The 57,282-nt window shown below is 59.6% G+C and carries 51 protein-coding genes and 1 pseudogene (2 of these 52 running past the window's edge); 24 read left to right on the top strand and 28 right to left on the bottom strand.

Features of this window, described 5'->3' with window-relative positions; genetic code table 11:
- The 4 genes in view from OC605_RS10225 to OC605_RS10210 are tightly spaced (at most 44 nt apart) and all read left to right on the top strand, a layout consistent with a single transcriptional unit that may run on beyond the window.
- A protein-coding gene (locus OC605_RS10225) for a hypothetical protein (protein ID WP_262136857.1) crosses the window boundary here: on the top strand, position 1 shows a 1-nt sliver of it. It extends 1,220 nt beyond the left edge of the window; just 1 of its 1,221 coding nucleotides falls inside the window; its start codon lies off the left edge, out of view; its stop codon straddles the left edge of the window (only 1 of its three bases is visible, at position 1).
- A gap of 44 nt (positions 2-45) precedes the next feature.
- Positions 46-789, top strand: a complete 744-nt coding sequence (locus OC605_RS10220; protein WP_186569483.1) for a molecular chaperone — start codon at positions 46-48, stop codon at positions 787-789.
- A gap of 33 nt (positions 790-822) precedes the next feature.
- Positions 823-1,326 (top strand): CS1 type fimbrial major subunit, encoded by a 504-nt coding sequence (locus OC605_RS10215; protein ID WP_186569482.1) that lies wholly within the window; start codon positions 823-825, stop codon positions 1,324-1,326.
- A 5-nt stretch (positions 1,327-1,331) separates the two neighbouring features.
- Positions 1,332-2,579 (top strand): hypothetical protein, encoded by a 1,248-nt coding sequence (locus tag OC605_RS10210; protein WP_316044651.1) that lies wholly within the window; start codon positions 1,332-1,334, stop codon positions 2,577-2,579.
- A 54-nt stretch (positions 2,580-2,633) separates the two neighbouring features.
- Here the strand turns inward: OC605_RS10210 and OC605_RS10205 are convergent, their stop codons facing one another.
- The 3 genes from OC605_RS10205 to OC605_RS10195 form a co-directional block, all read right to left on the bottom strand.
- A complete protein-coding gene (locus OC605_RS10205; RefSeq protein WP_262136856.1) occupies positions 2,634-7,706 on the bottom strand; it encodes a dermonecrotic toxin domain-containing protein in 5,073 nt (1,690 codons plus the stop codon).
- 196 nt (positions 7,707-7,902) lie between these two features.
- A complete protein-coding gene (locus OC605_RS10200; RefSeq protein WP_262136854.1) occupies positions 7,903-11,040 on the bottom strand; it encodes a biosynthetic peptidoglycan transglycosylase in 3,138 nt (1,045 codons plus the stop codon).
- Between the two features lie 2,143 nt (positions 11,041-13,183).
- The gene (locus OC605_RS10195; RefSeq protein WP_262136852.1) at positions 13,184-13,642 is read right to left on the bottom strand and encodes an REP-associated tyrosine transposase; all 459 of its coding nucleotides are present in this window, start codon (positions 13,640-13,642) and stop codon (positions 13,184-13,186) included.
- Between the two features lie 471 nt (positions 13,643-14,113).
- On the opposite strand from OC605_RS10195, the gene OC605_RS10190 reads away from it, so the two are divergent.
- Positions 14,114-15,535: an amino acid permease gene (locus tag OC605_RS10190; protein WP_024014178.1), complete on the top strand. Its 1,422-nt coding sequence runs from the start codon at positions 14,114-14,116 to the stop codon at positions 15,533-15,535.
- A 77-nt stretch (positions 15,536-15,612) separates the two neighbouring features.
- On the opposite strand, the gene OC605_RS10185 is transcribed toward OC605_RS10190, so the two are convergent.
- On the bottom strand, positions 15,613-17,232 hold the full coding sequence (locus tag OC605_RS10185) for an FMN-binding glutamate synthase family protein (RefSeq protein WP_123443749.1): 1,620 nt from the start codon (positions 17,230-17,232) through the stop codon (positions 15,613-15,615).
- 97 nt (positions 17,233-17,329) lie between these two features.
- Complete coding sequence (locus tag OC605_RS10180; protein ID WP_186569775.1) at positions 17,330-18,130, bottom strand: helix-turn-helix transcriptional regulator; 801 nt, start codon at positions 18,128-18,130, stop codon at positions 17,330-17,332.
- Between the two features lie 124 nt (positions 18,131-18,254).
- Here OC605_RS10180 and OC605_RS10175 point away from each other — a divergent pair, with 124 nt between their 5' ends.
- The 5 genes from OC605_RS10175 to OC605_RS10155 all read left to right on the top strand — a co-directional run bounded on the left by OC605_RS10175 (position 18,255) and on the right by OC605_RS10155 (position 22,224).
- Positions 18,255-19,070: a carbon-nitrogen hydrolase family protein gene (locus tag OC605_RS10175; protein ID WP_262136849.1), complete on the top strand. Its 816-nt coding sequence runs from the start codon at positions 18,255-18,257 to the stop codon at positions 19,068-19,070.
- 188 nt (positions 19,071-19,258) lie between these two features.
- A complete protein-coding gene (locus tag OC605_RS10170) occupies positions 19,259-20,584 on the top strand; it encodes an APC family permease (RefSeq protein WP_262136848.1) in 1,326 nt (441 codons plus the stop codon).
- Positions 20,585-20,652: 68 nt separating this feature from the next.
- Positions 20,653-21,063, top strand: a complete 411-nt coding sequence (locus OC605_RS10165) for an NUDIX hydrolase (RefSeq protein WP_262136846.1) — start codon at positions 20,653-20,655, stop codon at positions 21,061-21,063.
- A 23-nt stretch (positions 21,064-21,086) separates the two neighbouring features.
- A complete protein-coding gene (locus tag OC605_RS10160) occupies positions 21,087-21,725 on the top strand; it encodes a LysE family translocator (protein WP_262136845.1) in 639 nt (212 codons plus the stop codon).
- 1 nt (position 21,726) lies between these two features.
- Entirely contained in the window at positions 21,727-22,224 is a 498-nt protein-coding gene (locus OC605_RS10155; protein ID WP_262136843.1) for a GNAT family N-acetyltransferase, read from the top strand.
- 130 nt (positions 22,225-22,354) lie between these two features.
- Here OC605_RS10155 and metR read toward each other — a convergent pair whose 3' ends face one another.
- Positions 22,355-23,272, bottom strand: coding sequence for a transcriptional regulator MetR (metR, locus tag OC605_RS10145; RefSeq protein WP_016773382.1), 918 nt, complete (start codon positions 23,270-23,272; stop codon positions 22,355-22,357).
- Between the two features lie 215 nt (positions 23,273-23,487).
- Here metR and OC605_RS10140 point away from each other — a divergent pair, with 215 nt between their 5' ends.
- From OC605_RS10140 to OC605_RS10130, 3 genes are all read left to right on the top strand, one after another.
- The gene (locus OC605_RS10140) at positions 23,488-24,522 is read left to right on the top strand and encodes an alpha/beta fold hydrolase (RefSeq protein WP_262136840.1); all 1,035 of its coding nucleotides are present in this window, start codon (positions 23,488-23,490) and stop codon (positions 24,520-24,522) included.
- 105 nt (positions 24,523-24,627) lie between these two features.
- Complete coding sequence (locus tag OC605_RS10135) at positions 24,628-25,323, top strand: hypothetical protein (RefSeq protein WP_024014168.1); 696 nt, start codon at positions 24,628-24,630, stop codon at positions 25,321-25,323.
- Positions 25,320-26,228, top strand: a complete 909-nt coding sequence (locus tag OC605_RS10130) for a hypothetical protein (protein WP_262136839.1) — start codon at positions 25,320-25,322, stop codon at positions 26,226-26,228. Before OC605_RS10135 ends, OC605_RS10130 begins: the two co-directional genes overlap by 4 nt.
- A gap of 18 nt (positions 26,229-26,246) precedes the next feature.
- On the opposite strand, the gene OC605_RS10125 is transcribed toward OC605_RS10130, so the two are convergent.
- From OC605_RS10125 to OC605_RS10075, 11 genes are all read right to left on the bottom strand, one after another.
- The gene (locus tag OC605_RS10125; RefSeq protein WP_217865374.1) at positions 26,247-26,576 is read right to left on the bottom strand and encodes a GlpM family protein; all 330 of its coding nucleotides are present in this window, start codon (positions 26,574-26,576) and stop codon (positions 26,247-26,249) included.
- Positions 26,577-26,584: 8 nt separating this feature from the next.
- Positions 26,585-27,910, bottom strand: a complete 1,326-nt coding sequence (locus OC605_RS10120) for a sigma-54-dependent transcriptional regulator (RefSeq protein WP_024014166.1) — start codon at positions 27,908-27,910, stop codon at positions 26,585-26,587.
- Positions 27,907-29,808, bottom strand: coding sequence for an ATP-binding protein (locus OC605_RS10115; protein WP_056790048.1), 1,902 nt, complete (start codon positions 29,806-29,808; stop codon positions 27,907-27,909). The genes OC605_RS10120 and OC605_RS10115 overlap by 4 nt, the downstream gene beginning before the upstream one ends.
- A 228-nt stretch (positions 29,809-30,036) precedes the next feature.
- Complete coding sequence (locus OC605_RS10110) at positions 30,037-30,771, bottom strand: amino acid ABC transporter ATP-binding protein (protein WP_016773390.1); 735 nt, start codon at positions 30,769-30,771, stop codon at positions 30,037-30,039.
- Positions 30,768-31,439 carry an amino acid ABC transporter permease gene (locus OC605_RS10105; RefSeq protein ID WP_016773391.1) on the bottom strand — a complete coding sequence of 224 codons (672 nt, stop codon included), beginning with the start codon at positions 31,437-31,439 and terminating at the stop codon, positions 30,768-30,770. Before OC605_RS10105 ends, OC605_RS10110 begins: the two co-directional genes overlap by 4 nt.
- The gene (locus tag OC605_RS10100) at positions 31,439-32,185 is read right to left on the bottom strand and encodes an amino acid ABC transporter permease (RefSeq protein ID WP_016773392.1); all 747 of its coding nucleotides are present in this window, start codon (positions 32,183-32,185) and stop codon (positions 31,439-31,441) included. The genes OC605_RS10105 and OC605_RS10100 overlap by 1 nt, the downstream gene beginning before the upstream one ends.
- A gap of 200 nt (positions 32,186-32,385) precedes the next feature.
- A complete protein-coding gene (locus OC605_RS10095; protein ID WP_090285892.1) occupies positions 32,386-33,300 on the bottom strand; it encodes a glutamate/aspartate ABC transporter substrate-binding protein in 915 nt (304 codons plus the stop codon).
- A 357-nt stretch (positions 33,301-33,657) separates the two neighbouring features.
- On the bottom strand, positions 33,658-35,193 hold the full coding sequence (glpD, locus tag OC605_RS10090) for a glycerol-3-phosphate dehydrogenase (RefSeq protein WP_186569766.1): 1,536 nt from the start codon (positions 35,191-35,193) through the stop codon (positions 33,658-33,660).
- A 298-nt stretch (positions 35,194-35,491) separates the two neighbouring features.
- Positions 35,492-36,247 carry a DeoR/GlpR family transcriptional regulator gene (locus OC605_RS10085; protein WP_007953179.1) on the bottom strand — a complete coding sequence of 252 codons (756 nt, stop codon included), beginning with the start codon at positions 36,245-36,247 and terminating at the stop codon, positions 35,492-35,494.
- Positions 36,248-36,342: 95 nt separating this feature from the next.
- The gene (gene glpK / locus OC605_RS10080) at positions 36,343-37,845 is read right to left on the bottom strand and encodes a glycerol kinase GlpK (RefSeq protein ID WP_262136835.1); all 1,503 of its coding nucleotides are present in this window, start codon (positions 37,843-37,845) and stop codon (positions 36,343-36,345) included.
- A 77-nt stretch (positions 37,846-37,922) separates the two neighbouring features.
- Entirely contained in the window at positions 37,923-38,774 is an 852-nt protein-coding gene (locus OC605_RS10075; protein WP_016773396.1) for an MIP/aquaporin family protein, read from the bottom strand.
- Positions 38,775-39,125: 351 nt separating this feature from the next.
- Here OC605_RS10075 and ybaK point away from each other — a divergent pair, with 351 nt between their 5' ends.
- Positions 39,126-39,596 (top strand): Cys-tRNA(Pro) deacylase, encoded by a 471-nt coding sequence (ybaK, locus tag OC605_RS10070; protein WP_016773397.1) that lies wholly within the window; start codon positions 39,126-39,128, stop codon positions 39,594-39,596.
- A 99-nt stretch (positions 39,597-39,695) separates the two neighbouring features.
- Entirely contained in the window at positions 39,696-40,478 is a 783-nt protein-coding gene (locus tag OC605_RS10065) for a PhzF family phenazine biosynthesis protein (protein ID WP_130888398.1), read from the top strand.
- 120 nt (positions 40,479-40,598) lie between these two features.
- Here OC605_RS10065 and OC605_RS10055 read toward each other — a convergent pair whose 3' ends face one another.
- A complete protein-coding gene (locus tag OC605_RS10055) occupies positions 40,599-41,708 on the bottom strand; it encodes an ABC transporter ATP-binding protein (RefSeq protein ID WP_110603265.1) in 1,110 nt (369 codons plus the stop codon).
- The gene (argF, locus tag OC605_RS10050) at positions 41,705-42,625 is read right to left on the bottom strand and encodes an ornithine carbamoyltransferase (RefSeq protein WP_262136831.1); all 921 of its coding nucleotides are present in this window, start codon (positions 42,623-42,625) and stop codon (positions 41,705-41,707) included. The genes OC605_RS10055 and argF overlap by 4 nt, the downstream gene beginning before the upstream one ends.
- Positions 42,626-43,029: 404 nt before the next feature.
- On the opposite strand from argF, the gene OC605_RS10045 reads away from it, so the two are divergent.
- The 3 genes from OC605_RS10045 (at position 43,030) to grxD (ending at position 46,000) form a co-directional block, all read left to right on the top strand.
- On the top strand, positions 43,030-43,320 hold the full coding sequence (locus tag OC605_RS10045; RefSeq protein WP_016773401.1) for a hypothetical protein: 291 nt from the start codon (positions 43,030-43,032) through the stop codon (positions 43,318-43,320).
- 135 nt (positions 43,321-43,455) lie between these two features.
- Positions 43,456-45,561: a molybdopterin oxidoreductase family protein gene (locus OC605_RS10040; protein WP_262136829.1), complete on the top strand. Its 2,106-nt coding sequence runs from the start codon at positions 43,456-43,458 to the stop codon at positions 45,559-45,561.
- 97 nt (positions 45,562-45,658) lie between these two features.
- Positions 45,659-46,000: a Grx4 family monothiol glutaredoxin gene (gene grxD, locus OC605_RS10035; RefSeq protein ID WP_016773402.1), complete on the top strand. Its 342-nt coding sequence runs from the start codon at positions 45,659-45,661 to the stop codon at positions 45,998-46,000.
- Between the two features lie 201 nt (positions 46,001-46,201).
- On the opposite strand, the gene bfr is transcribed toward grxD, so the two are convergent.
- A complete protein-coding gene (gene bfr, locus OC605_RS10030) occupies positions 46,202-46,675 on the bottom strand; it encodes a bacterioferritin (RefSeq protein ID WP_016773403.1) in 474 nt (157 codons plus the stop codon).
- A 200-nt stretch (positions 46,676-46,875) separates the two neighbouring features.
- A complete protein-coding gene (locus tag OC605_RS10025) occupies positions 46,876-47,094 on the bottom strand; it encodes a bacterioferritin-associated ferredoxin (RefSeq protein WP_003227725.1) in 219 nt (72 codons plus the stop codon).
- 312 nt (positions 47,095-47,406) lie between these two features.
- Here OC605_RS10025 and OC605_RS10020 point away from each other — a divergent pair, with 312 nt between their 5' ends.
- The 3 genes from OC605_RS10020 to OC605_RS10010 all read left to right on the top strand — a co-directional run bounded on the left by OC605_RS10020 (position 47,407) and on the right by OC605_RS10010 (position 49,101).
- A complete protein-coding gene (locus tag OC605_RS10020) occupies positions 47,407-48,009 on the top strand; it encodes a peroxiredoxin (protein ID WP_003227723.1) in 603 nt (200 codons plus the stop codon).
- Between the two features lie 236 nt (positions 48,010-48,245).
- A complete protein-coding gene (locus OC605_RS10015; RefSeq protein ID WP_186567561.1) occupies positions 48,246-48,686 on the top strand; it encodes a Panacea domain-containing protein in 441 nt (146 codons plus the stop codon).
- Between the two features lies 1 nt (position 48,687).
- The gene (locus tag OC605_RS10010; protein WP_262136825.1) at positions 48,688-49,101 is read left to right on the top strand and encodes a hypothetical protein; all 414 of its coding nucleotides are present in this window, start codon (positions 48,688-48,690) and stop codon (positions 49,099-49,101) included.
- Positions 49,102-49,159: 58 nt separating this feature from the next.
- On the opposite strand, the gene rnt is transcribed toward OC605_RS10010, so the two are convergent.
- Positions 49,160-49,834, bottom strand: coding sequence for a ribonuclease T (gene rnt / locus OC605_RS10005; RefSeq protein ID WP_186567565.1), 675 nt, complete (start codon positions 49,832-49,834; stop codon positions 49,160-49,162).
- Positions 49,831-50,878: pseudogene (gene pyrC, locus OC605_RS10000) on the bottom strand (dihydroorotase). The gene rnt and the pseudogene pyrC overlap by 4 nt, the downstream one beginning before the upstream one ends.
- A 160-nt stretch (positions 50,879-51,038) precedes the next feature.
- Between pyrC and OC605_RS09995 the strand changes: the two are divergent.
- Both OC605_RS09995 and OC605_RS09990 read left to right on the top strand, forming a co-directional pair.
- On the top strand, positions 51,039-51,953 hold the full coding sequence (locus tag OC605_RS09995) for a flagellar protein MotY (protein ID WP_186567569.1): 915 nt from the start codon (positions 51,039-51,041) through the stop codon (positions 51,951-51,953).
- A 129-nt stretch (positions 51,954-52,082) separates the two neighbouring features.
- Positions 52,083-53,300, top strand: a complete 1,218-nt coding sequence (locus OC605_RS09990; RefSeq protein WP_007953201.1) for an argininosuccinate synthase — start codon at positions 52,083-52,085, stop codon at positions 53,298-53,300.
- A gap of 121 nt (positions 53,301-53,421) precedes the next feature.
- Here the strand turns inward: OC605_RS09990 and OC605_RS09985 are convergent, their stop codons facing one another.
- Entirely contained in the window at positions 53,422-54,135 is a 714-nt protein-coding gene (locus OC605_RS09985) for a hypothetical protein (RefSeq protein WP_186567570.1), read from the bottom strand.
- Between the two features lie 431 nt (positions 54,136-54,566).
- Between OC605_RS09985 and OC605_RS09980 the strand changes: the two genes are divergently transcribed.
- Complete coding sequence (locus tag OC605_RS09980) at positions 54,567-55,193, top strand: response regulator transcription factor (RefSeq protein ID WP_129997567.1); 627 nt, start codon at positions 54,567-54,569, stop codon at positions 55,191-55,193.
- Positions 55,194-55,281: 88 nt separating this feature from the next.
- Here the strand turns inward: OC605_RS09980 and OC605_RS09975 are convergent, their stop codons facing one another.
- The 4 genes from OC605_RS09975 to OC605_RS09960 form a co-directional block, all read right to left on the bottom strand.
- The gene (locus tag OC605_RS09975) at positions 55,282-55,461 is read right to left on the bottom strand and encodes a PA3496 family putative envelope integrity protein (RefSeq protein WP_125925647.1); all 180 of its coding nucleotides are present in this window, start codon (positions 55,459-55,461) and stop codon (positions 55,282-55,284) included.
- A gap of 107 nt (positions 55,462-55,568) precedes the next feature.
- Positions 55,569-56,207 carry an endonuclease III gene (nth, locus tag OC605_RS09970; RefSeq protein WP_016773410.1) on the bottom strand — a complete coding sequence of 213 codons (639 nt, stop codon included), beginning with the start codon at positions 56,205-56,207 and terminating at the stop codon, positions 55,569-55,571.
- A complete protein-coding gene (locus tag OC605_RS09965) occupies positions 56,204-56,776 on the bottom strand; it encodes an Rnf-Nqr domain containing protein (RefSeq protein WP_024014156.1) in 573 nt (190 codons plus the stop codon). The genes nth and OC605_RS09965 overlap by 4 nt, the downstream gene beginning before the upstream one ends.
- A protein-coding gene (locus OC605_RS09960) for an RnfABCDGE type electron transport complex subunit G (protein WP_262136821.1) crosses the window boundary here: on the bottom strand, positions 56,773-57,282 show its 3' portion. Its footprint extends 99 nt past the window's final position; the window shows 510 of its 609 coding nt (coding positions 100-609); its start codon lies beyond the right edge, outside the window; the stop codon is at positions 56,773-56,775. The genes OC605_RS09965 and OC605_RS09960 overlap by 4 nt, the downstream gene beginning before the upstream one ends.

Genomic DNA, 57,282 nt, shown 5'->3' with positions numbered 1-57,282 from the left:
AGCGCTTCAGTCAGAACATTTTCCAAACTCGTGGAGTTGAAACCGATGAACCGCAGTTTTCTGCTGAGCCTGCTCAGCGTGTTTTGTCTGACGGCCCAGGCCGGGCCGCAGATCAATGTCGGCACCGTGTACGACTACCTCGACGCCGACAAAAGCACCTATCTCAAGCGTGTATTCAACAGCGGCGACGCCACCGCGTTCGTCAAGATCAATGTGCTGGAAATTATCTACGGTGCCGATGGCAAACCTGAAGAAATCCCGGTGCTCAACGCCGCCGACGGCGCCTCGCGCAACGGCCTGATGGCCAGCCCGGCGCGATTGATCGTGCCGGCGCAGGGCATGCAAGGCACGCGGTTGCTGTACATGGGCGAACGTGACCGCGAGCGTTACTTTCGCGTGCGCTTCGTACCGGTAGTGCCGGAGAAAGAAGACGACTTCGTGGTCAGCGGCGAAGAACGCGACGACTACAAGAAATCCCTCTCGGCCGGCGTCAACGTGATGACCGGGTTCGGCACGATCTTCTTCGTCCGGCCCAGGGACGCGCGTTTCAACACAGCGATCAATGAAACCGACAGCCGCTATGAACTGAGCAACAACGGCAACACGGTGATCATCGTCGACGAGTTCAAGAGCTGTTCGCTGAGCAAGGAAAGCGACTGCGGCGCGACCACCAAACATCATGTGCTGGCCGGCAAGTCATTCGCCTTCGACAAAGAAAAGGGTCGCGAGTACCGCTTCTTCCTGATCGAGGGCAATGACAAGAAAACCATGAAGATCGCCAGCCGCTGACACGGTTTTCCACTGACGCATCGGGTAACCAAAATGATCAAGCAATGCACTGCCCTTGTGCTGCTGGCCGCTGCCGGCCTGAGCGGCACCGAGGTCTGGGGCGCGAGGGAGGAGCACACGTTCGAAGTGTCGCTGACCATTCCCAGCCGCCCGTTTTATGTAATACCGGCAGAGCCGGACTGGATTCACCGGCCGCAGCAACTGTTTTGGGATTATCCCAAGGCCACGCTGGGCAGCCTGGTGAAGAATTTCGACGTCCGTCATGACAGCAGCGCCATCGATGCGCGTCTGCTGCTCGACCCTTATCTGGAAAATGGTCGGCCGGGGGAAATCATCCCGTTACGTGTCACTTTCAACGATGTCGAGTTGAGCTCCTATGTGATCCCGCGTCAGGTGCTCTCGAAGGAAGAGGCTGCCACCGGTAAGCGCGTAGCGCTGAAAATCGAGCCGATCGAACCCCAGGGTGGCTATCGATCCGGGGATTACTACGGCAACGTGCTGCTGATGTTCAGCGCCAGCACACCGAGCGCGGAATGACCGTCATGAACTTAAAGTCACTGGCCCGTGGAAAGCTGAAGAAAATGAGCTGGGGGCTGTGCTTCCTGCTGACGTTGGGCATGGTCGAAGCGCACGCGGTCAACCAGGAAATCCGCGCGCTGTTTCAGCCCGATCCTGCGCAGCCGAGCAAGAATCTGTTCGTCAACCAGACGCCCAACAGCGGTTATTGCGTGTACTTTCCGGCGAAATGCGCAGCCGCCGACATGTTCAGTATCGAGTTGCCGGTAAGCCACGATTCCAATCGCGCGCTCGTCGCCGGTGACGATGTCTCGGTAAAAGCCCCCGCCGACTGGCGACGGCTGACAGTCATCAACCAGGACACTCAGGAAACGGAAATCGTCGAGGTGCGCATCAGCGGCATCGGTTCCCGATATGTCCTGAGCGAGGCCGTGGCAAGACTCACAGGAGTGGCTCACCCTTCGGGCCACGACGTACTCTGGACGTCCCAGACCGGTTGGCTCTATGCGCCGGCGCCTTGCGGCAGCAGCTTTTTGTCCAGCTACACCGCCAATGCCTACCGGTTTTTCTGGCATACACCGGTCGAAGCGTCCTGCACCAAAACCGCCGCATTCCCGATTCCGTCGATGTACTTCGAAAAACTCGATTTCGCCTATGAGCTGCGCACCCCTAACCCGTTGGGCATGTCGAGTGGTCTGTACACCGGCTCCATTTCCTATTCCATCGGGCCGACCGGCGATTTTCAACTGGGGTCGATGATGGAGCCGGACGACGGCAACCTGACCCTGGATTTCGTCCTGGATGTGCAACACACCTTGAAAGTCGATATCCCGCCGGGCGGCAACCATGTTGTGCTGGAACCCGATGGTGGCTGGCAGCGTTGGCTGGAAAGCGGCCGCAAGCCTGTGCGGCTGTATCGCGACCAGACCTTCCTGATTTCCGCATCCTCCCGATTCAGCATGAGAATCGAGTGTGAACTGGACCTGAGCTCCGGCTGCGGGATCGTTGATCGTGAATCGGGATACGCTGGCCAGGTCGATGTCAGTGTCAGCCTGCCCAATGGGTTGAACGACAGCGTCGGCCAACCGGTCAAGCGTTTCCATTTGAAGCACGAGGCCAGTGCTGCGTTTCAGCCGGGCATCTATGTCGACCGCAAGCCGGGCACGTTGCATTTCGAAGTCGGCCCTTCGGCGACCAATTGGTTGATCCTCAATGCCAAGGGCCGGCCCTATACCGGCAACATCACGGTGATCTGGGATTCGGAAGTCGATTGATGAGCGTGCCGCCCGACCAGCGATCAGGGCGCTGGCCGGGCTGAACAAGCGCTGTCAGAGGCCGGCCCTGCCCAGCGCTTCACGAGTCAGGGTTCGGCTCAGCTCGTTGCGGTCACGGGTGATTTTTTTCCGCCATTTTGTGTATTGCGCGTCGGTCATCGCTTCGCCGCTCAGTACGTCTTCATGCGCTATACCCAACAGATCGGCGAGGCGCTCTATTCGTCGCTGTAAATCGTTTCGTGGCGTACGGATTTCGTTGCCGGCCCATTCCGCCTGGGCGCTACGCAACGCATTCAGCTGCGTGTATTTTTCCTCGAACAGGCGATGATTATCCTGAAAACGCTCGGGGCAGGTGTCGATGAGATAGTTTTCCCAGAACCTGTCCGAATCCAGATCTATCATGCCGTTGATCAGACCATTACCTTGTTCACGCTGGATGATCCTCTGATAGGCAGCGTCGAGTTTTGCCTGCGTTACGCCGGCGCCGGGCTGATCCGGCATGCCCGGCGATTGCCAGGGCAAATCGAGACGCTCGCCAAGACCTGTTTCGAAAGCCCGATGGACCTGTGTTTCGTCCGGAGCCGGCAGGTGCGGATCGATCAGATGCTGCTGTTGCTGGCGACTGACCTCCATGGTCGCCTCATCGCTCACCCGGTCGAGCCGCGCCGCACTGCGCGCCAGGCGAACCAGTCGGTTTTCCAGCACGCTGGGCGATGTCGACTCGTTGCAGGCTTTGGTAACCAGTACTTTGAGCCCTAGCGAATTGAACAATCGGGCGCCGAGATCGCCGCCATCCTTCGGCGAAGCGGCTTGCCTGAAGAGCTGTTCACGCAGGCGGTCGTCAAGCGCGGCGGCGTCGACCATTTCCCAGACCCGTGCGGTCAGGTTTCGCCTTCCTTGCTCCGTACGGTAATCCGCCGTCTCGCGCTGCTTGCGGATTACGCTGAAAAAACCTGCCGAATCGGGCTCGTTCATCAAATCGTGCCAGGATTCTTCGCGGTATTTGCTGTGTGACGCCGATTGACTGAAGCCGGCCGAGTCTTGGGGAAACAGCTGCCAATGGCTGATTTCATCCTGCGCTGCTTGCGAGTAGCGCTGATCGAAGCTCAGGCCTGTGGATTCTCGATAACGTCCCAGTTGCACCCTTTGTTCGTTGGTCAGCCTGGTTTTGTCGAAACGGGCTCGGCTGACCAGTCGCGCCTGGTCGGATGCGAGTTCGACCTGCGGCAGGCTATCGATCGGATTGCCTCGCATGTCGAGCATGAAACCGCGCGGGCGTTGGACGGTTTGTCCGTTGGCTTCCAACAGCCCCTGCGGCCAGTCGCGGATACGGGTATTGGCCAGGTTCAATTCAAGCAACTGATCCATGTTTCCCACGTCCGGCGGCACGCGTAGCGGATTGCCGTTGAGGTTCAAGATCCGCAGGCGAGCGAGGTCGTCAAGCTGCCTGGCGGATGCGAAGGACAGTTGAATGTTGTTGTCGGCCAGATCCAGCACTTCGAGCCGATTCATCCGGCCCACGTTCGTGGGTATTTCCTGCAGTTCGCATCGACGGGCGCTCAACTGGCGCAGATTGGGGAAGCTGCCCAACAGGCCGTCGGGGCTGGCTGAGAGTTGTGTGTTATCGAGCTTCAGTGCGGTGATCTGTTCAAGGAACCGGTTCATTCCGGGGCGCTGGCGCAGGTCGCGCCACCAGGGTTCAAGATCCGGCTGCAGCATCTCGGACGACAGGTCAAGCGTATAGCCTTGCTCAGGATGGTTGCTGTGTTCATCGAATATCTCGCTCCTGCGCGCGAAGCATTCCTTTAACCGTTGCTCGATGTGGAGGCCACCTTCGCGTACGTATGCGGCAGAGATTCCGGTCTGTTCACCCGAAGCGTCAATGTCGGACGGATAGCTGTAGCGCCAGTTCTCAAGGGTCGCGTCGAGTGTTTTGCGCTCACGCTCCAGTCTGGTAATGGCGGCGTCGGTCTCGCCCTTCTTCTCAAGTGCCTTGATGAAGGTCGCGATTTCCCGGTCGTTCAGTTTCGGGTACAACTGCCTGAGCCTTTGCTCGGGGGTTTTAGCCTCCCATGGCCAGCCACGCACCAGCAGTTCGGTTTCACGGGGCACCACCGCGCGAATCGGCGGTTCGGCCAGCGCGCTGCGGCGTTCGGCAGGCAGTGCGCAGTTGTCCATAAGCCACAGCTTCAAGGCGCTGCCCTGGCCGCGAGCATAACCGAGACCCGACAGGACTTCGTCCGGTAAGGCGCGCAGGACCGAGTCGTGGAAATCAGCGCCGTCGTGCAGGCTGCGGCCGTTAGCGTCGCGCACCTCGTAGCGGCCCATTTCGTTGCGGATCAGGCGCCGCACCGTGGTCGCATCTTCCGGGCCGACGCTGCAGCGCAGCGGTCCCTCGGCGCTGCCGTCCAGTACCTCGATACGCAGGTCGGCAAAGCTGTCGCTGTGGATTTTCAGGGTGTTGAGCGCCAGCCGTTCGGTCTGCGCGGTCAACAGGTCGTCGCGAAAGAAGCCTTCGTAAGCGCGCGTCGCCGAGGCTTCGAAATCCAGTTCACGGGCTTCGGTTTTCAGGCGCAGGGGTAACCGTTGCTCATCGTGGATTCGCTGCAATTCTGCCGGGCGCGCCTGGGCCACGACTTTTTCCGCCAGCGGCAGTGGCAAGTCGGGAAACGTTTGCCTGATCACCCGCAGCTCGCCGTTGCCGCCGCGCTCGCCGGCCTGATAAACATGCTGAACGACTTCGTTGCGGCGCTGATTGACCGCATCGGCGAGCAGGTTGCGCAAGGCAGCCACACGTTGCTCTGGGGTAACCATGGGGCCGAGCAGGTTGTTGAATTCCTCGTCACGCAGAAAACCGGCGACCCGCTCCGGCAATCGGCCGGCGGTGAGATCGGCGAGGCTGATGCGCAGAGTGTCGGCAGGCGCGGCCAGCGGGTTGCCGTATTTGCGCGAATACCCTGTCAGGTCCTGGCGAGCGAATACTTCCAGCGCGCGCGCGGAGGGCCAGCCGGGCAGGCCGGTCAGCATCGGCTCCAGCCACACCGATTCGCCCGCGATCGGTTCGCCTTTGCGGATTTTCAGCGTGGCATCGAGCACCTCTTCATGGGCATCGAAGCGCTTGACCGTATCGGCCAGCAGCGGCGGTGGCGGGCTGTTGTCGGAATGCATGCGCCGCAGTTCATCATGGGTGGTGCCGCTGCTGCGGCGGATGTTCTCGCGTTGCGTGGGCGAAAAGCGTTCGACGCTGTGGCCAAGGCGCTGCATCAGCTTGGCATCCGGCCAGTCCTGCGGGTTCTCCGCTTCATGCAGCCAGGCACCATGGCCGTTGTGCTCGGCCTTTGGCTGATAGGCGTTGGTGCGTTTCGGGTGTTTGATCCGGTGGGCTTTACTGGCCGGATCGGCTGAAGCTTTTTTCACCACATAGAGCTTGTCGTCCAGCGGCAGGATGCTGCCGCGTTCGTGCTGATGCAGGCCGTGTCGGTCGGGCTTCGACTCTGCCGACAAAGTCAGGTCGTCATGTGCATAAGGCGCCAGGTCGCGATGCCACAGGCTCGCTTTGCCATCGGGCAACTTCACCGGCAGCATGTCGTCGACCAGCGCTGACAGCTTGACCTTGAGCACCTCGCCGATCTGCGCGCCGGCGCTGAACGCGGCCAACTGGATGACGTTGGTCACCACGCTGATGACATGCTCGGCGGCTTCCTCGCCAAGGCCTTCGGCCAGATCGACGACCCCTTCTATCACCTCAGTGGTCAGTTGCAGTGCGGTGTAGACCATCATCACCTCGCCCAGCCCCGGTACGAAGGGGGTGGCGATCAGCAAGACGGTTTCGGCGATTGTCTCAAGGATTTTCAGGAAGTTATCCCACCACTTACTGCGCGCCTTGCTGTCCGCGTCGGCGGTGGACACGGCAATTTCCCGCGCATCGTTAAGGATCTTGTTGAGCTTTTGCTGATAGCCGTAGCGCCAGTAATTTTCCCGAAACGGTAAATGGCGAAACTGCAGCCGCGGTTTCTCCACCGCCACTTTGCGCCATGGCGGGCGCTGATCGGTGGGGTCTTCGCGTGGGAAATAACGCACCGTGAACAGACGTTGCTCCAGTTCAGCGAAAAAATGTCCGCGTTGCTGTTGGTCGACGAACTGGCTGAAGAACTGGCGATAGGTCTGTCGGGTCGCCTCGCTGAAGCGGTTGTCACGCAATTGGCGTATCAGCTCTTCCTTGAAATCGACGAGCGAGTCGTAATCCTTGAGCGGGTGGTCGGGATCATGCGGGATGTACGCTATTGCCCGACGCTTGCCGCTATCCTCACCGGCGCCATACAACATCAGCGATACGCCGGTAAGGCGGGTGCCCAGCAGGGAAAGATCGCGAAAACGCACCGGCCAGCCGGCGAGCTGCGGCCTGGTCTGGTTGCCGATCAGATCGAACAGCATCGTGTGCGCATCAAGTCCGAGGTCGCCCTTGAGCAAGGCCACCTGCGCCGCGACGGCCAAAGCGTCTTGCTGGCTGGCGATCACTTTGGCTTGCAGCGCCCAATGGGAAAACGTATCGGCGGGCAGCAGCAAGCTTTCGAGATGCGTCTTGTACTGCGCGCCGATATCCAGATCACGGCACAACTGCTGAAACTGACCGATGGACATTTGCCGATAAATCGGCAGCGTATCGAAATGGCCGTTTTCGTTGGGTTTGGTAATGTACGACGAGTCCGGATCAGCGTCTTCGTCACTGGCAAAGTTATGCAGTGCAGCATCCAGCAAAGACACGGTGCGAGCGCTTTCGCCCTCGCGGTAGAGGCGTACCCAAGTGAGCTGCACGTCAAGGTCGAGGCCATGCCGCTGTTTGATTCTGGTCTTTAGCAACGGCTCGGCGAAGGCATACAGGTCGATCTGCGCCATGAGATGGTCGACAAGGTTCTGCGACTTCCAGGCCTTGAGATTGGCGGCGGAGAGATTCGCCTGGGTGCCGGCACCCAAGGCGGAAAACCATGGCTCGATTTTCATTGGCGCGTTCGCCAACGCTTTGGCCCGTTCAAGGGACGCGTTTTTGAAGGGCGCGCTGACGGCGGATTTGATGAACTCGTAGTGCCGGCCTTTTTCCGTTTCGGCGAGCGCGGGAGTGAGCGACATTGGCCAATCATCCTTGATTGTTATGGGAGCGATCAGCCTACTGACACAAAGACAAAACAAAAGCGCAAAGATCGAAAGGCAAACGCCTCTTTCGGCGCTGAACCCGACGAATATTCGAATCGGAAAAATGCAGGAATACCACCCGCCGCGCGCCAGTCATTTCACACCGAAGCGGCGCTCTTCAGCACCGCTCCGCTTACCGGTTGGCGGTCATGCCGGAGCGGACCTGAGCCACGCTCGCGGTTTGCTTCGGCCGGCATTGCGAGTCGCTGCCCGGTTGCAGGTACGGCGTGAGAATCGGCGCCATGCCTTTGAGCACCTGCGTAGGCAGGGCCGAGGTGAACTTGAAGTTCTCTGCCGAGCGCCCCGGTACGAACGCGGTGAGCGTGCCGAAGTGGTGGTCGCCAATGTAGAACACGAAGGTCGCCGTGCGGTTGATCGACTTCGAACTGATGATCCGTCCGCCGGACCCGATCGCCGCGATGCGGTTATCCCCAGTGCCGGTCTTGCCACCCATGGCCAGCGGCGTGCCATCGGGCAGTTTGAAACTGCCGGACAGCCGTTTGGCGGTACCGGCATCGACCACTTGCGACAACGCCTCGCGCATGGCCCGGGCGACTTCCACCGGCATCACCCGTTTGCCCACGTGCGGGTCGTTGACCAGTCTGGTTTCGTACGGCGTATCGGCGGCGAAATGCAGGCTGTCGATGCGCAACGTCGGCATGCGCACGCCGTCATTGAGAATGGTGCCGATCAGTTCCGCGAGCGCGGCGGGACGGTCACCGGAACTGCCAATGGCAGTGGCCAGTGACGGCACCAAGTGATCGAACGGGTAGCCGACTTTTTGCCAGCGCTGATGAATGTCGAGGAACGCTTCGATCTCGAGCATGGTGCGAATGCGGCTGTCGCGCGCGCCTTTGTGTCGGCTCTTGAACAGCCAACTGTAGACTTCCTGGCGCTCGAAATGGCTGGCCTTGACGATCTCGCTGAAGGTCGCTTCCGGGTGATGCAGCAGGTAGCCCATCATCCACAGATCCAGCGGATGGACCTTGGCGATGAAGCCCTGGTCCGGCAAATCGTAACTGCCGGGGCCGTAGGCATCGTAGAGGCGGATCAGACGATCGTCGGTGAGTTTCTCCTTGAGCCTGGCGCCTTTGAGGTGTGCGCGAACAAAGCTGTTGAAGTCTTCCTGGCTGGCATCCGGCAACAGATAACGGTGCACCGCCGCCATGCGAATCGGCGTCGGGCGGATGCTGTCGAGGAAAGTTTCCAGGCGCGCCTGAGTGTCCTTGTTCTTGTACTTCTTCCAGAACTTGAGCAGGAACGAGGTGCCTTCACGGTCAGCAAAACTGGCCAGGTATTCCTGGCGGCGGGGGTCGCGGTCATCCTTGAGCAATTCGCCGTTCGGGCCTGAGTAGGTGGTGTAACGGACGATGTCGCGCATCAGCCGAATGAACGGCAGGTTGATCGACTCGCGCAGCGAATCGCGCAGGGTCGGCAGGCGACCGTTGTCCTCTTTGCGGAAGTTGTTGAATCTGTGCAGGCCGCCGCCGGTGAAAAACGCCTCGCCCGGGCTGGCCGAGTATTTGCGATCGAGCGCGGCGCCGAGCAGCTTCGACAGATCGTGATCCTTGTTCTGGATCAGGTAGTCGATGACCCAGCGGCTGAGGCGATCCTGATCCGGCACCTCGACTTTTTTCAATTCCGGCCCGCTCATCGCGCCGTATTTGTCGTGCAGCTCGGCGACGATTTGCAGGTACGTGGTCAGCACACGCATTTTCGCCGTCGAGCCGAGTTCAAGCTTGCTGCCTTCGTTGATGTCGAACGGCTGATCGGTGCTGTCGGTCTGCACGCGCACCCGCGAGCCGTCCGGGGTCAGTTCGAAGAGGGTGAAGCTGTAGCGCACTTGCGTGGTGCTGGTCGGCGTCAGCAGGCGTTCGCCGAGCAGGCCGATCTCTGCTGCGTAGGCCGGATCGGCGAGTTTTTTCAGATAAGCCGTGGCCTGCGTTTGCAGGTCGCCCTGCAGGGTGCTGGTGGCTGAGAGGTCGAGACGATCGAGGTCGTAAAGCGGCCGGTTGAGCATGCTCGCCAGGCGGCTGCGGGCAACGCTGATGCCTTTGTTGGTTTCGATCGGCTGCATGGTTGGCTGGGTCTGCCAGTCACGGTACGACACGGTGCTTGCCAGCGCGGCGTCGGCCAGAGCGCTGTCGATCACACCGTTCTGCTTGAGCAGGCGCAGGTGGCTGTCGGTGAGGCTGGCCAATTCCTCGCGGCCCTTGGTCAGGTAATGCGAAGGACGGCGCTGGGCGATCATCAGCGAAAGCATTTCACGCAAGGCCAGGCCTTTGGCGGCCATGGTCTGGGGGTCGGTCTTCGGGCTGTTCAGTTGCTCGTTGGCCTTGTTGAAATCACTGCCGTACCAGACTCGCAAACCTTCGGCCATGCCGTGCACTTCACCGTGGCCGGGTACTGCCGAGAGCGGCACGCTGTTGAGATAGTCGCGCACGATGTTCTGCCGCGAACCGAGGGTCTGCGGGCCGTCCTGATAGGCGCGCACGCTGGCGGAAATCATCTGGCGGATCTTCTCCGCGCCCGACACGGTCAGGCCATCGGGCGAGTGGCGATACTTTTCCAGTTGCGTTGCCAGGGTACTGCCGCCGGCCGATTGCCCGGGCAGGCGCAGCAGTTTCGCCACTTGCGACCACGCCGCCATGCCGAAACGCGGCCAGTCCACCGCCGGGTTGGCCTGCGGTTGTTTCGGGTCGAGCAGAAAGCGGTTTTCGATGAACAGCAGGCTGCTGACCACCACCGGCGGAATCGCCGCGAAGTCGGCATACAGTTGCTGCGGATAGTTGTATCGATACAGCGGCGCGCCTCGGCAATCGGTGATCGACAGCCCGGCCTGGATCTTTTCCGAATACGGCACGAACAGGCCTTTGTCGGTGTAACCGAGCAGGGCAGGGGAAAAGCGTGTCTGCTCGGTGATCACATAGTTGCGCTTGAGCAGGCGCGGCAGGAATTCATCCAGCGAGCTGTAACCCAGGCGCAGATCGAACGGCCCGTTGCCCGGATAACGAATCGCTTCGCTGGGGCCGGGTTCAAGTTTGTAGGTCAGCGAAGCGGCGTACTGGCTCAGCTCCCGCGCTTGAAAGCGCGAGGTGCGCATTTCCTTGGACGCAGCGAGTCCCACCACCACCGCAATGATCAAAAACAGCAACCAGAAAGCCTTCCACCCGTGCCGGTTGCGACGGGGTTTTTCAGGGACAGGCGCTTCATTCACACGTTCAGTCTGAACCACGGTTTTACTCGAATCGGTTTGCCACAAAGCGCCCATAGTCGACTGATCCATTCACGCAGATTGATCGGACTTGTCTGAAGCTTAGACGGTGGTTGAAGCCGGTGAAAAAAATGTGCAGAGCGGAGCCGGCGCTTTATCTGAATAAAACTGGAACAAACACTGTGGCGAAGGGATTCATCCCCGCTGGGCCGCGAAGCGGCACCAAAACCTGCCAACACGGTTTCTACAGGCCCACCGCGTGTGAGCAAGTTGCGACTGCTGCGCAGCCGAGCGGGGATAAATCCCCTCACCACAAGGATGCTGTTCACATTCAGGGATGTTGTCTGTGTTGAGGAAAGGATTCAGGTGGCTAACAGATTTATCAGTCATGCAGGAACTCCCTGTGGCGAGGGGATTTATCCCCGTTGGGCTGCAAAGCAGCCCCAAAACCTGCCTCCACGGTTTATGCAGGCACACCGCGTGTCAGCAAGTTGCGACTGCTGCGCAGCCGAGCGGGGATAAATCCCCTCACCACAAAAATGCTGTTCGCATTCAGGGATGTTGTCTGTGTTGAGGAAAGGATTCAGATGGCTAGCAGATCTATCTGTCATGCAGGAACCCCCTGTGGCGAGGGGATTCATCCCCGCTGGGCTGCGAAGCGGCCCCAAAACCTGCCACCACAGTTTCTACAGGCACACCGCATGTAAGCAAGTGGCGACTGCTTCGCAGCCGAGCAGGGACTCCCTGTGGCGAGGGGATTCATCCCCGCTGGGCTGCGAAGCAGCCCCAAAACCTGCCACCACAGTTTCTACAGGCACACCGCGTGTGAGGAAATGCCGACTGCTGCGCAGTCGAGCGGGGATAAATCCCCTCACCACAAAGATACTGTTCACATCCCGGGATGTTGTCTGTGTTGAGGAAAGGATTCCTGTGGCTAGCAGATTTATCAGTCATGCAGGGATTCCCTGTGGCGAGGGGATTCATCCCCGTTGGGCTGCGTAGCAGCCCCAAAACCTGCCAACACGGTTTCTACAGGCACACCGCATGTGAGCAAATTGCGCCTGCTGCGCAGCCGAGCGGGGATAAATCCCCTCACCACAAAGATACTGTTCACATCCCGGGATGTTGTCTGTGTTGAGGAAAGGATTCCTGTGGCTAGCAGATTTATCAGTCTTGCAGGGACTCCCTGTGGCGAGGGGATTTATCCCCGTTGGGCTGCAAAGCAGCCCCAAAACCTGCCACCACAGTTTCTACAGGCACACCGCATGTAAGCAAGTGGCGACTGCTTCGCAGCCGAGCAGGGACTCCCTGTGGCGAGGGGATTCATCCCCGCTGGGCTGCGAAGCAGCCCCAAAACCTGCCACCACAGTTTCTACAGGCACACCGCATGTGAGCAAGTTGCGCCTGCTGCGCAGCCGAGCGGGGATAAATCCCCTCACCACAAAGATACTGTTCACATCCCGGGATGTTGTCTGTGTTGAGGAAAGGATTCCTGTGGCTAGCAGATTTATCAGTCATGCAGGGATTCCCTGTGGCGAGGGGATTCATCCCCGTTGGGCTGCGTAGCAGCCCCAAAACCTGCCACCACAGTTTCTACAGGCACACCGCATGTGAGGAAGTTGCGACTGCTGCGCAGCCGAGCGGGGACTCTCTGTGGCGAGGGGATTCATCCCCGTTGGGCTGCGTAGCAGCCCCAAAACCTGCCAACACGGTTTCTACAGGCACACCGCGTGTGAGGAAGTGGCGACTGCTGCGCAGCCGAGCGGGGATTCCCTGTGGCGAGGGGATTTATCCCCGTTGGGCTGCGAAGCAACCCAAAACCTGCCAACACGGTTTCTACAGGCACACCGCGTGTGAGCAAATGGCGACTGCTGCGCAGCCGAGCGGGGATAAATCCCCTCACCACAAGGATGCTGTGCACATCCCGGGATGTTGTCTGTGTGAGGAAAGGACTCCCTGTGGCCAGCAGATTTATCAATCATGCAGGGATTCCCTGTGGCGAGGGGATTCATCCCCGCTGGGCTGCAAAGCAACCCCAAAACCTGCCACCACAGTTTCTACAGGCACACCGCATGTGAGCAAATTGCGCCTGCTGCGCAGTCGAGCGGGGATAAATCCCCTCGCCACAAGTAGGCTGTGCACATCCCGGGATGTTGTCTGTGTGAGGAAGAAATCCACCTATTCCATAGAACTATTGCGCTCAGAGCCAGTAGGCATCCCAAAGCGGGTAATCACCGAGGTTATCGACCAGCCCGGCTCGCAAAGGATTATTGATGATATAGCGGGCGATGGGCTCCAGGTCCTCGCCGTCACGGATCGCACGGTCGTGGTAGCCGGTTTGCCACAGCGGTCCGTGACGTCCGGTTTTTCTGTTAACCGCATGCGTACAGCGAGCCTTTACACCGCCGATGACTTCGCCAAGTGAGCCGCGTTGCAATTGCATCAGCCAATGAAAGTGGTCAGGCATGACAACCCAGGCGATGGATTGCGCGACTCCTTGCTCATGAGCCCGGCGCAGTTCGGCAACCAGTAATCGGCCGGTCTGCCAATCTGCAAATACGGGCTGGCGTTCGTGGATGACCGAGGTGATGAAATAGGCACGACCGTTTTCCGAGTAACGACCTTGGCGCAGACGGTGGGAGTTGGGGCGGACTGGCATGTGAGCTTCCTTGCATGTGCTCCTGGCTTTTTCAAAGGTTAGTGGTTGGCCGCCCCGGTCGGCGCTGCAACTGTTGAGCGAAATTTCTGAATCCGTCGGGCGATTTGTCCGTGATCAAGCGAGGCGAGACATCACCCAGTGGATCAATGCCCTAGGGCTGAAACATGACGCTGCACCATCGCTGTGCAATACTTCGCGGCTTTTTCAGTGGCGACTTTTCCTACGTAATGCAGGTAATGCCTCTCCGCAGAACCCACTATTGCCGAGAGTTGTCGCTGAATGTTGTGACTTTTAGAGTGAAAAATCCTGCCCTGAGCTTTTTATACTGCACGCCCCGCTGATCTTTCAGGCCCGCCCTGCAAGACGCGTCTGCCCACGAAGCCGACGCGGTTTCCTGCCCAGCCAAGGCCTATCGGCCGACGCTTCGAAACCCGGTGGTCATATCCAATAACAAGACGAGGTTGTACCCCTATGCCAGTTGGCAATCCTCTGCCGCACGGCGACACCGCTTCGGGCGGTCCGCTCAAACGAGAACTCGGCGAACGGCATATCCGCCTGATGGCGCTCGGTGCCTGTATCGGCGTCGGCCTGTTTCTCGGCTCGGCCAAAGCCATCCAGATGGCCGGTCCGGCGATCATGCTTTCCTACATCCTTGGCGGTCTGGCGATCCTGGTGATCATGCGCGCACTCGGCGAAATGGCCGTGCATAACCCGGTGGCCGGTTCGTTCAGCCGCTACGCGCAGGACTATCTCGGTCCGCTGGCAGGCTTTCTCACCGGTTGGAATTACTGGTTTCTGTGGCTGGTGACCTGCGTCGCAGAAATCACTGCGGTGGCGGTGTATATGGGTATCTGGTTCCCGGATGTGCCGCGCTGGATCTGGGCCCTGGCGGCGTTAATCAGCATGGGCTCGATCAACCTGATCGCGGTGAAAGCCTTCGGCGAATTCGAATTCTGGTTCGCCCTGATCAAGATTGTCACCATCATCGCCATGGTCATCGGCGGCGTCGGCATCATCGCCTTCGGTTTCGGCAATGACGGCGTGGCGCTGGGCATTTCCAACCTGTGGGCCCACGGCGGTTTCATGCCCAACGGCGTGACCGGTGTGCTGATGTCGCTGCAAATGGTCATGTTCGCCTACCTCGGTGTCGAGATGATCGGCCTGACCGCCGGTGAAGCGAAGAATCCGCAAAAGACCATTCCTGACGCGATCGGCTCGGTGTTCTGGCGGATTCTGCTGTTCTACGTCGGCGCGCTGTTCGTGATTCTGTCGATCTACCCGTGGAACGAAATCGGCACCCAGGGCAGCCCGTTCGTGATGACCTTCGAGCGGCTGGGCATCAAGACCGCCGCCGGTATTATCAACTTCGTGGTGATTACTGCGGCGCTGTCGTCGTGCAACGGCGGCATCTTCAGCACCGGGCGCATGCTCTACAGCCTGGCGCAGAACGGCCAGGCCCCGGCCGGTTTCGCCAAGACCTCGAACAACGGCGTGCCACGCCGCGCGTTGTTGCTGTCGATTGCGGTGTTGCTGTTGGGTGTAGTGCTCAACTATCTGGTACCGGAAAAGGTCTTCGTCTGGGTCACCTCGATTGCCACCTTCGGTGCGATCTGGACCTGGGTGATGATCCTTCTCGCCCAGCTGAAATTCCGCAAAGGCCTGAGCGCCAGCGAACGTGCCGGCCTCAAGTACAAGATGTGGCTGTACCCGGTCAGTTCGTATTTCGCCCTGGCGTTTCTGGTACTGGTGGTCGGCCTGATGGCGTACTTCCCGGATACCCGCGTGGCGCTGTATGTCGGGCCGGCATTCCTGGTGTTGCTGACGGTGTTGTTTTACGTGTTCAAGTTGCAGCCGAACCAGGTTTCGCAAGACGCGGTGCGTTCGATTTCGTAAGTTCAAGCCGCTGAAAAAAACAAAGCCCCGGTCGCAAGATCGGGGCTTTTTTGGTTCACGCGAGCTGATCGCCAGTCTTACGCCGCTACCACTTCCTGCGGCTCAAAACTGTCCGCCCGCGCCATCTGCCACATCCGCGAATAGAACTCGCCATTCACTTCGCCAGTAAGCAATTCCCCCGGTTTCAGAAACACATGCAGCTGCGAGAACAGTTTGATCTCGGTTGCCGACATGCGCCGCACCAGATGCTTGGCCGACAGTTGCGATGGATGATCGAGCCCGGCGGCAGCGAGCATCTCCGCCAGCGCTTTGAGCGTGCTGCGATGGAAGTTGTAGACGCGCTGGGCCTTGTCCGGCACCACCAGAGCGCGTTGGCGCAGGGCGTCCTGGGTGGCGACGCCGGTCGGGCATTTGTTGGTGTGGCACGACTGTGACTGGATGCAGCCGATGGCGAACATGAAGCCGCGCGCCGAGTTGGCCCAGTCGGCGCCGATGGCCAGCACGCTGGCGATGTCGAAGGCGCTGACGATCTTGCCGCTGGCGCCGAGTTTGATCTTGTCGCGCAGGTTCAAGCCGACCAGGGTGTTGTGCACGAACAGCAACCCTTCGCGCATCGGCACGCCGATGTGGTCGGTGAACTCGACAGGCGCTGCGCCAGTGCCGCCTTCCTTGCCATCGACGACGATGAAGTCGGGAAGAATGCCGGTTTCCAGCATGGCTTTGGCAATGCCCATGAATTCCCACGGATGGCCGAGGCAGAATTTGAAGCCCACCGGTTTGCCACCGGACAGTTCGCGCAGTTGCTGGATGAACTGCATCATCTCGATCGGCGTGGAAAACGCACTGTGGCGCGATGGAGAGACGCAGTCCTCGCCCATCAGGATGCCACGGGTCTCTGCGATTTCTTTGGTGACCTTGTGCTTGGGCAGGATCCCGCCGTGGCCGGGCTTGGCGCCTTGGCTCATCTTGATTTCAATCATGCGCACTTGCGGATTCTGTGCCTGTACGGCGAAGCGCTCCGGGTCGAAACGGCCGTCGCTGGTGCGGCAGCCGAAGTAGCCGCTGCCCAGCTCCCAGGTCAGGTCGCCGCCGTGTTCGCGGTGATACGGGCTGATGCTGCCTTCGCCGGTATCGTGGGCGAAGTTGCCGAGTTTCGCGCCCTGGTTCAGCGCGCGAATGGCGTTGGCGCTGAGCGAGCCGAAGCTCATCGCCGAGATATTGAAGATCGACGCCGAATACGGCTGCGTGCACTGCGGCCCGCCGACAGTGACGCGGAAACCGTTCGGGTCACTCAACGGCGCCGGGCGCATCGAGTGGCCGATGAATTCGAAGCCGGACTGGTAGACGTCGATCAGCGTGCCGAACGGTTTGTCGGCGGTTTCGTTTTTCGCTCGCGAGTACACCAGCGAACGCTGGGCGCGGGAGAAGGGCAGGGCGTCGCTGTCGGACTCGAGCAGGTACTGGCGAATCTCCGGGCGGATACCTTCGACCAGATAACGGATGTTGCCCAGAATCGGATAATTGCGGCGCACTGCATGGCGCGTCTGCAACAGGTCGAACACGCCGAGCAGGCTCAGCACCGCGGTGACGGCGGTGATCGGCCACAGCCAGTCATGTTCGAGAAAGGGCAGGCTGGCGAGGGTGAAAATCACACAGACGGCAAAGAAGGCGTAGCGGCTCAGCAGCGACAGGCTCATACGGTTTCCTTGGTTCGGACTCAATTTTGTGCAACGGCACGCATTTCTGTGGGAGCGAGCAGGCTCGCTCCCACAGAAATGCGTTAGTCACATTGTTTCAGGCGTTCTGCGCCTGCAGAAAAATCGAAAACAGCTCGGACTGGGATTTGATCCCCAGCTTGCTGTACATGTGTTTCTTATGGACTTTCACGGTTTCCACGGAGATTTCCAGCTTGCGGGCGATTTCCTTACTGGAACAACCGCTGAGCATTAAACGCCCGACGTCCAGTTCCCGCGCGGTCAGTTGTGCGCCTTTGAGCTGTTGCACCGACGCTTCCAGTTGCACCCGCCAGTCTGCCTGCGCAGGTGCGACGGCGAGGGCCACGGTTTCGTTGATTTCGTACGGCAGACGTTGGCGCAACAGGCCCAGCACCCATGGTTGAATCAAAGACAGCAAAGCGATCTGTTCACCAGTGAAACGTTTTTCACTGCCCAGCGACAGGCACAGCGTGCGCTCGCCTTCGAACTGGCAATTGAACTGGATTTCGTCGGCCACCACATTCAGACGAAAGTATCGCTGGTAATACTCGGTCAGCTCGAAATGCTCCGGCGCGACTTCCGAGAGGCGATACAGGCCGGTGCGCGACTGCTCGCGGCAGGCGATGTAGAACGGATCGAGCAGATACAGTCCGCGCAGATAATCCTGGAACAACGGGTCCGGGCTGCCGTCCTCGCCGGGGCATTCGGCGAAGACTTGCGGATGCTGATCGGCACTGAACAGCAGCACCACCCAGCTATCGAAGGCTACGTACTGCTCAAGCAGGCGCACCAGTTGCGCCCAGAAATTCGGCTTGTCGAGCGCGTCGATCAATTGCCCGACGGCGCGGTGCCAAGTGATGTCATTCAACGAAAGTGTCATCAATCTACCCCTATCGGGTTACCCCGGCCGCGTGATTCCCTGGCCGGTTGCTTGCTGCGCATACTGGCCCACAGACAGGCACCGGGCAATCTTTCCGGGCCGGGCCACATAACAAGGGATAACCATGAAAGTCGAACTCGCCCAACTGGCGGGCCGTGACAACGCCACGGCTTACAACCTGCAACGCGCACTGGCGGCGATTGCTGCCTGCGCGGCCGACACGCAGATGATCGTGTTCCCGGAAACCCACCTGATGGGCTTCCCCAACGCCGAAACCGTGGCGCAGATCGCCGAACCGCTCGACGGCCCGACCGTCAGCGCCGTGCTCGCTGCGGTGCGTGAGCGCAACATCGCCGTGGTGGTCGGCATGGCCGAGAACGACAACGGCCGCTTCTACAACACCACGCTGCTGATCACCCCCGAAGGCATCGCCCTGAAATACCGCAAGACCCATCTGTGGGCATCGGATCGCGGCGTGTTCGAAGCCGGCGATCGCTACGCCACCTGCGTGTGGAACGGCGTGCGCGTGGGCCTGTTGATCTGCTACGACATCGAGTTCCCGGAAACCGCCCGCGCCCTGGCGCAACTGGGTGCGGAATTGCTCATCGTCACCAACGGCAACATGGACCCGTACGGCCCGACCCACCGCACCGCGATCATGGCCCGCGCCCAGGAAAACCAGGCGTTTGCGCTGATGGTCAATCGCGTTGATGCAGGGGATGACGGTCTGGTGTTTGCCGGTGGCAGCGCGCTGGTCGATCCGCTGGGTGCGCTGCTGTTCGAGGCCGGACGCGAAGAAGGGCGGTTCAGGGTCGAGCTGGATTTCACGCAACTGCAGATTGCGCGCAAGGATTATCGCTATCTGGATGATCAGCGTTTGAAGTTGCCGGGGGAGGTGGTGGAGCAGGCTTCTGGTCTGCGCGAGCTGCTGATTCCTTGACCTGCTGTACCTGATCGTTCCCACGCTCTGCGTGGGAACGCAGCCCGGGACGCTCCGCGTCCCAAGAGCGGACGCAGAGCGTCCATTGAGGCATTCCCACGCAGAGCGTGGGAACGATCAGCCACACCCGAAATTTTCGCCGAACCCGGCTCTGCCATAAATCCAATAACATTCGGAGTAAGTCGCCCATGGCTCGTTTGCAACGCACCCTTTCGCTAGGGTCGGTGGTGCTGTTCGGCATCGCCTACATGACGCCGATCATTGTCCTCGGCACTTTCGGCATCCTCGCCCAGTCCACCGCCGGCATGGTGCCGGCCGCCTACCTGGCCGCGCTGGTGGCAATGTTCTTCACCGCCATGAGTTACGGACGCATGGCCGCCGCTTTCCCGGTCGCCGGCTCGGCGTACAGCTATGTGCGCAAGGCAATCAGCCCGAAACTCGGTTTCATTGCCGGCTGGGCGGTGTTGCTCGATTACCTGTTTCTGCCCATGGCGATCTGGCTGATCGGCGCGGCCTATCTGGCCTCGGCGTTCCCGTCGATTCCGCAGTGGATCTGGGTGCTGGCATTCATCGGCATCACCAGTGCGATCAACATCGTCGGCCTGAAACTGGCCAACGGCATCAACGCTTTGCTGATGCTGGTGCAGTTCCTCGTGTTGATCGCCTTCGTTGCGCTGTGCGTGCACTACATCGGCGGCGATGCGAGTACGCCGCTGTGGTCGATCAAACCGTTCTTCAACGGCGACATGCAGATGCCGCTGATCATGAGCGGCGCGGCGATTGCCTGCTATTCATTCCTCGGCTTTGACGCAGTCAGCACCCTGACCGAAGAGACCCGCGATCCACGCCGCACCATTCCCCGGGCGATCATGCTGATCACCCTGATTGGCGGGCTGATCTTCGTCGGCGTTTCGTACTTCGTGCAGATCGCTCATCCATCGTTCCAGTTCGACAGCGTCGACTCGGCAGCCTATGAAATTGCGCGCAACATCGGTGGCGACCTGTTCGTGTCGATCTTCCTGATCGGCCTGATCGTCGGCCAGTTCGCCTCGGGGCTGTCGGCCCAGGCAAGTGGTTCGCGACTGTTGTTCGCCATGGGCCGCGACGGCGTCTTGCCCAAATCGTTTTTCGGCACCTTGCATGCGCGCTTCGGCACCCCGGTCAACAGCATTCTGTTGTGCGCGGCGGTGGCGTTGCTGGCGCTGAAACTCGACGTCACCACCTCGACCTCGTTCATCAACTTCGGCGCGTTCCTGGCGTTCAGCCTGGTCAACCTCTCGGTGATCTTCCATTACTGGATCGGCGGCGAGAAAAAAGGCCCGCGCGAGCTGCTGCTGTTTCTGCTCTGCCCGCTGATCGGTCTGGTGGCCGTCCTTTGGCTGATGGGCAGCCTTGATCATCTGGCGGTGTGGCTGGGGCTGAGCTGGCTGGCGATTGGTGTGGTGTATCTCGCCGTGCTGACCGGTGGTTTCCGCCGTCAGCCGCCGGAACTGGATTTTCAGGAAGCGACCTGAGCTTCGTGGCTTGGCTTCCCTCTGACGGGCATGGGATCCTTGGCGCCTTTGCGCCAAGGGATTCCTTTATGTCGACCATTCGTATCGCCGCAGCCCTGTTGCTCAACGCTCAAGGCCAGACGCTGCTGGTGCGCAAGCGCGGCACCACGGCTTTCATGCAACCGGGCGGCAAGATCGAGGCCCACGAGTTGCCAGTGCACGCATTGGCCCGTGAACTGGAAGAAGAACTCGGGCTGCAAATCGATCCGGCGCAGGCGATTTTCCTCAACAGATTCTCCGCCCCCGCCGCCAACGAACCAGGCTTCATCGTGCATGCGGAAATCTTTCAACTGACCATCGATAGCGACGTCTGCCCGGCGGCGGAAATCGAGGAAGTCATCTGGGTCGATCCGGCCACTGATCCGGCGCTCGAGCTGGCGCCATTGACACGCGAGCACATCCTGCCGTTTTATCGCCGTTCACTGATTGCACTCGCCTGATCATTCCCGCAAAGGACGTTGCCATGATCCCGTTGCAAGACCTGATGATCTTCGCCGCCGCCGCATTGCTGATGGTGCTGACGCCGGGGCCGAACATGATCTATCTGATCTCGCGGTCGATCTGTCAGGGCCGCCGCGCCGGAGTGACTTCGTTGCTTGGCGTGGTCGGCGGGTTCTTCGTGCATATGTTCGCCGCGGCGGCGGGTTTGACGGCGGTGTTTCTCGCCGTGCCGATGGCTTACGAAGTGTTGAAATGGGCCGGCGCGTTGTACCTGCTGTGGCTGGCCTGGCAAGCGCTGAAACCCGGCGCACGTTCGCCGTTCGAAGCGCAGCAATTGCCGCCGGACTCGACGCGCAAACTGATCGCCATGGGATTTCTCACCAGTGCGCTGAACCCGAAAATCGCCGTGTTCTACCTCTCGGTGTTTCCGCAATTCATCAGCCCTGAACACGGCTCGGTGTTCACCCAAAGCATCATCCTCGGCCTGACGCAGATCAGCGTCAGCTTCAGCGTCAATCTGTTGATCGCACTGTTCGCCGCAGGCATCGCCTCGTGGTTCGTGCGCAACCCGACGTGGCTGGCGATGCAGCGTTATTTCATGGGCCTGGTGCTCGGCGGCCTCGCCGTACGGCTGATGCTCGAACAACGCCGGACCGCCTGACATGTGGATCGAACGGCTGGACGCCAGCCATGCCCTGGCTTATCGCGAACTGATGCTTGAAGCCTATGACCGGCATCCGCAGGCGTTCACCTCCAGCGTGCGCGAACGCGCGGTGATGCCGTTGAGTTGGTGGGAAGCGCGCCTGACCAGTAAGCTCGATGTGGTGCTGGGAGCATTCGATGCCGGGACATTGGCCGGGATTGTCGGCCTGGCGTTCGAACCGCGCGAGAAGGCGCGCCACAAGGCCACGCTGTTCGGCATGTATGTCTCGGCGGATTTTCGTCGCAAGGGTCTAGGGTTTGATCTGGTCCAAGCAACTCTGTCCGAGGCGCAAAAGCATCCGGCGCTGAAACTGCTGCAGCTCACCGTGACTGCCGGCAATGACGCGGCTTTTCAGTTGTATCAGCGTGGTGGCTTCATTCAGTACGGCCTCGAACCGCTGGCGGTGCGGGTGGGCGAAGACTACTTCGACAAGATCCACATGTGGCGCGAGCTCTGACCCACCACGACAATCCTTGTGGGAGCGAGCCTGCTCGCGAAGGCGTCCGTCCAGCCGACATCATCGCTGAATCATCCACCGCTTTCGCGAGCAGGCTCGCTCCCACAGGGGGAACTCTTGCTCGGAAAAATCAGCGTACGGCGCTGACCCCATCGAGGGTCGAAAACGAGGTGTCCTTGGCGGTCAGGAGGAAATCGCGCATGTACGGCGCGTCGAGCATGTCGGTGCGAATCGCCGCGTACAGTGTCGCAAACAAGCCCTTTTCACCCAACCGTTTGCCCTTCACATAACCGCGCGAGCTGTATTCATGCAGCGCCCAGTGCGGCATGCCGCAGACGCCACGGCCGCTGGCGACCAGTTGCATCATCATCACCGTCAGCTCGGAAGTGCGCACCTGCGCCGGTTCGATGTCGGCCGGTTCGAGGAAGCGGGTGAAGATGTCCAGGCGATCGCGTTCCACCGGGTAGGTGATCAGCGTTTCCGTCAACAAGTCTTCAGGAACGATGTACGGCTTGCTCGCCAGCGCATGCTGGTTGGCCACCGCGAGCATGGCTTCGTAGGTGAACAGCGGCACGTAAGTGATGCCGGCAATTTCCAGCGGATCGGAGGTCACCACCAGATCCAGATCGCCACGGGCCAGTGCCGGCAGCGGGGCGAAAGCGAAACCCGAAGCCAGGTCCAGCTCGACTTCCGGCCAGGCATCGCGGAACTGGTCGATGGTCGGCATCAGCCACTGGAAGCAGCTGTGGCATTCGATCGCCATGTGCAGACGCCCGGCGGTGCCACCGGCCAGCCGACCAATGTCCCGTTCCGCAGCACGCAACAGCGGCAGAGTGGCATCGGCCAGTTGCAGCAGGCGCAGACCGGCGCTGGTGAAGCGCACCGGTTTGGTCTTGCGCACGAACAACTGCATGCCCATGCGCTCTTCCAGCTCTTTGAATTGGTGCGACAGTGCTGACTGCGTCAGATGCAAACGGTCGGCGGCGTCGACCAGGCTGTCGGCCTCGCGCAGGGCATGCAGGGTTTTCAGATGTCGGATTTCAAGCACCGGCGGGCTCCATGAAGAAAACTTGTGACGAATGCGTGGAAGGTGAGTTTGTCTCATGAAGCACGCTTTGTCGATCTGCCGGCCAGGATCCGGCGGGCAATCGACAGCCGACCGCTCGGCACTCTTCATCAAACTGTCATGCAACTGTGGCAGCGCGCTCGCACGAACTTCATCAGACTCGCGCTCTACTGGGGTGCTGCGTTTTGGTGTTTTTCATGTTCAAGAGAGTTTTTTCAGTCGCGGCCGCGTTGGCCGCGCTTTTGTTCGGGGCCGGCTCGTTTGCAGCCGGACGCTGCGATGTCAACGTGCCGACCGAGCACGCCGAGCTGGCGCAGGTCAGTCTTGCCTATCAAAGTATCGGCCGTGCATCAGACCCGGCGCTGTTGCTGGTCATGGGCCTGGGTGGGCAGTTGATTCACTGGCCGGATGAAGTGGTTGTCGCTTTGTGCCAGCAGGGTTTCCGCGTGATCCGCTATGACAACCGCGACGTCGGATTGTCGACCTGGCGGCAGGCACCGATCGAGGCCAATCTGACTTTCGAAGTGCTGCGTTACAAACTCGGTCTGCCGGTCTCGGCCCCTTACAGCCTGACTGACATGGCCGACGATGCGCTGGGTTTGATGACCGCGCTGAAGGTCGAGCAATTCCACGTGCTCGGCGCGAGCATGGGCGGAATGATCGCCCAGCACATGGCGGCGATGGCTCCGCAGCGGGTGGAAAGCCTGACGCTGATCATGACCACTTCCGGTGCTGAAGGCCTGCCGGCGCCGAGTGCGGCGCTGGTGCAGTTGCTCTCGCGGCGGGGTGCGCCGAACCGTGAAGTGGCGCTGGAGCAACAGGCCGATCTGCTCGCGGCACTCGGTAGCCCGGCGGTAACCGATGATCGCCAAGCGCTGTTGCAACAGGCGGCGGCGTCCTACGACCGCGCGTTCAACCCCGAAGGCGTCAAACGGCAGATCATGGCGATACTTGCCGAACCCAGTCGCGTGGCTTTGCTCAATCAACTGCGCGTGCCGACCCTGGTGGTGCATGGCACGGCAGATCCGCTGCTGCCGGTGATGCACGGCGTACATCTGGCGGCGCACATTCAGGGCAGTCGGTTGAAACTGATTCCGGGGCTGGCGCATCGCTTTCAGGAGGCGTTCAAGGAACCGTTGCTGGCGGCGGTGTTGCCGTATCTGCAGGCGCATCGCGAGGATACTTCGCATTGGGCGCAGGTCGATCCGGCGGCGCCGAACAATCTGCTGTAACAGTGCCAGCATCCTGTCGCCAAAAAAATATCAATGTGCCACTATTGTTTGCCGCGTTGTTGCCGATAAGGCGCAGGAACGTTTTCAGACATAGGGACTTGATCCATGATTTTTCGCGCTACACGTCAATGGGCCGCGCTGGCTCTGCTCGCCGTACTGACTCTCACCGGCTGCGCCCATGTGCAACCGCCCGTGGCCCTGGACAAACAGTTCTGGGATGCCAAAGAGCCGACCATTGGTGTGGCCATTACCGTCGTACCGTCGCCAGTGCTGGCGCTGACCGGCAATCAGGGCATCCTTGATTACGCCATCAATGCCGGCGTCAACAGCAAGCTCAGCGCCAACGTCGAAACCTGGCAGGTGCGCGACCTGGAAACCCTGCCCGACGCCATCGTCGCCAAGCTGCAAGCCAAGGGCTACAAGGCCAAGCGCATTGATGAAAAGGTCGATCTGAAGACCTTCAAGGAAGTCGATTTCCGCGAGGGCTACATGACCAAGGACCTGTCGCCGATGAAAGCCGCCCACGGCATCGACCGTCTGCTGCTGGTGTCGATTTATGCCACCGGTGCCACCCGCAGCTACTACAGCATCGTGCCCACCAGCGTGCCGATGGCCCAGGTCGGCGGCCAGGGCATGGTGATCGATCTGTCGGACAACAAACTCTTGTGGTACCAGCCATTCGCCGCTGTGCAAGCCGCGCAAGGCGAGTGGGACGAGCCGTCCTACACCAACCTGTCCAACGCGTTTTATCAGGCGATGGATAACAGCCGGCAGCAAATGATCGCCCCGTTCGCGCAATGAAACGTCTGGCGCTGACCTTCGCGGCGATCTCGCTGCTGGTGTTGCCTGGCTGTGCGCAGAAACCGGCACCCGAGGCCGGTTTCAAGGATCAGGCCGCCATGAGCTATGTGCAGGCACACGGGCTGAAGGTCGACGTGCAACTGCCGGCGGAATTCGTCGGCGCCAGCACGGTGATCGACAGCAAGGCGGCAGTGAACGCGGCCAATTCCAGCTACACACTGGTGTCAAGCTCCGGCGCTGGCGCCGGGTTGGCGGGGATTCTGGTGGCCAGCCTGATCAACACGCAAATGGGTTCCGGTACGTTACAGCGCGATGCCGAAAAAGCCGCGCTGAACGAATCGCGGCCGCTGGCCGACCTGCTCGCCGGCGTGCCGTTGCAGGAGCGCTTGCAACAGCGTTTTCAGGCGGCGTCGCAAGTGTCCGGATTCAAGCAGGGCACAGGTGCGGTGACGGCACGCTTGCTGATCGAACCGAAGCTGATGCTGACGCCCGATCGCGGCAGTTTCGTGCTGGTCAATCAGGTGCAATTGCAGGATATCGCCGGCTCGGCGCTGTACCGCATGCGCATCGAAGTGGCCAGTCAGCCGATTCGTCGTTGCGGCAAGCAATGCATCGATGACGGCGCCCTTGACCTGGCCAAGGTCACCGCCGCGCTGGATGAATGCATTGATGAATCCATGCGCGTGTTGAGCGCCGATTTGATGCAACCGACGCCACCGCCCGCCGCGCAGGAAACCCTGCGTTACGTGCTCGACGGCCAGCGCGTGGTCGAGCGCGGTTATCAATTGGCGCAGAACGGCAACTACTGGCGCTACCGCAACCTGTACGGTGCGGTGAAGTCGGTGCCGGTGCCGTTCGAGGATGCCTTGTCGTCCGCGCAACTGGCCAAGGTCTACGGCCGCTAGAGGTTGATGCGCGTGGGTTCAGGCATGCAGCCGGACCCACACGCTCACCAATACCGTCGCCGCTATCAACCAGGCCACCGCCGCCACCGCCAGTGACGCTTCCAGGCGCATGCGGTCGACCATCACGTACAACGTCGCCAGATAGATAAAGTAGGGAATGATCGACCACATCCCAAACACGATTGTGGTCTTCAGGTCGTCGACCGAGCGGCCCTTGCCGACGATGTAGTGCGCGATCAGGGCAAAGGTCGGGAACAGCGGTACCAGCCCGGCGATGTAATAGTTTCTGGTCTTGGACAGTGCCGCGAGGATCAGCACCACTGCGGCGCCGATCGCGGCTTTGAGAATCAGATCCATCAGTGGCTCAGCCCGTACTTTTTGACTTTGTCGAACAGCGTGGTCTTGGCCATGCCCAGTTCCTGGCTGGCCTGGGTCAGGTTGCCGCCGCTGCGTTGCAAGGCGTCGACCAGCAGATTGCGCTCGAAGGCTTCCACCGCTTCGGCAAACGCCAGACCCTGGCCGGCGCTGGCGCCGGACTTCTTGAAGGCCGGCAGGCCGAGGGCGAAGCGTTCGGCGACGTTGCGCAGTTCGCGCACGTTGCCCGGCCAGTCGTGGCTCATCAGGTTCGACAGGGTCTGGTTGTCCAGCTCCGGCAGCGCGCGGTCGAAGCGCAGCGCCGATTGCTGGGTGAAGTGTTCGAACAGTTGCAGGATGTCTTCGCGGCGTTCGCGCAGCGGTGGCAATTCCAGGGTCACGACGTTGAGGCGGTAGTACAAGTCGCTGCGAAACTCGCCGGCCTTGCTTGACTCATCGAGGTCGGATTTGGTCGCCGCAATCACCCGGCAATCCACCGCCACGCTCTGGTTCGAGCCGAGCCGTTCGAGGGTGCGTTCCTGCAATACGCGCAGCAACTTGATCTGCAATGGCAGCGGCATGCTTTCCACTTCGTCGAGGAACAGCGTACCGCCGTCGGCGTGCTCGATCTTGCCGATGCGCCGTTTGCCAGCGCCGGTGAATGCGTTGGCTTCGTGGCCGAAGATCTCGCTTTCGAAAAGGTTTTCCGGCAGGCCGCCGCAGTTCAGCGCGACGAACTGTTTGCTGTGGCGCCGACTGAAATCGTGCAGGCAACGGGCGACCAGCTCCTTGCCGGTGCCGGTCTCGCCTTCGATCAAGACGTTGGCCGAAGTGTCGGCGACGTTGGCGATCAGTTCGCGCAGATTCTGCATCGCTGGTGAACGGCCGATGATCCGCCCTTCAAGGGAGTCGCGTTCAGCCAGTTGTCGACGCAACGAGGAAACCTCGCGGGCGAGGCTGCGTTGCTCCAGCGCCCGCCGCGCGACGTCTACCAGACGCTCCGGCGAAAACGGTTTTTCCATGAAGTCGTAAGCGCCTTTCTGCATCGCGCCGACAGCCATGGAAATGTCGCCGTGGCCGGTGATCAGCACCACCGGCAGGCTGCGATCACGCTGCTTGAGGCGGGTGAGCAATTCCAGGCCATCGATGCCCGGCAGGCGGATGTCGCTGATGACGATGCCGGCAAAGTTGTCGCCGACCTGCGCCAGCGCCTCTTCGGCACTGCCGACGCCGATGCACGGAATGTCCTCGAGGGTCAGCGCCTGTTGGCAGCCGAGCAGCACATGGGGGTCGTCTTCAACAATCAGCACACTGAGTTCAGGGTTCATATTGGCTCGGCAGAAAGAGGGCTTACCAACGGTAAACTGAGGACGAAAGTAGTGCCACCGCCGGCCGGGTGTTCGACACCCAGGTGCCCGCCGGTGGCGGCGGCGAGGCTGGCTGACAGGGTCAGGCCCAGGCCCAGGCCTTGCTCGCCGGGTTTGGTGGTGAAGAACGGTTCGAACAGATGCTTGCGCGCTTCGGCGTCGATACCGTGGCCGTTGTCGCGCACCCGCAAGCGGTACTTGCCGTTGAATTCTTCCCCCTCCAGCCACAGTTGCGGCTGTGGTTGCGCGTGCATGGCGTCGAGGGCGTTGCCGATCAGGTTGACGAGGATCTGTTCGAGGCGGGTCTGATCGATCAGCAGCTGCACATCGGCAAACTGCCGGTGAATTTGCAGCGCGGTGTTTTCCACACGCGCGCCGAGCACTTGCAACGCGGCGTCGACGGCTTTGCCGAGACTGGCCTGACCCTTGTTGTCGCCGCGCCGGGCAAACGAACGCAGGCTGGCGGTGATCCGGCCCATGCGGTCGATCAGGTCATTGATGGTCTTGAGGTTGGTGCTGGCGACGTCGAGCTGGCCGCGCTCGAGAAAGCGCACGGTGTTGCCCGACAGCGTGCGCATCGCCGCCAGCGGCTGGTTCAGTTCATGGGCAATACTGGTCGACATCTGGCCGATAGCCGCGAGTTTGCCGGCCTGCACAAGTTCATCCTGGGCGCGGCGCAACGTCTCTTCGGCCTGGCGGCGCTCGCGGATCTGACTCTTCAGGCGTTCGTTGCTGGCGCGCAGATCGGCGGTGCGTTCGGTAATCCGACGTTCGAGTTGGCTGTTGGCTTCCTGCAACGCTTCGCGGGCGGCGAGGCGGGTGGCGAGGACTTTGCGTCGCTCGTTCCAGGCAATCAGCAGGAAGGCGAACAGGGCGAACGCCACCGCCACCAGAATGCCTTGGTTGATCGCTTCGCGGCGCAGGTCCTGCAACGGCGTCAGCAGGGTGAAATTCCACGGCGTGTCGCTCAGCAGTCGGGTTTGCGCCAGATAACTGATGTCGTCTTCGTCGGGCTGTAATTCGCTGTTGGCCGGGAAGGTCAGTTTCTCCACGCCTTCGGCCAGTGTCTCGCGGGCCAGCGGTTGCAGTTCGTTGAGCGGGAACCAGTAGTACTGCAGGCTGCGGGCAAGTTTTTCCTTGACCTCGTCGCTCAGCGGAATTACCGATTTCAGCCGTCGCGCCGGATCGCTGGACAGAATGATGATGCCGTTCTCATCGCTGACGAACGCTTCCAGACGCGCTCGTTGCCAGCGCTCTTCCATGGCTTCCAGACGCACCTTGACCACCGCGACACCGATGATCTTGCCGTGCTCTTCGAGGCCGTGGGCGAGGTAGTAACCGGGTTCACCATTGGTGCTGCCGATGCCATAGAAGCGCCCGGGCTGGCCGCGCACGGCGTCCTTGAAATAGGCGCGGAAGGACAAGTCTTCACCCAGATAACTGTCGACATCGCGCCAGTTGCTGGTGGCCATGACCCGGCCGGTGGTGTCCATGACGTAGATGGCCCGGCTGCGGCTGCGGCGGTTCAGGCCTTCGAGGTAATCGTTGACCGTCTGCCGGTGCTCCGGGGTCGGGTCGGCCAGCAACTGCGGCACACTCGTTTCGAGTTCCAGCAGACTGGGCAGGTAGGTGTATTTGCTGATCTCGCTTTCGACCGCGCGGGCGTGCAGTTCCAGCTGACGCTGGCCGTTTTCGCCGAGGCTGCGGATGCCGAAGTGTTCACTGGTCCAGAAGCCGATGAAACCCAGGCCGACCATCAGGGCGATGATCAGCGGCGGCAGGAACAGATGACGGATCAGACGGGGCTTCACGGCAAGTGATGGCTCAGCAGCGCGATAAAGAGTGGGGTCGCATTTCATCACAGATGCCTTGGGTCAACCACAACACTTGTTTGTGCCTGTGGCGAGGGGATTTATCCCCGTTGGGCCGCGAGGCGGCCCCAAAACCATCACTGCGGTTTAACTGAAAGACCGCATGCACAGGTTTTACGACTGCTGCGCAGCCGGACGGGGATAAATCCCCTCGCCACAGGGGATCTCATTGTCAGGCTGCCCGCACCCCACAGACAGGGTGCGGGTGTGTTGCTTTTAGTGCTGCAGGATTTTCTCGAGGAAGTGCTGCGCGCGTTCGGAGCGGGCGCTGATGTCGCCGAAGAATTCCTCTTTCGGGCAGTCTTCGATGATCTTGCCCTGGTCCATGAAGATCACCCGGTCCGCCACTTTACGGGCGAAGCCCATTTCGTGGGTCACGCACATCATGGTCATGCCTTCGTGGGCCAGCTGCACCATGACATCGAGCACTTCGTTGACCATTTCCGGGTCGAGCGCCGAGGTCGGTTCGTCGAACAGCATGACGATCGGGTCCATCGCCAGCGCACGGGCAATCGCCACACGCTGTTGCTGACCACCGGACAGTTGCCCCGGATGCTTGTGGGCGTGCGCCGACAAACCTACGCGCTCGAGCAGTTGCAGACCCTTTTTGGTCGCCTCTTCCTTGCTGCGGCCGAGCACCTTGATCTGCGCGATGGTCAGGTTTTCGGTGATGGTCAGGTGCGGGAACAGCTCGAAATGCTGGAACACCATGCCCACCCGCGAACGCAGTTTCGGCAGGTTGGTTTTCGGGTCAGCGATCGACGTACCGTCAACCACCACGTCACCTTTCTGGAACGGCTCCAGGGCGTTGACGCACTTGATCAGCGTCGACTTGCCGGAACCCGACGGGCCGCAGACCACGATCACTTCGCCTTTCTTGACCTCGGTGCTGCAATCAGTCAGCACCTGGAAGTCCCCATACCACTTGTTGATGTTTTTGATAGAGATCATACGGCGAACCTTTTTTGCAGACGCTTGACCAACCGCGAGGCGGCGAAGCTGATGATGAAGTACACGAGACCGGCGAAAATCAGGAACTCATTGGAGCGGCCGATGATGTCGCCGCTGGCGCGCGAGGCGTTGAGGAAGTCCACCAGGCCCACGGTGTAGACCAGCGAGGTGTCCTGGAACAGGATGATGCTCTGCTGCAGCAGCAGCGGGGTCATCTTGCGGAACGCCTGCGGCAGGATGATCAGGCGCATCATCTGTCCGTAGTTCATGCCCAGTGCCTGAGCAGCACCCATCTGGCCCTTGGAAATCGACTGCACACCGGCACGGACGATTTCGCAGAAGTACGCTGCTTCGAACATCATGAATGCCACGACGCACGAGGTGAACGCACCGATCGGCGTGTCTTCGCCGGTGATCCAGCGCAGCACGAACGGCACCGCCAGGTAGAACCAGGTGATCACCAGCAGCAGCGGAATCGAGCGGAAATAGTTGACGTAGGCGCCAGCGATGCTCGACAGCAGCTTGTTGTGCGACAGACGGCACAGCGCGAGGATCGTGCCGAGAATCATCCCGCCGATCACGCCCATGGCCATCAGTTTGAGGGTCATCACCATGCCGTTCCACAAACCGGGAATGGCCGGGACGATGCCACTGAAATCGAATTCCATTATTTACCCCCCACGGAGATCAGGCCGGGCACCGCGACTTTCTTCTCGACCAGGCGCATCAGCAGCATCAGGCTCATGTTGAGGGTGAAATAGATCAGGGTTGCCAGGGTGAACGCTTCGAACAGGTTGGCCGAGAACTCGGCGGTCTGTTTGGTCTGCGCCAGCAATTCCATCAAACCGATCAAGGACGCCACGGAGGAGTTCTTGAACACGTTCAAAAATTCCGAGGTGAGCGGCGGAATGATGATCCGATAGGCCTGGGGCAGCAGCACGTTCCAGTAGATCTGCGGCAGTTTGAAACCCATCGCGCGGGCGGCGGATTCCTGGCCACGGGGCAACGCCTGGATACCGGTGCGCACTTGCTCGCAGACACGGGCGGCGGTGAACAGACCGAGGCAGACGACAACGCTCAGGTAAGCCGAAGTAGTCGGGTTGAGGTCCTGCTTGTACCACTCCTGCAGATCCGGCGGCAGCAGATCGGGCACCAGAAAGTACCAGATGAACAGCTGCACCAGCAGCGGCACGTTACGGAACAGCTCGACGTAGCAGGTCGCGATGCCCGATACGATGCGGTTCGGCACGGTGCGCATGATGCCCAGCAGCGAGCCGAGCAGCAGGGCGATGATCCACGCCACGATGGCGATGGCGATGGTCCAGCCCAGACCGGAGATGAACCAGTCGAGATAGGTCTCGCTGCCCACGCCGGTGGACTTGAAGAACACGCCCCAGTCCCAGTTGTAATTCATTAGGGTCTCCCCTCGATTCGATCGATGTACAAGTGCCCGCCTGGGGAACTCCGTTCCCTCCCCAGTCTTTTTTCAAAGACCGGGCACACGCGATCGGCTCGACAGCCACCGGTTCGAGTGCTTCCAGAAAAATGCCAGCAGGGAGTGACCATCCCCTGAAAAGGCAGGCGCCTCCTCAGGGGATAAGGTTAGTCAGAAAATCAGGACTTCTTGTCGTCAGCCGCTTTGTCGGTCGGATTGGCGATCAGGGTCTTGAGCTCGTCGCTCATCGGGAAGTTCAGGTTCAGGCCTTTTGGCGGAATCGGCTGCATGAACCACTTCTCGTAGATCTTGTTGATTTCGCCCGAAGCGTAAGTGGCCTTGATCGCGTCATCCACAGCCTTTTTGAACGGCTCGTCGCCTTTGCGCATCATGCAGCCGTAGATTTCGTACGACTGTGGCGTGCCGGTCACTTCCCAATCGGCGGCTTTCTTGGCCTTGGCGGCTTCGCCGGCCAGCAGCGCGTCATCCATCATGAAGGCAACGGCACGACCCGATTCCAGCATCTGGAAGGACTCGCCGTGGTCTTTGGCGGAGATGACGTTCATGCCCATTTGCTTGTCGGCGTTCATCGCTTTGAGGATGCGCTCGGAGGTGGTACCGGCGGTGGTTACGACGTTCTTGCCTTTCAGATCGTCGAAATCCTTGTACTTGGAGTCTTTCTTGGACAGCAGACGGGTACCGATTTCGAAGATGCCGACGGAGAAGTCGACCTGCTGCTGACGCTCGACGTTGTTGGTGGTCGAACCGCACTCGACGTCTACGGTGCCGTTCTGCACCAGCGGGATACGGGTCTGCGAGGTAACGAGGTTGTATTTGACTTGCAGGTTCGGCAGGTCGAGGTCTTTCTTGATCGCTTCGACGATGGCCAGCTGAATATCGTGCGAGTAGCCAACAGGCTTGCCGGACGCATCAGCGATGTAGGAGAACGGAATGGAGGCGTCACGGTGGCCCAGGGTGATGACACCGGACTCTTTGATCTTCTTCAGGGTGCCGGTGAGTTCGGCGGCGAAAACTGGCGTGCTGATCAGAGCGGCAGCAATGGCTGCGCCCAGGATATGGGGAACGATGCGCATCAAATTTTCCTCGACATTGTTTTTTTTATGGAGCCAGTTTGTCGGCCCTTTTTGTGCTTCGAATGCCTGACGGCTCCTGAAGTGTTGGCACAGCAGGCATTCGTCGAGAGAGTGTAGAGCATGACTCGTGCCAGAGCAGTCGAAGTCAGTTAAGCGGTTGTTTTATAACGTTATTAAAGTTTTATGGCGGTAATTTTTTGAAGATGAGATCCGGTTAACCGAATCGACCGTGGAGTCGCGTTCGGAAAACCGAATGAATTACTTACACGCTCACTTCCACAAGGAACAGGCGAATGCCGCAGGTACGAAAAAGCCCCTGAATCTCTCGATTCAGGGGCTTTCATTTGAACGGTGAGATCAAGCCGCTTCGATCTTCCGATTCTGCTCAACCTTGCCCAGATACGTCGCGAGCTTCTGCTGCTCCTCCGCTGTGGTGAACAAGCCTAGCTTGGTACGGCGCCACAGGATGTCGTGCGCCGTGGTGGCCCATTCTTCGCTGCACAGGTAATCGACTTCGCGGGTGTAGAGCCCGCCGCCGATGTGTTCGCCCATGTCGGCCAGGCTTTCTACGCCTTCGAGCATGCGCCAGGTGCGGCTGCCGTAGGTGACGGCCCAGCGTCGGGCGATTTCAGTCGGCACAAAGTCGAATTTGTCGCGAATTCGCGCGCTCAGCGCCTCTGGAGTGGTCATGTCTTCGCCGCCGGGCAGGGTGGCGGTTGCGGTCCAGCTCGGGCGCATCTGGGTGAAAAACGGCATCAACTGCGCCATCGCCGACTCGGCGAGTTTGCGATAGGTAGTCAGCTTGCCGCCGAACACCGACAGCAGCGGCGCTTCTTCGGCGTTGCCAGACAGCGCCAGGGTGTAATCGCGGGTCACTGCCGACGGGTTGTCGGATTCGTCGTTGCACAGCGGGCGAACGCCCGAGTAGCTGTGCACAATGTCTTCGCGGCTCAGCTGCTTCTTGAAGTGAGCGTTGACCACTTTCAGCACGTAATCGGTTTCGCCTTCGGTGATCGCCACTTTCGCCGGGTCGCCGGTGTACTCGCGGTCGGTGGTGCCGATCAGGGTGAAGTGGTTCAGGTATGGAATGGTGAAAACGATGCGCTGATCTTCGTTTTGCAGAATGTGCGCATGTTCGCCTTCGTACAGTTTCGGCACGATGATGTGGCTGCCCTGAATCAGACGGATGCCGTAAGGCGATTCCATTTTCAGGTCGTCACGAATGAACTTCGCCACCCACGGACCGGCGGCGTTGACCAGGGCTTTGGCGGTAATCGAAAACAGGCTGCCGTCGGCACGCTCCAGATGCAGATGCCACAGGCCTTTGGTGCGACGTGCGCTGACGCAACGGGTCTGGGTGTGCACATGCGCACCTTTTTCCCGGGCGGCCATGGCGTTCAAGACCACGAGGCGGGCGTCATCGACCCAGCAGTCGGAGTATTCGAAGCCTTTCTTGATCTCGCTTTTCAGCGCGCTGTCGGCGCCGAACTTCAGGCTTTTCGAACCTGGCAGCTTCTCGCGCTTGCCGAGGTTGTCATAAAGGAACAGGCCGGCACGAATCATCCACGCTGGACGCAGGTGCGGGCGGTGTGGCAGGACGAAACGCATCGGTTTGACGATGTGCGGCGCTTTCGCCAGCAGCACTTCACGCTCAGCCAGCGCTTCACGCACCAGACGGAATTCGTAATGCTCCAGATAGCGCAGGCCACCGTGGATCAGCTTGCTGCTGGCCGACGAGGTGTGGCTGGCCAAGTCGTCTTTTTCGCAAAGGAACACCGAAAGACCGCGACCGGCGGCATCCGCTGCGATCCCTACGCCGTTGATCCCGCCGCCAATCACGGCAACGTCATAGATCTCGGAGAGAGGGGGCGTACGCAAGGTAGAGGTGGACATCGGCTGGCCTCGGTTCTTTTGGTTTTATGTCTTGGAAATCGAACATTAATGTTCATTTGCGAAAATGGTAGCCCATAAACACGCGCACAGCCAGTCGCGTTCGATTGAAAAAACTCATCGAAGGGCAGAGAAAGGAAAATTTTCGAACACGAAGTGCGCGCGAGGGGCGCGGAGGGCGTTAACCGATTGTTCCCATGCTCTGCGTGGGAATGCATTCACCGACGCTCTGCGTCGGCTTTTGAAAGGGGACGCAGAGCGTCCCGGGCGGCATTCCCACGCGGAGCGTGGGAACAAGCAACTAGACGACTTCCAAGCGAATCTTGTGCTGACTCAACAACTGCGCTAGCGCCGGTACCGGCTGCTGATCGGTGACCAGGCAATCGATCAGGCTGATCGGCCCCAGTCGAATCATCGCGTTACGCCCGAACTTGCTGGAGTCCGCCGCCAGAATCACCTGCCGCGCATTGGCAATGATCGCTTGGGAAACGCGAACTTCCTGATAATCGAAGTCGAGCAGGCTGCCGTCCTCATCGATGCCGCTGATCCCGACCAAGGCGAAATCGACCTTGAACTGATTGATGAAATCCACACTCGCCTGACCGACCACGCCGCCGTCCCGCCTTACATTGCCGCCGGTCAGCAGCACATCGAAATCATCCTTGGCGCTGAGCATCGAGGCGACGTGCAGGTTGTTGGTGATGATCTTCAGGTGACTGTGATTGAGCAGGGCGCGGGCGATCGATTCGGTGGTGGTACCGATATTGATGAACAGCGAGGCGTGATCGGGGATTTGTGCGGCGATGGCTTCGCCGATGCGTTGCTTTTCGTCGCGCATCTGATCGGCACGCATGGCATACGCGGTGTTTTCGACACTGGAATCGTACGCGGCGCCACCGTGGTAGCGACGCAGCAGATTGGCTTCCGCGAGCTGATTGATGTCGCGGCGGATGGTTTGCGGGGTGACAACGAACAGCGTGGCCATTTCCTCGATGCTCACATAGCCGCGTTCGCGGACCAGCTCGAGGATTTGCTGCTGACGGGGAGGCAGATTCATGGGGCTTCCTTTGGGCTGCCGTGCAAAATTTGCCCATGATGCCGCAGGAATCCGCTCCCGACCAGTTAGATACCTATGTGTAACTCAAGGCTGGCTTATTCAGCGTCCTCACGCGCCCAGTCACGGGTGCGGCTGACGGCTTTTTTCCAGCCTTTGTAGAGTTTATCTTTCTCGACTTCGTCCAGGCTCGGTTCGAACTCGCGCTCGATCACTGCCTTGCCGCGCAGTTCTTCCAGGCTGCCCCAGAAACCGCAGGCCAGACCGGCCAGATAAGCCGCGCCCAGTGCAGTGGTTTCGCGCATTTGCGGGCGCTCCACCTGAGTGCCGAGGATGTCGGCCTGGAACTGCATGAGGAAGTTGTTCGCCACCGCGCCGCCGTCCACACGCAGGGCCTTGAGGCGTTCGCCGGAGTCCTGTTGCATGGCGTCGAGTACGTCGCGGGTCTGGTAGGCGATCGATTCCAGCGCGGCGCGGATGATGTGATCCACGCGTACGCCGCGCGTCAGGCCGAACAGCGCGCCACGGGCATACGGGTCCCAGTACGGTGCGCCGAGACCGGTAAACGCCGGCACCAGATACACGCCGTTGCTGTCCTTGACCTTGTTGGCAAAGTATTCGGTGTCGTGGGCGTCGTTGACGATTTTCAGTTCATCGCGCAGCCATTGCACGGTCGAACCGCCGTTGAACACGGCGCCTTCCAGAGCATAAGCCACTTCGCCGCGTGGGCCGCAGGCGATGGTGGTGAGCATGCCGTGCTGGGATTTCACTGCTTTGTCGCCGGTGTTCATCAGCAGGAAGCAACCGGTGCCGTAGGTGTTTTTCGCTTGGCCCGGCTCCACACACATCTGGCCGAACAGTGCTGCCTGCTGGTCGCCAGCGATACCGCCGATGGCGATGCCGCTCTTGGTACGACCGTAGATTTCCGAGGAGGCTTTGACCTCCGGGAGCATCTCGCGTGGGATGTCGAGGATCTCCAGCATCTTCGAATCCCACTCCAGCGAGTGAATGTTGAAGAGCATGGTGCGCGAGGCGTTGGTGTAGTCGGTGACGTGCACCTTGCCGCCGGTGAATTTCCAGATCAGCCAGCTATCGACGGTGCCGAACAGCAGCTCGCCGTTGCGCGCACGCTCGCGGCTGCCTTCGACGTTGTCGAGGATCCACTTCAGTTTGGTGCCGGAGAAGTACGGGTCGGTGACCAGGCCGGTGGTGTCGCGGATGTAGTCTTCGTGACCATCGCGCTTGAGCTGCTGGCAGATCTCGGTGCTGCGGCGGCACTGCCAGACGATTGCGTTATAGACCGGACGGCCAGTGGTCTTGTCCCAGACCACAGTGGTTTCACGCTGGTTGGTGATACCGATCGCGGCGACCTGGTCATGATGCAGGCCGGCCTGGGCCAGCGCCTCAACCATCACCGCGCTCTGGGTGGCGAAAATTTCCATCGGGTCGTGCTCGACCCAACCGGCTTGCGGGTAATGCTGAACGAATTCGCGCTGCGCGGTGCAGACCACGTTCGCGTCGCGGTCGAAGATGATCGCGCGCGAGCTGGTCGTACCCTGATCAAGGGCAATGATGTAGTTCTTGTTCTGAATGTCGGTCATGTCGATTGCCTTGGACGAAAAAAACGAGAGTGGGCCGTGGCGCAGGCTCGGATGGGCAGGAGCCGGCGCCGACTGTTTCAAGAAGTTCTTGGTTTGCCGTCAATGGCCGGTTCTGCATCCTTTGTAGCAGGTGTGGCGCCGGTCAGGTGACGGGCAATCAGCCCGCGATACCCGGCAGCGCCGAGGCAGGCACCGACAATCGGTGCAAAAATCGGAATCAGGAAGTACGGAATATCACGACCACCGGTGAAGGAAATTTCACCCCAACCGGTAAAGAAAGTCATCAGTTTCGGACCGAAGTCACGCGCGGGGTTCATGGCGAAACCGGTCAGCGGGCCCATCGCACTGCCGATCACGGCGATCAGCAAACCGATCAGCAGCGGCGCCATCGGGCCGCGTGGCAGGCCGTTGTTGTCATCGGTCAGGGCCATGATCACGCCCATCAGGATCGCGGTGATGATCATCTCGACCAGAAAGGCCTGGGCCGTCGACAGTACCGGGTTCGGGTAGGTCGAGAACACCGACGCCAATTCCAGGCTGGCGGCCGAGCCACGAACCATCTGGTGGGTTTGTTCGTAATCGAAGAAGAGGTTGCTGTAGAGCGTGTAGACCAGCAACGCGCCGCAGAAGGCGCCGGCGATTTGCGAAAGGATGTAGAACGGCAGTTTGCGCTTTTCGAAGTCAGCGAAGATTGCCAGAGCGATGCTCACGGCCGGGTTCAGGTGCGCGCCGGAAACCCCGGCGGTGAGGTAGATCGCCATGCTCACGCCGACGCCCCAGATGATGCTGATTTCCCACAGGCCGAAGCTGGCGCCCGCGACTTTGAGCGCGGCGACACAACCGGTGCCGAAGAAGATCAGAAGGGCGGTGCCCAGGAATTCGGCCATGCATTGGCCGGAAAGCGATGGTTGCGGTAAAGCAGCTGTCATTGAAAACCTCGGTTCTTTTTCTTGTGTAGCGCCTTGCCAACGGAGCAGGGCGCGATCTTCACCGGGTCGGAATCCCCATTCGGTTCCCGGGTTACTGCTGGGTACTGCGCGGAGCATGATTCTTACATTATTCAGATTCGAAAAAATATAGACAAGAAACAAACCTGTCAAAGGTCGAAAGTGAACCGTCGGTCACAATAAAACTATTCGCCGTATGAATGATCAGCGCGGTGATCAGCTTGAATGCAGCGCGAAGCCACGGGATTCGCGGCCTGGAATAGAGCCTTTTGCCCAACGATGACCTAGAATCCGCCGCAGGTTTTTTCAAAGACTGCCGAACCCGGAGCTGCCATGACCCCAGCGTTGGACTTGTTGAAAAAAGTTCGTGCCGAACATCGCGTGCACAGTTACGAACATGATCCGAAGGCCGCGTCCTACGGGCTGGAGGCGGCGGAGAAGCTCGGGCTCGAACCGGCGCAAGTGTTCAAAACCTTGCTGGCCGCCAGTGAAAAAGGCGAACTGCTGGTGGCTGTGGTGCCGGTCGTCGGAACGCTCGACCTTAAGGGACTGGCACACGCCGCCGGAGTGAAGAAAGCCGAAATGGCTGATCCCGCCGCCGCGCAACGCTCCACCGGCTACCTGTTGGGCGGCATCAGCCCGCTCGGGCAGAAGAAACGCCTGCGCACCTTCATCGACAATTCCGCTCAGGAGTTTGCGACTATTTATGTGAGCGCCGGGCGGCGAGGACTAGAAGTGGAACTGGCGCCTGCGGTGCTGGCCGAGCACACCCAGGCGCAGTTCGCCGATATCGGCCGGGCGTAATAGTCGCGCCGGCTGTATGAAGAAAAAATTGCGCTTCTGTCACTGGCACTGATCCGGCCCGCCGTTGCATGCTCGGTCGACCAATTCAGGGAGAAAATCATGCAGCTTGCGTTTCATCAGGTCGACGCGTTCAGTGATCGGCCGTTCAGTGGCAACCCGGCGATGGTCTATCGGCTCGACAGCTGGCTGGCCGATGACTTGATGCAGAAGATCGCCGCCGAACACAACCTGGCGGAGACTGCGTTTCTGGTGCGCGAAGGCCAGGCCTGGCATATCCGCTGGTTCACCCCGACCACCGAAGTGCCGCTGTGCGGGCATGCGACCCTGGCCAGCGCGTTTGTACTGTTCGAAATCTATAAGGAAAGTGCCGAGCGCATCGACTTCACCTGCAAGTCCGGGCCGTTGAGTGTCAGCCGCGAAGGCGACCGCTTGTGGCTGGATTTTCCGACCATCGTGCCATCGGAAATCGGCGTGACGCTGGATGTCGAGCGGGCGCTCGGCGTTGAGGCTGTCGACGTTCTCGGCTCCAACGAACTGTTCGTCGTGCTGGACTCGGAACAGGCGGTGCTCGACTGTAAACCGGACATGGCAGCGCTGGCGAAACTGCCGTGGCTGGGCGCGATTGTCACTGCGCGTGGCAACCAGCATGACTTCGTCTCGCGCTATTTCGCCCCGGCCATCGGTATCAATGAAGACCCGGTGACCGGCTCGACCCATTGCAGCCTGATTCCTTACTGGGCCAAACGTCTGGGCAAATCGAACCTGACCGCGTGCCAGCGCTCGGCGCGGGGCGGGGAGTTGTTCTGTCGGCTGGAAGGTGAGCGGGTGAAGATTGGCGGCAATGCGACGCTGGTGGCCAGCGGTACCCTGTTTTTAGGCTGAGGCAATACCAACTGTGGGAGCGAGCCTGCTCGCGAAAGCGCTCTTTCAGTCAACATCTTCGGCGACTGAAACACCGCATTCGCGAGCAGGCTCGCTCCCACAATTTTTATCCAGTGCGGATCAGAGGCTGGTGCTGAATCGACGGACGCCGTTTTCCACCGCCGGAATCTGTGCCGCAGTGCTCCCCGAAGCCTGGAACAGCACCAGGTGATCCGCCGCTACGCGAATCCCGACCTGCGCGCCAACCAGATGATCGGCATGGCTGGGGAAGATCGATTCCAGTTGCGCACCGGTCGGCAGTTGCAGGCGATACAAGGTCGCCGCGCCGAGGAATGTCTTGCCGACGATCTGCGCCTTCAGCGAGCTATCCGGCGCGTAAACAATGTCATCCGGACGCAACAGCACATCCACCGCACCGCCGATCGGCCAGGTGTAAGCGCGGTTGCCGCGCAGCTCACCCAGCTCGGTCTGCACCGACTCCGGACTGACGAGTTGGCCGCGAATGAAATAACCCTGACCGATGAAACTGGCGACATACGGCGTCGCCGGTTCGTGGTAGAGGTTGTAGGGAGTGTCCCACTGTTCCAGCCGACCTTCCTTGAACACGCCAACGTGATCGCTGACGGCGAAGGCTTCTTCCTGATCGTGGGTGACCAGAATCGCACTGGTACCACGGGCCTTGAGGATGTCGCGTACCTCATGGCTGAGCTTGCGGCGCAACTCGCCATCGAGGTTGGAGAACGGCTCGTCGAGCAGCAGTAACTGCGGCTCCGGCGCCAGGGCGCGGGCGAGGGCGACGCGCTGTTGCTGGCCGCCGGACAGCTCGTGCGGAAAGCGCTTGCCGAGGTTTTTCAGATTGACCAGTTCCAGCAGTTCTTCGACCACGCGCGCCTTGTTCGGGTGCTTGCGGATGCCGAAAGCGATGTTGTCGGCCACGCTCAGGTGCGGGAACAGCGCGTAGTCCTGAAACACCATGCCGATCCGGCGTTTCTCCGGCGCCAGGGTGAAGCCGGCGCTGGAGAGGGTTTCGCCACCGAGGGTGATTTCGCCTTCATGCACCGGTTCGAAACCGGCGATGGCGCGCAGGGTCGTGGTCTTGCCGCAACCGGACGAGCCGAGCAGGCAGCCGATGTCGCCGGCGTTGAGATGCAGATTGAGGTTCTGCACCACGCGTTGATCTTGGTAGCCGCAAGCGAGGTTGCGCAGGTTCAGCAGTAATTCATGGCTCATGCGTGGTGATATGCCGGTTCGACGAGGAACTCGAGCAGGGCCTTCTGTGCGTGGAGACGGTTTTCTGCCTGATCCCAGGCGACGGAGCGTGGGTCATCGAGCAGGTCGAGACTGATTTCTTCGCCACGGTGCGCCGGCAGGCAGTGCATGAACAGCACGTCCTCGGCAGCGAGGTCGAGCAGGGCACGGTTGACCTGGAACGGCGCGAACAGCTTGAGGCGCTTGGCAGTTTCCTCTTCCTGACCCATCGAAGTCCAGACGTCGGTGCTGACCAGATGCGCGCCACGCACGGCGTCTTGCGGATCGCGGACGATGGTTACGCGATCACCAGCCTGGGCGACGAATTCCGGGTTCGGCTCGTAGCCTTCCGGGCAGGCAACGCGCAGCTGGAAGTCGAACTGGATCGCCGCTTCTATATAGCTGTTGCACATGTTGTTGCCGTCACCGATCCAGGCCACGGTCTTGCCCTGGATCGAGCCTCGGTGTTCGAGGAAGGTCTGCATGTCGGCGAGCAACTGGCAAGGGTGCAGATCATCGGACAGGCCGTTGATCACCGGCACCCGCGAGTTGGCGGCGAATTCGGTGAGGGGGCTGTGGGCGAAGGTGCGGATCATCACCGCATCGAGCATGCTCGACATGACGATGGCGCAGTCGCTGATCGGCTCGCCACGGCCCAGTTGGGTGTCGCGCGGGGACAGGAAAATCGCCTGGCCGCCGAGCTGGATCATGCCGGCCTCGAAGGAGATCCGGGTACGGGTCGAGGATTTTTCGAAGATCATCCCCAGCACGCGGTTTTTCAGAGGCTCGAACAGTACGCCGCGGTTACGCAGGTCCTTGAGCTCAACGCCTCGACGGATCACGCTGACCAGCTCTTCGGGCGTGCAATCCATCAGGGAGAGAAAGTGCCTTGCGCTCATCATTGACTACCTTTTTGCTACAGACCGCAGATGCTCAAAGCCTTGTTTTACGGAACAACGGGCGAGACCTGCGGCGTAAGCCGCACGGGGCGACGAAATAGGGGAAGGCGCGATATTGACACTAAATGTCGCGTTATGCCAATAGGCTACTTTTCAGCGGGATTCGGAGCGCGGACCGAGCATTTCGATCACGCATGTTAAAGCCGGATTCAGTACAGCGGTGAGCCTCTTTGTACACTGGCCCCGCCGCGCTTGGCAATCCGCCGCGACGGCATCGGCGCGGCTTCGGTCGCTTCAAGACCGCTGCGCCACGGATTCGCTTGGTCGGATGTTCAGACTGAAACATTTGCTAAAGCAAAGTGCTGGGTTATAAATAAGTTTCGAGCGACGCAGGAAGCCTCCGCATGGAATCGAAAGAACAACTGTTAATGGAACTGCTGGGCCACACGGCTCGCTCCCTGACCCATCTCACCGCGTCAGTCACCTCGATGTCTTTCGAGTTGCTGCGCAGTGACGACGAAGTGGTCAAATCCGCCGGTCGGCACATGATCGATCGCATGGCCACCATCAGCGCCGGGCTCGATGAGCACTGGCGATTGATCGGCGAGCTCACCGGCGTGCACGTCGCCCATGAGCAGATCGAAACCATCCAGGAAATCCAGCTGGCGGCACCGCCGCAGTTGCCGCCGAACTGATCGCGGCGATTTATCGGCTGTCCTGATAACCGTCGATTCACAAGACGAACGTCGCTGGCGCCGTCTCTGCGCACGGGCCATAGTTTTGTTCCCGCGGGCGTGATTGCCTGCTCCCGAACAAGACAGAGACTGGCCATGACCAAGACTCTTCACCACCGTGCATGCCACCTGTGCGAAGCCATTTGCGGGCTGACCATCGAAACCACGGAAACCGATGGCAACGTCGCGATCACCTCGATCAAGGGTGATGCCCTCGACACCTTCAGCCGCGGCCATATCTGCCCGAAAGCCGTGGCTCTGCAAGACATTCAAAACGATCCCGATCGCCTGCGTCAGCCGATGCGCCGCGTCGGCAGCGAATGGCTGCCGATCGAGTGGGACGAGGCGTTTGCGCTGGTGGCCGAGAAACTCGCGGCGATTCAGGAGCGTCACGGGCAGAACGCCGTTGCGGTGTATCAGGGCAATCCGAGCGTGCACAACTACGGCCTGATGACTCACAGCAATTACTTCCTGGGGTTGCTGAAAACCCGCAATCGCTACTCGGCAACGTCGGTCGATCAACTGCCGCACCACCTCAGCAGCTACCTGATGTACGGCCACGGTTTGCTGTTACCGATTCCCGATATCGATCACACCGACTTCATGCTGATCCTCGGCGGCAATCCGCTGGCGTCCAACGGCAGCATCATGACCGTGCCGGACGTCGAGAAGCGCCTGAGGGCGATTCAGGCGCGCGGCGGCAAAGTGGTGGTAGTCGATCCGCGCCGCAGCGAAACCGCAGCGATGGCCGATCAACACGTTTTCGTCCGCCCGGGCGGCGATGCGGCGCTGTTGTTCGGCATGCTCAATACGCTGTTCAGCGAAGGCCTGACCCGCGACAGCCATTTGCCGGTCGATGGCCTCGACGAGGTGCGCAGCGCCGTGGCTGCGTTTAGTGCCGAAGCGATGAGCCCGCTCTGCGCAGTGCCTGCCGAACAGATTCGCCAACTGGCGCGCGACTTCGCTGCCGCACCGAGTGCCGTCTGCTATGGGCGCATGGGCGTCTCGACCCAGGCCTTCGGCACCCTCTGTCACTGGGTGGTGCAGTTGATCAATCTGGTCACCGGCAATCTCGACCGCGTTGGCGGTGCTCTTTGCACCGAGCCGGCGGTGGATCTGGTGGCGTCGACCTCGGGCGGGCATTTCAACAAATGGCAGAGCCGGGTTTCCGGGCGTCCGGAATACGGCGGCGAGTTGCCGGTCTCGGCACTGGCCGAAGAGATGCTCACGGAGGGCGAGGGGCAGATCCGCGCGCTGATCACCGTGGCCGGCAACCCGGTGTTGTCGACACCCAACGGCCGCCAGTTGGAGCAGGCGCTGGACGGCCTCGACTTCATGCTCAGCATCGACCTGTACATCAACGAAACCACGCGCTATGCCGATCTGATCCTGCCGTCGACCTCGGCGCTGGAAAACGACCACTACGACACCACTTTCAACCTGTTCGCGGTGCGTAACGTGACCCGCTTCAATCGCGCCATCCTCGGCAAGCCCGAGGGGGCTTTGCATGATTGGGAGATCTTCGTCGGGCTGGCCAAGGCCTTCGCCGAGAAAACCGGTAAAGAACTGAAACCGACGATGCCGCCGGCGAAGATGATCGACATGGGCCTGCGCATGGGCCGCTACGGCGATGCGTCCGAGCACAAGCTGTCGCTGGCGACGCTGTTCGATCATCCGCACGGCATTGATCTGGGGGCGCTGAAGCCGAATCTGGCGTCACGTCTGAAAACGCCGAATCAGCGTATCCAGGCTGCACCGCCGGAAATTCTCGCCGACCTCGCACGCTTTGCCGCGTTGCAGGCGCCGGCAGCCGATGAATTGTTGATGATCGGTCGCCGCCATGTACGCAGCAATAATTCGTGGATGCACAATTTTCATCGGCTGGTGAAAGGCAAGCCACGGCATCAGTTGCTGATGCATCCGGATGACCTGGCCAGCCGTGGTCTGGCCGATGGGCAACGGGTTCGGGTGAGTTCGCGGGTCGGGCAGATCGAGGTGGAAGTGCTCGCCAGTCTCGACATGATGAAAGGCGTGGTCAGCCTGCCGCACGGCTGGGGCCATGCGCGCCCGGGCGTGCAGATGGCGATCGCCAGCGGCCAGCCGGGATCGAGCGCCAACGACCTGACCGACGAGTGCCAGCTCGACGAACTGTCGGGCAACGCGGCGTTGAACGGTGTGCCGGTGACCGTGGCGGCGGCTTGAGCGGGTCTGTCGGGGAGACCGAGCATGGCGCTCGGGATTCCGTTACAATGCGCCACCGTGCCGACCTCAGAGTCGGAAAGTTCAGCCGAGGTGCTCCATGGATATCATCGAAACGATTAAAGAGCAGATTGCCAACAACACCATTCTGCTTTACATGAAAGGCTCGCCGAATGCCCCGCAGTGCGGCTTCTCCGCAAAAGCTGCGCAAGCCGTGATGGCCTGTGGTGAAAAGTTCGCGTACGTGGACATCCTGCAGAACCCGGAAATCCGCGCCAACCTGCCGAAGTACGCCAACTGGCCGACTTTCCCGCAACTGTGGGTCGGCGGTGAGCTGGTCGGCGGCAGCGACATCATGACCGAGATGGCTGCAGACGGTTCGCTGCAAAGCACCATCAAGGCGGCTGTGGAAGCGGCAGCGGCGAACAAGTCCGAAGCCTGATTCTACTTTCATATAGTTTCGCTCGACGACGCGTCTCCTGTAGGAGCTGTCGAGTGAAACGAGGCTGCGATCTTTTGATCTTCGGCCAGCAAAAAGCCCCGCACCTCGAAAGAGGGCGGGGCTTTTTGTTGGTTATACGAGTTGACTGAGTATCAAGGCTGAAATCGATAAAGATCGCAGCCTCGTTTCACTCGACAGCTCCTACTCTTCGCCCATCTGCGATTGCAGATAGTTTTCCAGGCCGATCTTGTCGATCAGGCCGAGCTGGGTTTCCAGCCAGTCGATGTGTTCTTCTTCCGACTCGAGAATGTCTTCGAGCAGTTCACGGCTGCCGAAGTCACCAACGGTTTCGCAATGGGCAATGGCGGCTTTCAGGTCGGCATGGCCGGTCTTTTCGATGCGCAGGTCGCATTCGAGCATCTCGCGGGTGTGCTCGCCGATGTGCAGCTTGCCCAGATCCTGCACATTCGGCAGGCCTTCAAGGAACAGGATGCGCTTGATCAGCTTGTCCGCGTGTTTCATCTCGTCGATGGATTCGTGGTATTCGTGCTTGCCGAGCTTGTTCAGACCCCAATCTTCATACATGCGCGCATGCAGGAAGTACTGATTGATCGCGACCAGCTCATTGGCGAGGATCTTGTTGAGATGCTGGATGACTGTAATGTCGCCTTTCATGATCGGAGTCCTGCCCTGTATTAACCGTATATAAGGCGGAGTTTGAGCTTGGCAGTTATAAGTGTCAAACCTAAGTTATTGAATAATAAATGAAAATTAATCGGAATAAGAATGTTTGTGTTCCGCGTCTGGACGCTAAGCAATTGATTTTCAGGCATAAAAAAACCGGACATCTAGTCCGGTTCTTTGAAATGGGGCATTTACGCAGCAGTAAATTCTACCGGGTAAGGGATCGCGGCCTGGGCGGTTTGCAGCTTGGTCAGGGTTTCGCGCACCACTTCCTTGGCAAGGCAGGCGCATTTGCCACACTGGCTGGCGACGCCGGTGGCCTGGCGAACTTCTTTATAGCTGCAGCAACCTTCATAGATCGCTTCGCGGATCTGTCCGTCGGTGACGCCAGTGCAGAGGCAAACATACATAAGTAAGAACCGTCGCTGGTTGTGACTCAATTGCGATGGATCTTAATGTTAACGAGAATGATTGTCAAAGTGCTTTCGGAACGCTTCGCAGCCAATTTCCCAGCGACTGACGAACGGTATTTTCCAAATGCGCGTCTGGCCCCATGAATACGCAGTGGATAACCGAACAGGGAAAATCCGTTACGGACAGGCCAAACACGCAGTGTATGATGGTCGTCCCTTGCGAAGAGGGTTCGTGTCACAGGGCTGTCGCCTGAGGGTGACAGGCTGGCCCGGACCCTGAACTTCAAGTTTTTACACCAGGAGATATCAATGAGCGTACTCGTAGGCAAACAAGCCCCAGACTTCACCGTCCCGGCCGTACTCGGCAATGGCGAGATCGTTGACAGCTTCACCCTGTCCTCGGCCATCAAAGGCAAATACGGCCTGGTGTTCTTCTACCCGCTGGACTTCACCTTCGTCTGCCCGTCCGAGCTGATCGCTCTGGACAACCGCATGGCTGACTTCAAGGCACGCAACGTTGAAGTGATCGCTGTGTCGATCGACTCGCACTTCACCCACAACGCCTGGCGCAACACTCCAGTTAACAATGGCGGCATCGGCCAGGTGAAATACACCATGGCTGCCGACATGAAGCACGACATCGCCAAGGCATACGACGTTGAATCCGAAGGCGGCGTGGCGTTCCGTGGCGCGTTCCTGATCGACGACAAAGGCGTGGTTCGCTCGCAGATCATCAACGACCTGCCGCTGGGCCGTAACATGGAAGAGCTGATCCGTCTGGTCGACGCGCTGCAATTCCACGAAGAGCACGGCGAAGTCTGCCCGGCCAACTGGAAAAAAGGCGACAAAGGCATGAACGCTTCGCCGGAAGGCGTTGCGGCTTACCTGACCGAGAACGCTGCGGCCCTGTAAGCCGCAACGTCGAGGTACAAAAAAACCGGCCCACGTGGCCGGTTTTTTTATACAGAGAAAGCCTCTCGGCATCATTTGTTTCAAATGCCAGGAAAAAATACTGGTTGACTGAACAGTGGTTGGATAGGGTTGTCCACAGCGACATCGGGTTACATGGGCCACTGCCCTGGCCTCAATCGCGCCTGATTTAAAGTAAGGACGGTGCAAGGGATTGCATGACGCAGAAGGGGATTCAAATGCCGAGTAGCTTGGACGTTGCGGATTATTTCCTCTGCCTGGAAGGGCATGAAGGCGAGATCTCCAATCTCAAAATTCAAAAATTGGTTTACTACGCTCAAGGGTTCAGTCTGGCCGTCCATGGCGAGGCTCTCTTCCCTGAAACGCTGGAGGCGTGGATGCACGGGCCGGTGGTTCCGGATCTATATCGAAGATTCAGCCAATTTGGATCAAGTGCCATTCCTCCTCCAAGTGATTTCAACCCCGATGTTTTCAGTGCTAAACAACAAAGTCTGCTCAACGAAGTGTTCGACGTTTATGGCCAATTCTCGGCATGGAAACTACGTCAGTTGACGCATGAAGAAGCTCCTTGGCGTAGAAACTACAAGGAAGGGGAGTTCAGCCGAGAAATTCCTGCCTGCGAAATGCAGGAGTATTTCCGGGAGCATTTGGTGAACTGAAATGGCCAAGTTCAAACGCAGGGAACGCGATGCGGCGGTTACACTAACGGCAAGGACGTCCGCTATCGAAATGGATTCATCGGAAGCGCGACCTCCGGTTTTTTCATTTGAGTATTTGCAGAATGGCTGGTGCATCCAGGATTGTGAGGCTGTCGAACGGTCCAAAATGCTTGAGCGTCTCAGGATCTTGGGAAAGATGCCGTGGAGAGAACTGCGCAGAGAGCATAGGCACCGGTATGGATGTGAAACGATTGAGAGAAACAGCCTTAAAGTAGGGATACCTGACTTTTTAACAGGTGATGTCAGATTGCTGGTGTTTCGGGCTTTCGAACGCGTAGCAATGGTGGGTTACAAGAACCATCGAGTTTTTCACGTCGTGTGGATTGATCGAGAATTTAAGCTCTATAAGCACTAAACCAAAAAACCGGCCCACGTGGCCGGTTTTTTCATGCGCGGGATTTGTTCGTCGAGGATCAGTCGTCGAAGTCTTCCCAGCCGCCCATCTGCTTCCAGCGATTGACGATGCCGCAGAACAGCTCAGCGGTCTTTTCGGTGTCGTAACGCGCCGAGTGCGCTTCACGACCGTCGAAATCGATGCCGGCCGCCTGACAGGCTTTCGCCAGCACGGTCTGACCATACGCCAGACCCGCCAGGGTCGCGGTGTCGAAACTGGAGAACGGGTGGAAGGGGTTGCGCTTCATGTCCAGGCGCGCAACTGCTGCGTTGAGGAAGCCCAGGTCGAAACTGCTGTTGTGCCCGACCAGAATTGCCCGCTTGCAGCCGTTGGCTTTCAGCGCCTTGCGGATGCCACGGAAGATGTCGGTCAGCGCGGTTTCTTCGCTGACGGCCATGCGCAGCGGATGATCGAGCTTGATCCCGGTGAACTCCAGCGCTGCCGCTTCAACGTTCGCACCTTCGAATGGCTCGACGCGGAAGAAGTAGGTGTGATCCGGGTAGACGAAACCCTTTTCATCCATGGCGATGGTGGTCGCGGCAATCTCCAGCAAGGCATCGGTGGCTGCGTTGAAGCCACCGGTTTCTACGTCGACGACAACCGGCAGGTAGCCGCGAAAACGCGCTGCCATCGGATGACGGGAACCGCCGCCACCTTGACCGTCCAGTTCATCGTCGAAATTGTCTTCACTCACGCGTGTTCCTCCAGCAGGCGCCAGCGCAGTTTTTCACCGGCGCGCAGCGGGATAACGGTCAGCTCGCCAAATGGCAGACTGGTCGGGGCGGTCCATTCTTCACGGACCAGGGTGATGCGATCGGTATTTGCCGGCAGGCCGTAGAAGCGCGGGCCGTTGAGGCTGGCAAAGGCTTCGAGCCTGTCCAGCGCGTTACGCTGTTCGAACGCTTCGGCATACATCTCGATGGCGGCGTAGGCGGTGTAGCAACCGGCGCAACCGCAGGCGGCTTCCTTGGCGTGCTGGGCGTGGGGCGCCGAGTCGGTGCCGAGGAAGAATTTGGCGCTGCCACTGGTGGCCGCGTCGAGCAAGGCTTCCTGATGGGTGTTGCGCTTGAGAATCGGCAAGCAGTAGAAGTGCGGCCGAATCCCGCCAACCAGCATGTGGTTGCGGTTGTAAAGCAGGTGATGCGCGGTGATGGTCGCGCCGACGTTGGCCGAAGCCTCGTTGACGAATTGCACGGCGTCGCCGGTGGTGATGTGTTCGAACACCACTTTCAGCGTCGGGAAACGCTCGACCACGCGGCGCATGTGCTCGTCGATGAAAATCTTTTCGCGGTCGAATACATCGACGTCGCCACGGGTGACTTCACCGTGGATCAACAGCGGCATGCCGACTTCGGCCATGGCTTCCAGCGCCGGGGAAGATCTTGTCGATGCTGGTCACGCCGGAATCGGAGTTGGTGGTCGCGCCGGCCGGGTACAGCTTGGCGGCGTAGACGAAACCGCTGGCCTTGGCCTGACGAATTTCTTCCGGTTGGGTGCGGTCGGTGAGGTACAGCACCATCAACGGCTCGAACTGACTGCCGGCCGGGCGGGCAGCGAGAATGCGCTGACGATAGCCGTCGGCTTCAGCGGCGTTGCGCACCGGCGGTACCAGGTTCGGCATGATGATCGCGCGCCCGAAGGTGCGGGCCACATCGGCAACGGTATTGGTCAACACGGCACCATCGCGAAGATGAATGTGCCAGTCGTCGGGACGCAGCAGGGTCAGGCGGTCGGACATGAGGGGATTCCAGGCGGGTCAAACTGAGGCGAATGCTACCGGAAAAGACTCTTGCAGGCACCCGCTATCAAGTTTTGCCACACGCGTCCGATATCCCGAAGGTATGCCGTAAACATTGTGTGAATCGGTGTTTGTGTTTCACAAGCCAATGGAGCCTCCCGTGCGCCAGTGTTATTTAGCCCTGCTCAGTGTGTTTGCCAGCCTTCCCGCGATGGCGCTGACTTACCAGACCCGTCTGGAGAACATTGAGTGGACGGTCGCCGGCGACCAGTTCGAATGCCGCCTGACGCAGCCGATCACCGATTTCGGCTCGGGCGAGTTCGTGCGCAAGGCCGGTGAACAGGCGATCTTTCGCCTGAATGCCTACAACGCCATGCTTGGCGGCGGTTCGGCGACCTTGCTCGCTGCCGCTGCACCGTGGCAGCCAGGGCGTGGCGACATCAATCTGGGCTCTGTGCGTCTGGGCAGCGGCAATGTGTTGTTCAACAGCTCGCAATCCCAGGCCGGGGGATTGATCAGCGGTCTGCTGGACGGTCGCAGCCCGGTGGTACGTCGTGCGTCTGGCGATGGCCGCGTCTCCGAAGTGCGTTTGTTGCCGGTGAAATTCAGCAAGGCGTTCAACGACTATCAAGGCTGTGTGGCGAAATTGCTGCCGCAGAATTTCGACCAGATCAAGCAGTCGCAGATCGGCTTCCCCGGCGAAGGCGTTGAGCTGGACCCGGCTGCCAAGGCCAAGCTGCAAGTGATGCTCGAATACATGAAGGCCGACCCGACGGTGAACCACATTGACCTCGACGGTCACTCCGACAACAGCGGCAATCGTCTGACCAACCGCGAACTGTCGCGCCGCCGCGCGCTGGCGGTGGTGGATTTCTTCAAGGCCAACGGCATTCAGGAATCGCAGATCACCGTGCGTTTCCACGGCGAGCAGTATCCGATCGTGCCCAACACCAGCAAGGCCAATCGTGCGAAGAACCGTCGGGTCAACGTGAAATTGTCGCGCGCCGCACCGACTACCGCCCCGGCTCCGGCGCCGCAAGCGAGTACGCCGGCCACGGCCGCAGCGACTTCCTGACCCGCCGGTCATCGTCGCGCTCTCGACAGATTCTGTCGCTTTGTCGTCTTAAGCTGTCGCGCCTCTGTAAATTATCGCGTTTGAGCGGTAGACTCCCCCGCTTTCCGTAGAACCCCGTGGAGTGATGGCATGGCGGACGTAAACAAGGTCGTTCTGGCGTATTCCGGCGGCCTGGACACTTCGGTGATCCTCAAGTGGCTGCAGGATACTTATAACTGTGAAGTGGTGACCTTCACCGCTGATCTCGGTCAAGGCGAAGAGGTCGAGCCGGCCCGCGCCAAGGCTCAGGCCATGGGCGTCAAAGAAATCTACATCGACGACCTGCGCGAAGAATTCGTGCGTGATTTCGTGTTCCCGATGTTCCGCGCCAACACCGTTTACGAAGGCGAGTACCTGCTGGGTACTTCCATCGCCCGTCCGCTGATCGCCAAGCGCCTGATCGAAATCGCCAACGAAACCGGCGCTGACGCCATTTCCCACGGCGCCACCGGCAAGGGCAACGACCAGGTGCGCTTCGAACTGGGCGCCTACGCGCTCAAGCCAGGCGTGAAAGTGATCGCCCCTTGGCGCGAGTGGGACCTGCTGTCCCGCGAGAAGCTGATGGACTACGCCGAGAAGCACGCGATCCCGATCGAACGCCATGGCAAGAAAAAATCCCCGTACTCGATGGACGCCAACCTGCTGCACATCTCTTATGAAGGCGGCGTGCTGGAAGACACCTGGACCGAGCACGAAGAAGACATGTGGCGCTGGACCGTCTCCCCGGAGAAGGCTCCCGACACCCCGCAGTACCTGGAACTGACCTACCGCAACGGCGACATCGTCGCGCTGGACGGCGTCGAAATGACCCCGGCCACCGTACTGGCGACGCTGAACAAGATCGGCGGCGAGCACGGCATCGGTCGTCTCGACATCGTCGAAAACCGTTATGTCGGCATGAAGTCCCGTGGCTGCTACGAAACCCCGGGCGGCACCATCATGCTGCGCGCTCACCGCGCCATCGAGTCGATCACTCTGGATCGCGAAGTTGCTCACCTCAAAGACGAGCTGATGCCCAAGTATGCCAGCCTGATCTACACCGGTTACTGGTGGAGCCCTGAGCGTCTGATGCTGCAACAGATGATCGACGCTTCGCAGGTCAACGTGAACGGCGTAGTGCGCCTGAAGCTGTACAAGGGCAACGTCATCGTCACCGGTCGCAAGTCCGACGATTCGCTGTTCGACGCCAACATCGCCACCTTCGAAGAAGATGGCGGCGCTTACAACCAAGCCGATGCGGCGGGCTTCATCAAGCTCAACGCGCTGCGCATGCGTATTGCTGCCAACAAGGGCCGCAAGTTGTTCTGATTTATTCGGACCGACGCGCAATAAAAAAAGGCGGCCTGTTCGGGGCCGCCTTTTTTTTGGAATTTTGTCTGATCATCAGGCTGGTCTCTCGTCTTCCCGCGTGCAGCGCATGACTCATCTGTCAGCTTGTTCTTCCCAGCAACGTGACTGTTTGTGAGCACAGGTTGTAAACGATACACAGCGTCGCACCTGAGCCTTTCTTTGCTTGTCTGATCTGCTGCAATGCCGTGTGAGCCGGCGAGTCCGAGACGTGATTGGATAGAAAGACCAACACTCGCGCGGTTTTTTTATCGGTCCCCCGCAGAGTTTCGAGAATCGCATCGAATTCTCTGGGTGCATCAACGTCTCTGGCATCGATGATGTTCAGTTCGCTTATCAGCGGTGACAGCTTGATCGCCTGGACGACCGGGTTGGCCTGACTGGCCATAGCAAGTGGCGGGTCGGGCGAATTGTGAGTTCTGCATGCGCGCTGGATTCCACCTCCCGCAGGGTTGCTTGACACGATGCAGCTCGTTATTTCGAAAGCGCGCGATCCATCGGTTTTTCGCAACGGTACTTTTCGCTCGCCGTCACGTTCCTGATTTTCTGTCGTCTTCAAAAAATTCTTGTCTTTGCCGAAGTCCGAAGGCGAATAGAGCGAGCGGTGGTTAAAGTTAAGAGTGAGGAAAAAAAGAAATAACAGGTAAAACGGAAAGCTGATCAGGAACCACACATAAATTTCCCGATCCTTGTTGTCGAGAAACGGTAGCGAGACCGCAGCGGAAGTTTCCGAAAGGATGGCAAATATGGCGATAACCGTCATCGGGTTGGTTATCTTGTTCTTTATCTTGAGCATGCTCGAGTTCTATGTGATTTGGTGAAGGTTGAGTATTACTATTTATAGTAAAAGCATTGGTTAAAGTTTCAGACTGTTGTTTCAAGTTTTATGGAGCAGGTGTTGGCGCGGCGATTGGCGAGTTGGCAGGTCGTTACCTGATGTGTCTGCTACGCACTCGGCAAGAGCAGGAAGACGAGTGTCAAATCTGCTGCATGAGAGGTCGGCGCCGCGTAGGACAGTCGTGCATCAAAAGGGAGTTTGGTACGGACTTGAAAGAAAAAAGTGCGGTTGTGGTGGTGTAGCTCGGGTCGATTTGTGGGAATTATCCTCAATGCCTGTAGGGAATGTCTCTCGATGCAACTGGGTGTAAAAGTTGCTGTGCTTTGAAGCAAGTCACTGGGATATCGTGCGTGTTCTAAAAATTCGAACAGCGAAAACTGGACTTGCCCATGAATAAAGTGCTGATCGTGGATGACCATCCCGTCATTCGACTTGCGGTGCGTATGCTGATGGAACGGCATGGCTACGAAGTCATTGCAGAAACGGATAACGGCGTTGATGCACTGCAAATTGCTCGCGAACAAATGCCTGATCTTGTCATTCTGGATATTGGAATACCCAAACTCGATGGGCTGGAAGTTATTGCGCGCCTGACTTCCACCGCCATGCCGGTGAAAGTTCTGGTGCTGACCTCCCAGGCTCCCGGACATTTTTCCATGCGCTGCATGCAGTCAGGCGCTGCGGGATATGTATGCAAACAGCAGGATCTGACCGAGTTGCTGAGTGCGATCAAGGCAGTTCTATCCGGCTACAGCTATTTTCCCAATCAGGCGCTGCATACTGTGCGCACCAGTCTGGGCAATGCAAGTGAAGCGGACATGGTTGATCGTCTGTCCGGGCGGGAAATGATGGTGTTGCAGCAATTGGCGCGCGGCAAGACCAACAAGGAAATCGCCGACGGCATGTTTTTGAGCAACAAGACTGTAAGCACTTACAAGACTCGCCTGTTGCTGAAACTCAATGCGCGGTCTCTGGTTGATCTGATCGAGTTGGCGCAGCGCAACGGCCTGGTTTGAACGATTCGACAGCTGAGACCGTCATGGGCCGATCAAGCTCGGTTGTCGCAGAAAATGAAAAGCCTCCGCTTCGGGAGGCCTTCAGGTATCACAGATCAAAATCGTAATCGGCCAATTGCCTTTGCAGTCGGCGCTCCTCAAGCAGGTTGTCGATTGTGCGACGCTTGCTGAGGTTGGTCTTCGCCACCTCGACCACCGGTTCGATCTCATCGGCCTCGACGGCAATAAAATCTTCTTCTACATCCAGTTGCTCTTTGTCGGTACTCATGAAGTCAACTCCCGGCTAAGACTGCCTTTGGCGCTCCTTATATCGACATTACTGCGGCGGGTAAAAAAGATTTTTTCAATCGATGGATACGAAAAACCGATGACGGCTCAATCGTCAGAAGTTTTATGTTTGTATTCGCACAGATCTTCGATGCGGCAGCTGCCACAGCGCGGTTTACGCGCCAGGCAAACATAGCGGCCATGCAAAATCAGCCAGTGATGGGAGTCGAGCAGGAATTCTTTCGGTACAAACTTCATCAGCTTCATTTCAACTTCCACCACATTTTTCCCGGGCGCGATGCCGGTGCGATTGCTGACGCGGAAAATGTGCGTGTCGACCGCCATGGTCAATTGACGGAAAGCGGTGTTGAGCACCACGTTGGCGGTCTTGCGCCCGACGCCGGGCAGGGCTTCCAGTTCTTCTCGGGTTTGCGGAACTTCGCCGCCGTGGCGTTCAACCAGCAAACGGCAGGTTTCAATGACGTTCTTCGCTTTGCTGTTGTACAGGCCGATGGTCTTGATGTACTCCGACAGCCCCTCTACACCCAGCGCATGAATCGCGGCGGGTGTATTGGCGACGGGAAAGAGTTTGGCCGTCGCCTTGTTGACCCCGACATCGGTGGACTGCGCCGAAAGAATCACCGCAATCAGCAGCTCGAACGGCGAAGAGTAGGCCAGTTCGGTTTTCGGCTCGGGATTGTCTTCGTGCAGTCGGCGAAATATCTCAAGACGTTTTGCAGCATTCATGGGCGATGCGTTTCCTTGATGACAGAGTTGCGGGGTGTCCACGCTTGACGTACGGCGAGAAGCAGGCCCAGTAAAACCAAAGCGCCGGGGACCAGCGTAAACAGCTGCAGCCCATCGGGGAACAAAACCAGACCTTGCCAATGCTCCGAAAGGCCTCGGCCAAGGCTGCCATAACCGATGATCTCGCGCAGCCCGCCGACCACCAGCATGAGCGCGCCGAACAAGGCGCAGCGTTTTAAGCTGACAGCGACGGGCTCGCGGAAGGCACCGTGGTATTCAAGCACGACGCAGTGCAAGGCGATCAGCCCTATGTAGAGCTCAGACGTCTGCTGCCATGACAAAAGCCAGCGTTGCGCCATGATGTTTGCGCAACTGGTCAGCGTCGCGGCAAGTATCAGGCTGGCTAGCAACGCACGGGTGCCCGTCAGGCGTTCGCGCAGCGGCGACATGCAAACGGCAAAAACGCCGAGCACCGCGCCGAGCATCAAGGTTATCCCCAGTGCAGCGCTGAGTGTTTGTGTGGCGCCCAATAGCGGCACCAGCATCAATAAACTCGCCGTGCGTTTCATGAGCCAGCCCCTAACAGCAGCGCCTGATGCTCATCGAAATAACGCAGTGCGTCATGAATCGCGTTGATGGCGGCACGGGAGGTAATGGTCGCGCCAGCGATTTGATCGAACTGCCCCTGATCCTTTTTCAGCGCCCAACCGGCGTCCGTCGGCTCAGTGCGGGATTTGCCGAGGAAGGTCTGAAGCCAGGCATTCGGCCGTTCACCGATGTGACCACCCAATCCCGGCGTTTCGCGCTGCTCAAGGGTTTTCACGCCTAGAACTCTGCCGTTTGCATCGATGGCTATCAGCAGTTCCAGAGTGCCTGCGTAACCTTCGCTGCGACTGCGCAACAGCACCGCAACTGTCTGTCCGGAGCGGGTCGCTCGATAGCCGCCTGACAGCGTGCTATGGCGCAAAACAGGCTCGGTGAGCTTCGTCAGCGGTTGCTCCAGCGGCTGATTGTCGTAGAGCGCGGCAGGCATGACATCGAGCAGTTGGCGGCTTTCGAGCAAGCGCTGCTCGCT

The organism is Pseudomonas sp. Marseille-Q5117, assembly GCF_946901175.1.
GTDB classification, from domain to species: Bacteria; Pseudomonadota; Gammaproteobacteria; order Pseudomonadales; family Pseudomonadaceae; genus Aquipseudomonas; species Aquipseudomonas iranensis.
This window is presented reverse-complemented; position numbering and strand designations above follow the sequence as displayed.

Bases quoted from the DNA above. Each gene is read 5' to 3' on its own strand.
- glpD (WP_186569766.1), bottom strand. From the start codon at position 35,193: ATGTCCACCTCTACCTTGCGTACGCCCCCTCTCTCCGAGATCTATGAC.
- OC605_RS10120 (WP_024014166.1), bottom strand. From the start codon at position 27,910: ATGAACCCTGAACTCAGTGTGCTGATTGTTGAAGACGACCCCCATGTG.
- OC605_RS10075 (WP_016773396.1), bottom strand. From the start codon at position 38,774: ATGACAGCTGCTTTACCGCAACCATCGCTTTCCGGCCAATGCATGGCC.
- ybaK (WP_016773397.1), top strand. From the start codon at position 39,126: ATGACCCCAGCGTTGGACTTGTTGAAAAAAGTTCGTGCCGAACATCGC.
- argF (WP_262136831.1), bottom strand. From the start codon at position 42,625: ATGAGCGCAAGGCACTTTCTCTCCCTGATGGATTGCACGCCCGAAGAG.
- OC605_RS10100 (WP_016773392.1), bottom strand. From the start codon at position 32,185: ATGAATTACAACTGGGACTGGGGCGTGTTCTTCAAGTCCACCGGCGTG.
- glpK (WP_262136835.1), bottom strand. From the start codon at position 37,845: ATGACCGACATTCAGAACAAGAACTACATCATTGCCCTTGATCAGGGT.
- OC605_RS10065 (WP_130888398.1), top strand. From the start codon at position 39,696: ATGCAGCTTGCGTTTCATCAGGTCGACGCGTTCAGTGATCGGCCGTTC.
- grxD (WP_016773402.1), top strand. From the start codon at position 45,659: ATGGATATCATCGAAACGATTAAAGAGCAGATTGCCAACAACACCATT.
- OC605_RS10155 (WP_262136843.1), top strand. From the start codon at position 21,727: ATGTGGATCGAACGGCTGGACGCCAGCCATGCCCTGGCTTATCGCGAA.
- OC605_RS10160 (WP_262136845.1), top strand. From the start codon at position 21,087: ATGATCCCGTTGCAAGACCTGATGATCTTCGCCGCCGCCGCATTGCTG.
- OC605_RS09980 (WP_129997567.1), top strand. From the start codon at position 54,567: ATGAATAAAGTGCTGATCGTGGATGACCATCCCGTCATTCGACTTGCG.
- OC605_RS10220 (WP_186569483.1), top strand. From the start codon at position 46: ATGAACCGCAGTTTTCTGCTGAGCCTGCTCAGCGTGTTTTGTCTGACG.
- OC605_RS10020 (WP_003227723.1), top strand. From the start codon at position 47,407: ATGAGCGTACTCGTAGGCAAACAAGCCCCAGACTTCACCGTCCCGGCC.
- nth (WP_016773410.1), bottom strand. From the start codon at position 56,207: ATGAATGCTGCAAAACGTCTTGAGATATTTCGCCGACTGCACGAAGAC.
- OC605_RS10095 (WP_090285892.1), bottom strand. From the start codon at position 33,300: ATGCGCATCGTTCCCCATATCCTGGGCGCAGCCATTGCTGCCGCTCTG.
- OC605_RS09985 (WP_186567570.1), bottom strand. From the start codon at position 54,135: ATGCTCAAGATAAAGAACAAGATAACCAACCCGATGACGGTTATCGCC.
- OC605_RS10140 (WP_262136840.1), top strand. From the start codon at position 23,488: ATGTTCAAGAGAGTTTTTTCAGTCGCGGCCGCGTTGGCCGCGCTTTTG.
- OC605_RS10110 (WP_016773390.1), bottom strand. From the start codon at position 30,771: ATGATCTCTATCAAAAACATCAACAAGTGGTATGGGGACTTCCAGGTG.
- OC605_RS10200 (WP_262136854.1), bottom strand. From the start codon at position 11,040: ATGGGCGCTTTGTGGCAAACCGATTCGAGTAAAACCGTGGTTCAGACT.
- OC605_RS10130 (WP_262136839.1), top strand. From the start codon at position 25,320: ATGAAACGTCTGGCGCTGACCTTCGCGGCGATCTCGCTGCTGGTGTTG.
- OC605_RS10185 (WP_123443749.1), bottom strand. From the start codon at position 17,232: ATGAGCCTGTCGCTGCTGAGCCGCTACGCCTTCTTTGCCGTCTGTGTG.
- OC605_RS10135 (WP_024014168.1), top strand. From the start codon at position 24,628: ATGATTTTTCGCGCTACACGTCAATGGGCCGCGCTGGCTCTGCTCGCC.
- OC605_RS10115 (WP_056790048.1), bottom strand. From the start codon at position 29,808: ATGAAATGCGACCCCACTCTTTATCGCGCTGCTGAGCCATCACTTGCC.
- OC605_RS10045 (WP_016773401.1), top strand. From the start codon at position 43,030: ATGGAATCGAAAGAACAACTGTTAATGGAACTGCTGGGCCACACGGCT.
- OC605_RS09975 (WP_125925647.1), bottom strand. From the start codon at position 55,461: ATGAGTACCGACAAAGAGCAACTGGATGTAGAAGAAGATTTTATTGCC.
- OC605_RS10180 (WP_186569775.1), bottom strand. From the start codon at position 18,130: ATGACACTTTCGTTGAATGACATCACTTGGCACCGCGCCGTCGGGCAA.
- bfr (WP_016773403.1), bottom strand. From the start codon at position 46,675: ATGAAAGGCGACATTACAGTCATCCAGCATCTCAACAAGATCCTCGCC.
- OC605_RS10190 (WP_024014178.1), top strand. From the start codon at position 14,114: ATGCCAGTTGGCAATCCTCTGCCGCACGGCGACACCGCTTCGGGCGGT.
- OC605_RS10055 (WP_110603265.1), bottom strand. From the start codon at position 41,708: ATGAGCCATGAATTACTGCTGAACCTGCGCAACCTCGCTTGCGGCTAC.
- OC605_RS10040 (WP_262136829.1), top strand. From the start codon at position 43,456: ATGACCAAGACTCTTCACCACCGTGCATGCCACCTGTGCGAAGCCATT.
- OC605_RS09990 (WP_007953201.1), top strand. From the start codon at position 52,083: ATGGCGGACGTAAACAAGGTCGTTCTGGCGTATTCCGGCGGCCTGGAC.
- OC605_RS10165 (WP_262136846.1), top strand. From the start codon at position 20,653: ATGTCGACCATTCGTATCGCCGCAGCCCTGTTGCTCAACGCTCAAGGC.
- OC605_RS09965 (WP_024014156.1), bottom strand. From the start codon at position 56,776: ATGAAACGCACGGCGAGTTTATTGATGCTGGTGCCGCTATTGGGCGCC.
- OC605_RS10105 (WP_016773391.1), bottom strand. From the start codon at position 31,439: ATGGAATTCGATTTCAGTGGCATCGTCCCGGCCATTCCCGGTTTGTGG.
- OC605_RS10175 (WP_262136849.1), top strand. From the start codon at position 18,255: ATGAAAGTCGAACTCGCCCAACTGGCGGGCCGTGACAACGCCACGGCT.
- OC605_RS10195 (WP_262136852.1), bottom strand. From the start codon at position 13,642: ATGCCAGTCCGCCCCAACTCCCACCGTCTGCGCCAAGGTCGTTACTCG.
- OC605_RS10170 (WP_262136848.1), top strand. From the start codon at position 19,259: ATGGCTCGTTTGCAACGCACCCTTTCGCTAGGGTCGGTGGTGCTGTTC.
- OC605_RS10215 (WP_186569482.1), top strand. From the start codon at position 823: ATGATCAAGCAATGCACTGCCCTTGTGCTGCTGGCCGCTGCCGGCCTG.
- OC605_RS10010 (WP_262136825.1), top strand. From the start codon at position 48,688: ATGGCCAAGTTCAAACGCAGGGAACGCGATGCGGCGGTTACACTAACG.
- OC605_RS10205 (WP_262136856.1), bottom strand. From the start codon at position 7,706: ATGTCGCTCACTCCCGCGCTCGCCGAAACGGAAAAAGGCCGGCACTAC.
- OC605_RS10085 (WP_007953179.1), bottom strand. From the start codon at position 36,247: ATGAATCTGCCTCCCCGTCAGCAGCAAATCCTCGAGCTGGTCCGCGAA.
- OC605_RS10015 (WP_186567561.1), top strand. From the start codon at position 48,246: ATGCCGAGTAGCTTGGACGTTGCGGATTATTTCCTCTGCCTGGAAGGG.
- OC605_RS10210 (WP_316044651.1), top strand. From the start codon at position 1,332: ATGAACTTAAAGTCACTGGCCCGTGGAAAGCTGAAGAAAATGAGCTGG.
- OC605_RS10025 (WP_003227725.1), bottom strand. From the start codon at position 47,094: ATGTATGTTTGCCTCTGCACTGGCGTCACCGACGGACAGATCCGCGAA.